Raw genomic sequence first — 49,764 nt, 5'->3', positions numbered from 1 at the left:
AATCATTAAATTCCAAATGGCCCAAGCCTCTTTTGCAATCCTTAAAAATGCCCAAATCACGGTCGGCACCGAGGGGAGATACGACCATAATAGCAACCTTCGCCGCCAACGGCGGCCTTCAAATCAAGGCACAGTCTTAGAATCTAAAAATTGGAACAAAAAAATACCCAGCCCTTTACTCAGGCCGGGTAATGTATACACCGTGAATTACTTTATTCACTCTTATTTTTCTGTATCCCTTTCACTTTAGTCGGATCAACAGAATCGGTTATTCTCGTTGTTTTTAGCGTGATTGTAGGTGGTTTTGGCGGTTTTGGTGGTGCAGGTGGCTTAATTGGTTGACTTGGTTTGCTAGTATTCGACATGGATTATCCCCTTTTCAAGAAATATACTAAAAACAATCACGGCAGTCAAGAAAATATTGAAAATTATCAAATGGATCATAAAAAAATCAGTTAGTTTTAGATATTTAACTATTTTTTTGTTTTCCTTTCTATTAAATTTAAGACATTTTTTTAAGTTCTTATATATAGAATCATATACAAGAATATCATCAGCTTCCTGTAATTTTTCCCAGAACTCCTTTATTTTATAGTGTTCCGTATCTTTTGGCCTAAATGCCCTTTTCAGAAAGAAGACGATAAAAGTCATAAAAAAAATGTAAATTATACTGGTTATAACACTCGCCGCATTTAAGAAACCTAAAACCGTTGGTTTTATAATAAAATCACTGGCAATATAAATTAAGGAAGCAACAAAACCGGCAAAACTAATACCAAGTACCGTATAGTACCCAATAGCCTTATTTTCAATCAAATATTTCCTTTCTATTTCAGTCTTGTATTCATTAAAGACATATTCCAGGAGATATTTTTTTCGTTCGGCTGGTTCTAAAATAGTGCCTGGCACCTTGGAACAGGTCACACCGGTGCCTTACACGGCAACGGCGAACTTTTCCCAAACCAGTTCGCCGATAATTTCAGTTGGTGTTTTATGTGCCGCAATTGCCCAGGTCAAGATGTAGTCCTTTGAAAGGCGGTCAGTCACCACCATACGAAAGCCTTGCTGGGTTGTGACACTGCTTTTGGAGAGATCGGTAGCTGGCAAAGGCTCGGCATGATATTCATACAGGGTTTCTCCTTCTTTGTCGGTAATGTCTTGCATATTCTTAATGTACTATACCTGGTGCGTTATGGCAAGAAAAGATCGGGGTTTTCCTGTTATTTGGCATTAGGCCATCTCTGGCGGCGCATAGAATCCCCAGATCCATCGAGGATCAACTATTCCGCATATCTTACAGAATATTCCCTAGATTCTGTACCCCATAATCGGTCAAATAGCCCCGGATTCTCAAGAATGTATAAACCTCTTACCTTATCATAGCCCCTATGATATACTCGGTAGGAACAGCCCTTACACTGATTCGATGCTTGGTAGCCCTGCATCCGGGCAGTTCGAGAGTTTTATAAAAACAAATTACACACTGAACCGGTAGCCCGTGCCCCATACCGTTTGTATATGCAGAGGATTTATCGGGTTTTTCTCTGTTTTTTCCCGCAGACGTTTAATATGAACCGTAACGGTTTTAATGTCGCCGTACATATCTTCTCCCCAAATCCGGTCATATAACTGCTCTTTGCTGAAAACTTTTTCTGTGTTTGAAACAAGAAAATACAGTAATTCATATTCCTTGTTGGTAAGCGCTACCTCCCTATCAAACGCATATACACGCCGTGTAGCAGGGTTAATTTTTAGATACCCTAAATCAATTTCCGCATCCCCGGAGGAGGCGCCGTCTTTTACGGCTATGTTTTTTAGCCGTTCATATTGGGCAATATGGGCTTTTACCCGCGCCACTAATTCTGTGGGTGAAAAGGGTTTTGAAATATAATCATCTGCGCCAATACCAAACCCGCGTATTTTATCAACATCCTCAATGCGGGCCGTAACCATGAGAATAGGCACATCAGTTTTTGAACGAATGTGGCGGCATATTTCAAAACCGTCTTTACCGGGCAGCATAAGGTCAAGCAGGATAAGATTAAAGCCGCCTTTCAACGCCCGCTCCATACCTTTTGCGCCGTCAGTTTCATGTTCAATTTCAAAGCCGTTCATTTCGAGAAAATCACGCTCAATATCGGCCATTGCCTTATCATCTTCAATAATGAGTATTTTCATGGCTCTATAGTATCCTTAAACTTGAATGATTGGAAGCTGAATGACAATAGAAAGGCCGCCGGTTTCCGGCAATTCCGCATGAATCTTGCCGCCCATGCGCCGTATCGTTTTATCGGCAATAGCAAGCCCTAATCCGCTTCCCTTTTTTTCGTTACTACGCGATGGGTCAGTACGGTAGAATACATCAAACAGTTTATCCAACGCATCAGGCGGAACACCGGGGCCGTCATCGGTTAAGTTAATTTCAACCATATTACCAAGAGAGGAACAGTTGATAACTAACACGGCTTTTTCAGAAGTTTTATATTTTACACTATTTTCTAAAATGTTAATGATAACATTTCGTAACTGCATGTAATCGGCATTGACATATATATCATCGACATTCTGCTCTTGTTTTATTACCAGCCCACGCCGCTCATATTCATCCACAAGTTCACCCAGCATTTCCGGTAGAGTATGCCCCAAATTGACTTTCTGCATATTCATAGGGTATTCACCGATGTCGAGTTTTGAAAATAAAAATAATTGATTGATAATGTGCTCCAGATCATTTGTTTTGTTCTTGATAATAGAAAAATACTTGCTTCTTTTTTCCGGGGTGGATGCCAAACCGGTTTCTATCCCTTCAAGATACGCCTTAATCGACGTGAGCGGTGTCCGCAGATCATGGGAAATACCGGCGATCAATTCCCGGCGGTTGTTTTCGTATTTTTCATGATCCACCATAATTTGTTTGACCAGTTGGCGGGTAAAAAACATATTGCTTGCAAAGAAAATCCCCATGATGAGCGCCACTTGCCCAAAGAACAGGAGATACATAAATGGCATATGTTCAATACCCGGCGGGGGGCCTCTCCCATTATCCGGGAAGGATAGCCCATACGCTTCCAGCACACGAATCACAATAGCACGTACAAAGAATTCAGCAATCAAACACAGCACCACGGGGACTGCAATCATAAGAATATTGGTAACAATCATTCGCTTTTTTATGGTCATCATGTGTTCCTTCTTTTTAAGCATAGCATATTTTGCATTTTGATACATATCATGGTAACTTAACACCCGTTAAGTATTCTATATCTTCCTTTTCACCCTTTCTTTTCCGGTTAATGATCGAATACATCACCGGAATAAAGAATAGGGTAATAAATGTTGCCGATGTTAGTCCGCCGATAACCGCCAAGCCTATGGGTTGGGTCATGGTCGCGGAAGCTCCGGGAAAAAAGGCCATAGGTACAACCCCTAAAATAGTAGTAAGGGCGGTCATGAGCACCGGACGAAGACGGGTCTCCCCGGCTTCAAGGCAGGCGTCCATAACCGGCGCGCCGCGCCGTACCAGAATGTTGGTATAGTCAACCAGAATGATACCGTTATTCACCACAATACCTGCCAGCATCACAAAACCCATAATAGTAAACATGGAAAGTGACTGACCGGTAATAATATGAATGGCGGTAACGCCGATAAGGATCAGGGGAATTGTACAAAAATTGATGATCGGGTCCTTGAAGGATTCATACTGGGCAGCCATAACGCCGAAGACAAGAAGCAGCGCAAGGGTGAGTATCAACAAAAAAGTTTTGAATATTCCCTGGCGCTCTTCCAATTCACCTCCAAATTGGTAACCGAAATCACCCTGATCAAGGAGCTCTTTAATTTTTTTTTGAGTATCCTCTATTTCGTATCCCTCCTGTACCATGCCGGTGATAGTTATAACCCGCGATTGGTCTATGCGGTTTATGCTCACCGGGCCTGTGCCTTTTTCAAGGCTGGCAAAATTGGAAACAGGAACTAGTGCGCCATTCTGTGAACGGACAAAAATCCGTTCAAGATCGGGTATTTTACCGCGGTCCTCATCCTGCAACATAAGGACCACATTATATTCATCACCGGCATACCGGAGCGTGGTGGCGGTAACGCCATTCATGGACGCGGCAATTTCGGAGGCAACAGAAGCGACCGAGAGGCCGAAGTTATAGGCCCGCTGCCGGTCTATAATGACCGAAACCTGGGGCAGCCCTGGGTTAGTGTCAATCGCAAGGCCATTCACTTCATGTATGTTATCGCTGATAATCTTAACGATTTCCTGCGCTTCTTTAAAACCGGCGCGCACGTCTTCCACCTCCAGGACAATTTCAATATCCGCCTCATCATTAAATTCGTCGGTGGAGGCAAAGGTGAAGATCGTGTTGGGAAAATCCTGCCAATGGAGGGTCAATTTCCGCATAACTTCTTTAGCCGAATCGGCATTCAGGTAATCCAGGTCCAGTTTGATGCTCAGTATACCGGTGTTCTTCCCCTGGCTGGTAAAGGACATACCGGAGCTGCTCACCGAAGCGGTAACACTTTTCGCGCCCTTTATTTCTGATCGCGCATACCCATCGAATTGCAGCATCATGGCCAGGGTGTTTTCGTAGCTTGTACCCAGGGGCATTTCAACATTCATGACCACCGAATCCGCGTTCGTATCGGGCCAAAGCGCCAGGTTCATTTTGGCAGCCGCAAGGGCGGAACCGGCAAAGGCGGCGACCACAAGAATTATTGTTACCGCTTTGTGATTCAACGCCGCCTGTAGTACTCTGCGGTATAGTTTTGCAACACCCGCAAGGGCGCCGCCGATTCCACGGTCAAGAAAGGCAAGCGCCGCATTTTTTACCGGCTTCTGTGCAGGTGAGTTCAACGGAAGATAGGTACTTGCCAGCACGGGTATCAAAAAAATCGCCACCAGGAGGCTTGATATCAGCGAAACGATGATGGTAAAAGCCAGGCCTTCCAGCATAATTCCCATGGGACCAAGCTCTTTTCTAAAAAGATATATCGGAAGAAAAACACAGATCGTGGTAAGGGTTGACGCGATAATCGATGACATTACTTCATCGCCCCCCAGCACGGCTGCAATCTTGATCTTCTCTCCCCGTTCACGGAATTTGTATATATTTTCAAGAACCACAATCGAAGAATCGACAATCATGCCAAGCCCCAGAATAAGACCGGTCAGGGTCATCATGTTGAGGGTAATGCCCGCAAGGCTCATGGCCAGCAGGGTAATCAGCACCGATAGGGGAATAGAGAGACCCACAATGATAGTGCCGTTGATGTTCCGTAAAAAAAGCAGTAGTACCACCATGGCAAGAACGATTCCCGCTATGGCGGAACTGACTAATTCGTTTAACATGGCCCGAGTCTGTACCGTATTGTCGTCCATGACTTCAAGGGTGACATCCGGGGGCAGAAAGGGTTTTATTTTTTCCAGCCGTTTCATCACCAGATCGGCAACCGCAACGGAGTTTGAGCCGCTTTGTTTCATGACCGAAACATAGACGCCCTTTTCACCGTTGATATACACACTGGAACTTTCGTCCTCAAAGCTGAAAGCAACTTCGCCAATGTCCATAAGCCTGATGTCCGCGCCGTTTACCTGGGTTACCACCGTTTCGGCAATATCGGAAAGGGAGGCGAATTCCCCCGAGGTTCTGATGGCGTAATCAGTAGCGTTCCCCCCTGCGCCGTCCACAATGGAACCTGCGCCCAGTTCCATGTTTTGCTGGGCCAGGGCGCCGGCAATTTCACTGATGGTGATACCGTAGGCTTCCAGCCGGTTTTGGGACAATGCCGCCCGTACAATAGGGTCCTGCCCGCCCTCAACCGTTGCCTGGGCAACGCCGTTGATCTGTTCAAGCTGATTCTGAAGTATGTCCTTTGCCAGGGCTCGCAGCTCGTTTTGATCATGTTTTTCCCCGTGCAGCGCAATACGAAGCACCGGAGCGGCTGCTGGATCAAAGGCCATTATCACCGGTATTTGTGTATTGCCAGGCAGGCCATTGCGGACAAGATCGATGCTTTCCCGCACACGGTTCATTTTTATATCCACATTGCTGCCAAAGTCAAATTCAAGTATGAGGATACTGAGCTGTTCCTGGGAGACGGTTTTCATTTGCTTTAAGCCGCTGACATTCACCACCGCGGACTCCAAAGTTTTTGTCACCGTTTTTTCCACCGTTTCAGGATCCGCCCCCGGATAGGCGGTGGACACGATGAGATAGGGCAGATTGAAATCGGGATACATGCTAACCGCTAATTTAGGCGTCAGATACAGTGCGACAATTGAGACAAGCGAAAACACAATAAGTGACAGCACCGGACGGCGCACTACATTTTGGGCGATTGACATGACTACTCCCCTATTTCCGTACCAGCACTGCTGCGCCGTTTGAAAGGAACTGCTGTCCCTGAATGACAACCGCATCCCCTGACACAAGTCCGCTTTTGATTTCAGTGTTATAGTCAACGGTAACCCCGGTAACAACTTCCTTTAGTTCGACCTTGCTGTTGTAAAACCCATACACATACTTTGTACCGGACTTCTCAATAATCGATTCGGAGGGAACCGTTACCACATTCGGGTAGGTCCTGGTATTGAGTTTTACATGGGCAAACATACCGGCGTTGATGCGGTTGTCCCCTATTTCAAAACGAAGTACAATCTTTTTTGTACGCGAAGCAGGATCGAGTATCGGCGAAACTTGAGTTATTTTTGCGGTAAAAACTTCGCCCTGAAATGCAGGAAGTGTTACGGTTGCCGTAAGCCCAACGCGCAGCTGGCTCACTTCGCGTTCCGGGATGAGCGCCTCAATCTGCAAATCATCCGCCTGTGCAATACTGGTGATGATACTCCCTGCCTGTACGGTAGAACCTATCGCCAGGGGCACTGCGCAAACAATGCCGGAAATCGGCGCATACACGGAACTTACCATATACCGGGAACCTGCACTTGAGGGGTCAACCTGTGCGATAAGATCGCCCTGCCTGACCCGTGTTCCTAACGCCGCTTTTACCGTAACGAGTTTTCCCGCCGTTTCGGACAAAACCGCCACCTGGCCCTCGCTCACGATATCGCCGTTTACTTCGAGATATGCCTCAAGGGTGCGTGTTTCCACCACCCCTGTCTTTACCGAATACACCGGTATTTCAGCCGATACCGCCTCACCTACGGCCTTCCCGTCCTGTGCGACCAGTGAGGGTATGAACACCAACGCCGCCGCGACAAATATGGTCATCACAACCGCGATAAATTTCTTTGCTTTCTTTGCCATATTGGACCTCCATAAAGTCTTTTGATACGATAAAACTAACGGAGAAAAGTGAACCGGGGATAAACTGGGGGTAAACTATTTATTAAATAAATGTGAACAAATTATTAATAAAAGGGGAAATTTACCCCCCCTTTTGACAAAAACTTCAAATTTCTCTATACTGGCATAGTCAGTCTGCTGCATTCCCTAACGGAAAGGCTTGATTGATGGTTTTCAGGCAGCTTTCCTCGTATCAATCTATGGTATTATCGACAAAAAAGGAGCGTGGTTTTCAGTGGGTGAAGAAAAAATCGGGCAGGGTTGGGATAATACCGGAGTCTATCGGGAAGCGCACGGCGAATTTGCCGCCGGCATAGAAAAGAAGCTGCGGACTATCATGTTGCCGCAGGAAACTTCGTTGGATGTTCCGGGTAAGGAAGTAAATAAATGACAGAAACACTCATGCCCAAAGCGGCAGCGCCGGATATGCCATTGCCGGATATGCCGCTTGTATCCTCAATCGACCTGCAGAGCAGTGTTCTTCTTGATCCTGCTGTTGTAAAATTAATTGAATACGCCAAGAAAAAGGAAACCCTTTCCTATGACGACCTTTCTGATTTTTTACCGGAAGGGTATATCACAAACCCGGATAGAATGGAACAGCTTCTCGTCCTGCTAGCCGCGCATTCGATACAACTCGTTGATGATGATACGGCGGATACAGAGCCGGAACTTCGGAAAAGAGACGGGGTTGAAAAAAAGAGGCTGACGTACAGCGGGAAAGAATCTTCAGATGACCCAATTCGGGTGTACCTGCGGGAAATCGGGAGGGAACATCTCCTTACTGCAGAGCAGGAGGTGGAGGTTTCCAAACAAATGGAAAGCGGGGAGAAAATCATCACCGGGGTTATCAAGCAGTCGGGGATGCTCATTGTGGAATTGTGGCATATCCGTCACCGGGTTTTTTCCAAGCATGATCCCCGGAAATTAGGGCTGGCCAAAAAGGAAGCCATCGAATACTTCACCGAATACCGCCGGCTGAGCCAGTACTACAAGGAAACGCTTAGCGCCATCGGGGGAGATCTGAAAAATTATATTGAAATCAAGCAGAAGATCATCGGCCAGGGAGGAGATATTTCGGAGGATCAAGAGCTTCGCAGCCTGCGGGTCCGTCTCCTTACGGTGATTGAGGACGCCGATATCCACCCGGACGAAATTGCGGCCTTTTCGGAAAAATTCGTTCAGGCTGCAAAAAAAATAAAGCGGTATACCCAGGAACAAGAGCGGATTGAAAAGCGGCTCCGCCTTAGTTCCCTCAAAGAACTGAGTGTCCTGGGCCGGGGTCTGACCATCAAGGAAGAGCGGGAACGGTTAGAATCCGACCTAAGTCTTAGCGCAGATGAGATAAAGGAACTTATCCGGCATATTCAGGTTACGGAGAAAAAAATCCGGCAGATAGAAACGGAATTTGAAGCACCAATAGAAAATATCAAGCTCCAGGCTCAGGAGATACACCGGGGCCGGGTGATGATGAAAAAAGCGAAGGACCGGCTTACCACAGCAAATCTTCGGCTGGTGGTATCCATTGCCAAGCGGTACAATAATCGGGGGCTCCATTTTTTTGATCTCATACAGGAGGGGAATATCGGCCTTATCAAGGCGGTGGAAAAGTTCGACTACCATAAGGGCTTCAAATTCTCCACCTACGCCACCTGGTGGATACGGCAGGCCATCACCCGGTCCCTTTCGGATCAAGCGCGGACCATCCGGGTGCCGGTCCACATGATCGAGCAGATCAACAAGGTGTCACGGGAATCCAAGTCCCTCTTGCAGGAGCTGGGCCGGGAACCCACGGATGAGGAAATCGCCGAGCGCCTGGGCTGGAACGCCCTGAAGGTAAAGTCGGTGAAAAACGTGTCCCGGGAACCGATCAGCCTGGAAACCCCTATTGGAGAAGAAGATGATTCCCTACTGGGGGATTTCATTGAAGACAAGGACGTGGAAAACCCGGCGAACCAGACCGCCTACGCCCAACTCCAGGAAGATGTTGCGGATGTGCTAAAAACCCTACCGCCCCGTGAACAGGAGGTTCTCAAGATGCGTTTCGGCCTGGACGATGGCTATTCCCTCACCCTGGAAGAGGTAGGGCTCTACTTCAACATCACCCGTGAACGAATCAGGCAGATTGAAGCTAAAGCCCTTCGCCGTCTGCGGCACCCAAAACGGAGCCGGAAACTAAAGGACTATTTAGACCACTGAGAAATTTAGTACGAGGTAAACTTGACGAAGGGCAATAATTTTATAAGTTGAAGTAACACCGTGCGTTGCGGAGAAGCCACAGCGTAGGATATTGCGTTTCGTATAGTGAAGTGAAACAGATGGAGTTAAATCCTCCGCGCATAGGCGCCGGTGGGGTGGGGGATCCACAGCGCGGGATATTTGGAATTCCCCGCTGTAGTAGACCCGCGCAGCGGGGCTGCGGAAGCGGACTCTACAAGCATCCCGCGATGGGGATTCCCCACCCCACCGGCGTTTTTTGAACAAAGGTTTCAGACCCCCAACAGTTTCAGTGATCAATCCCGATCATCACTGAGGTAGCCTTGACAATAGCATAAGCCTCGTCCCCAAGCTTAAGCCCCAGCTCCTTGATAGCGTCCAAAGAAATGGTAGAAGAAATCCTATTCCCCCCTCCGATATCCAGGACCACGATCCCGTTTACCGATCCTTCCTTGATGCTTACCACTTTTCCCTTAATCTGATTCCGTGCGCTGATTTTCATACCGGTCCTCCTATGGCGTATCTTCACCCAGGAGCAGAATCGCCTCCGGGGGAATAAAGAGCCATTCGGGTATTATACTATCAACATACTTACTGTACAACCACCAAAGCTCCTGTTGCATTTCCGCTTCCGGGACATCGGCATTGGTAAAGAGGACGATATGTTCGAATGGCGATTCGGAGCGTTTGGTAACATTGATGCGTACCCGGTTATGGCCTTTCGGATCGGCGTCCCCTGAAACCGGAACAAAATCGTGGGCCCGGATACCGATGTGGGTGATCCGCCGCGGCGCTTCCAACGAAGCTTCCTGGGGCAGGCGGAGTGTGAGGCCCCAGTCTTTGGCGTACACTTCCCGCTCCCCGATCCGGGTAATGGGGGAAATGTTTTTACACCCCGTAAGACGGGCGGTCAGTAGGGTTCCGGGGTTCCGGAAAAGCTGGCGGGTATTCCCCTGGGCAAGGGACCGGCCGTTGTCCATCACCAGAAGTTCATCGGTGATCTTATAAACCTCGTCCCGGCTGTGGGTAACCATGATGATATCCCTGTTGACCCCCAGCAGTTCCAGGAGCTGGAGCTGCATCTGTTCCCGGAGAAAGGTGTCCAGGGCGGAGAAGGGCTCGTCCAGGAGTATCACCTCCGGTTCCCGGATGAGCATACGGGCCAGGGCGCACCGTTGCTGCTGCCCTCCGGAAAGCTGGGCGGGATAGCGATCCTCCAGACCCTCAAGGCCGAAGCGGTTCAGCCAGACCCGGGCCTTGGCGATATTTTCACTCCGCGGGCCCGGCAGGGCGGTGATGATATTGCCCAATACGGTCATCCGGGGGAAGAGGGCGTAGTTCTGGAAAAGGTAGCCCACCCGCCGGTCCTGGGGTTTCAGGTTGATCCCCTTGGCGGAGTCAAAAAGCACCCGCCCGTTAACGGAGATGCGGCCCTCGTCGGGACGCTCAATGCCGGCTATGCACTTGAGGGTTATGCTCTTTCCGCAGCCCGAGGCGCCCAGTATGCCCAGGCAGCCATCGTGGCTTTCAAACTCCGTCTCAAGCTGAAACTGCCGGGACAGCCGTTTGCGGATGGAGACCGTAATGCTCATTACTTAACCCGCTTTTCTTGGGCGGTAAGGTAATTCATCAGGGCTACCACCGCAAAGGAAAAGATCACAATGATAAGCACGTAGTTATAGGCAATGTCCATATCCCCGGAGGAAACTGCGGAGTAGATCGCCAGGGGCAGGGTACGGGTCCTGCCGGCGATGTTCCCGGCTATCATGGCGGTGGCGCCGAATTCACCCAGGCCTCGGGCAAAGGCCAGAACACCGCCGGAGGCAACCCCGGGCATGGCGGTGGGAAGGCTTATCTTCCAGAATATCTGCCATTCCGAAAAGCCCAGTGTCCGGCCCGCGTAGACAAGGTTTTGGTCCACCTGTTCCAGGGCGCCCCGGGCGGAACGGTACATCAGGGGAAAGGAGATTGCCACCGCCGCCAGGACCGTGGCCCCCCAGGAAAAGGCAATTTTAATACTGAAAAAATCGAGGAAAAATTTCCCCACCGGCCCCCGTACTCCAAAGATGTACAACAGAAAAAATCCCGCCACCGTAGGGGGCAGGACCAGGGGCAGAGTAAGGAGACCGTCCAGGATCATTTTCCATTCCTTCCGGCGCATCCCGGCGACCAGTTTAGCCGCCAGGAGCCCCAGAAAAAAGGTCACCATAATCGCCGCCGTGGCGGTTCGTATGGATATCAGTATGGGGGAGATGCTCATGGTTTTTTTATTTGTTTTCAGAGAAACCGAAGTTCTTGAATATTGCAATGCCCTCCGCTGAGGCGAGGAAGTCCACAAGCAATTGGGCTTCCTTAGGATGAGCGGAGGCCGCCACGATTCCCACGGGATAGATGGCCTTCTGATGGCTGCCCACCGGAGCTTCCGCGATGATCTCCACGGTTTTGACGGAGATTGCATCGGTACCATACACTATCCCCACATCGGCGCTGCCCTGGGCTACCCAGTTAAGGACCTCGGTAACGTTGGTTCCCAGGCTGGGTTTGGCGGCTTGCACCGTATCCCAAATTCCCAGGTTCGTAAAGGCTTCCTTGGCATACTGGCCCGCGGGTACACTGGCGGGATCTCCTAGGGCGATGGTCTTTGCCAGGGTAATGTTCTGGAAACCCGTAACCGGGGTGCTTGTTCCTACCGGCTTAATCAGAACCACCTTATTTTCCAGCAGGGGCTTTACGGTACTGGCGGAAACCAGGCTCTTGTTTACCAGGTTGTTCATCTGGGTGGGAGCGGCGGACATGAACACATCCGCCCCAAGGCCCTCTTCAATCTGGGTCTGGAGCTTACCGGAACTATCGTAGGTGCCTTCCACGGTGATCCAGGGGTACTTCTGCTGAAATTGCGGGATAAGCTGTTGTTCAAAGGAGTTCCGCAGGGAAGCCGCCGCTGCCACCAGGATGGTAACCGGAGCTTGCGCCGGTTCGTTCTGTTGAACCGGGGCCGGAGCCGGGGTTGCGGCCTTATCCTTCCCACCGCCGGCAAAAACCGTTGCCGAAATCATACTAAAAAGTACGGCAGCCAAGATTACCTTAAAAATCCTTCTATTTCCTTTCCTCATTTCATAACTCCTTTTGATTTCGTCTCAATATATTGTTTATTTATAGAGTAAAATTCGATTATAGACAACATAATCAGATGAGAATAAACAATAATGATATAAACACAAATGAATTAAGAGTCTGCGCCCTTTTCGGTAATCTTGAGGAAATTCCAGATACTCGGATCTTCCTGTCCAAGGGACCAAAAGCCTATGGATCTAACCCCCATATCCCGGTACATGCTACTCCGGAGGCTGAGGGAATAGATATCTTCGTAATAGACCGTAACCTTTACCGTGGTTTCGTAGCTAAAGGTGGGGATGCCGTTTTCCCGGACGATTTCGGTAATGGCATTTTCGCTCCGGATCCGTTCGATGCCCGAGTGGAAGTAGGCCTTAAAGGGGTTGAAGCTGCCCCAGGTGCGGCCATAAAAGGGCAGCCCCATGACCAACTTTTCGGGCCCCACCGTTTTAAGGGCATACTCCGCCACGGAACGGCACCAGCCCAGGGAAGCAATGGAACCGGGCTCGCTGGTGGACCAGTGTTCATCGTAGGCCATCACAAATATGCGGTCCACCAGGGGTTTAATCTTCTGGTAATCAAATACGTCGTCGCTTAAGGTTTTACGCCGGGCGGGCAGGGCGATGGTGAACATCTTATTCCCCAGGCCATTCCGCAGTTCCTGTAAAAAGGAAAGAAAGTTAGCCCCGTCCCTGGCGGGGATGAGCTCAAAGTCGATTTGCAGGCCGTCGTAGGGTCCGGCAGCTTCCAGGAGATCCGCCACCAACTGCCGGCGGACTGCACTTTCCGGTTCCAGGATGAAGTGGGCCAGGGACCGGCTGTTACAGGCTGCTACCAGGTGGATACGCCCGGGAAAACGGCCGAGCTTTCGCCGGTTGGGAACGTCCGTAAGCTTGCCGTAGGTATCAATTTCGGCCCCAAAATAAACCAGATCCGACAGGGGATAATTGAGCTTGAGCGCCTGTTCCCGGCCTGCAAGCAGGTAGCCCCATATTTCGGTAAAGTTCAGGATTGGCAGATCTTCGGCGCCATCGGGAATTTCCCCATAGGTGAAGAATTCCTCCTCCGCCTCTTCTTCCCCCAGGTTGTCCCGGTTTGTTACCGCTTCCGCATTGTCCGGCGGCAGAGGCTCCGGCGCGGAAGTACAGGAGAATAGGGTAAGAAGGAGACAAAGTAAAAAAAACATATCAGCGGGAGTATATGTTAATGGTTGCTTAATTGCAACATATACCGGTTTTTTGCTACAATGCCCTATGATCATAGGGATAGACATAGGCAGTACCACCACCAAGGCGGTTTCCATCGTGGCGGGGGAAAAGATACAAAAAATTAAAACCAAGGCCATGGATGCGGTAACCTCCGCCACCGGCGCCTTTGGTAAGATGTTAATGGAAAATGATTATAAAATTGGGGACATTAAGCGGATCATGATCACCGGCGCGGGGGCTTCAAAAATAAAAAACGACCTTTTCGGGATTCCTACCCAGCGGGTGGACGAAATTCAGTCCATCGGTATAGGGGGTATGTTCCTTTCCGGGAAAGACGATATTGTGATCACCAATATTGGTACCGGTACGGCAATTATCGACGCCCGGAAGGGTTCCATAAGCCACATGGGCGGCTCCGGAGTAGGGGGGGGGACCATACTGGGCCTGGCAAAGAAGTTGATCTCCACATCGGATTTTAATGGTATCATGGAACAGGCGGAACTGGGAAACCTTAACCAGGTGGATCTGAATATGGAAGATATCATGGATATGGACCTGAGTTTCCTGAACCGGGAAGCCACGGCTTCCAACTTCGGCAAGATGCTGGATACTGCGCGAAACGAGGATATAGCCATGGGGTTGGTGAACATGGTGTTCCAGGTTATCGGTATGCTTTCGGTTTTTGCGGCCAAGAGCAAACGTACGGACCGGGTTATCGTTACCGGGAATGGCAGCCACAATCCTATCGGCAAGAAAATTCTGGACGCCATAACTACTATGTACGCGGTTCATTTTGAGTATCCCGTGGATGCCGAATATACCACCGCCATTGGAGCGGGGCTTTCCTATAATCGAGAGATGTAATACATAGTGTAATACAAAAGGGGGTTTAGGGTGAAAATAGTGATGCTCCACGACGGGGATGGCCGGAAAATTGCCGGGGATCTGCTTAAGCAGATAAAAAATCAGAAAATAAACGGAGAGGCCTTGCTTCTGGAAGGGGCCTGGGAATCCGGGGAATCCCGTTTAGGGGAGGCCCTTGCGGATGCCACCCATGTGATGGCGATTTTCCCCAATACCGCCGGCCTGGGCCCCTCGGGCCCTTCCTGGTTTAGTTTTGCTGCGGGCTTTGCCCGGGGCGCCCACCTGCCCCTGGTGTCCTATGGGGAAGGCGCCCTTTCCCTGGCTCCGCAGCTTACCAAGGATCTGGCTCAGTTTAAAACCGATGCGGAGTTCCTGGCCTACCTGGTCCGGGAAGCGGAGGAGTGGACCCGGGAGCATACCCTGAAACAGGCTCGGATAAGCCTGCTGGAAAAGGGCATACCGGTTACGGTGGATTCCCTGGGGCGCTGCATTGCGGAAAAAAACGACGAAGCGGCGGCCCTCTTCCTCCAGGCTGGGTTTTCAGCGGATACCCTGGACAAAAACGGGGTTCCCCTGCTCTGTCTTGCCGCCCGCTCCGGCGCATGGGAGATAGCAAAGCTGCTCCTCAAGAACGGCGCCACGGTAAATCTCCTGGCCCGGGACCGGGGCGGTTCCGCCCTTATCGACGCCGCCCTGGGAAAGCACAGCGATATTCTTGGGGATCTCCTCAATGCCGGCGCCGATGTGAATGTTAAGAGCAAGGACGGCCAATCCGCCATCATCATAGCGGTGGGGCTTAACGACGAGCCCACAGTGGAACTGCTCCTCAAGGCAGGTGCCAATGTTGATGAGCCGGACAGCCTTGGGGCCAGCGCCCGGAAGTATGTGGCCCTCTTTAACCGGCCCGGTATGGTTAAGCTTTTCCAAACCCATGCCCCGCCGGTTCAGGAAAAATAAGGAATATTCATGTCCGAAGCTATTAAGAAAGATGTTGCCCGGCTTTTTGAACGCATCGCTGCTGCTGAGCATTTTGTAACCCTCACCGGCGCCGGGGTCAGCACCCTGTCGGGGATCCGGGATTTCCGGGGAAAAAACGGTCTCTACAACGACCAGGATGCGGTATTCCCCCCGGAGAAGATCTTTGATATTGATTATTTTCACCGTGATCCTTCCTTTTATTACAAAGCTTCGGCGGACTTTATCTACAATGTCCATGAGCGGGAACCTTCCATAGTACACAAAACCCTGGCCCGGCTTGAGCAGAAAGGCTTTCTGAAGAGCCTTATTACCCAGAATGTCGATCTCCTCCACCAAAAGGGGGGGAGCAAACGGGTGATCGAAATCCACGGTTCTCCGTCGGTACATTATTGCCTCCACTGTTCCGACCTTTCCCGGGTGGAGACCCTGGCCGCAACTTGCAACGGAGTTACCCGCGCAGCGGGACCCGGCGCCAGCCTGCCGGAAAAAGCCGGCGACCTCATGGGCTTTGACGAGACCGCGGCCCTGGTTAAAGCCGGAGAGCTTCCCCGCTGTAAAAAGTGCGGCAAGGTCCTGAAACCGGCGATCACCTTTTTTGGGGAGGCCCTCCCGGTACGGGCGCTCCAGGCCGCCGAGTCCGAAGCGTCCCGGGCGGATCTGATGCTGGTCCTGGGAACAACCCTCACGGTCTATCCCGCCGCCGCCATTCCCCAGATTACCCAGCGCCGGGGCGGGGATTTGGTTATCGTTAATAACATGGAAACTCCCATGGACTCTTATGCGCTTATGAAATTTGAAGATCTGGGGGATGTCTTTGAGGAACTTTCAGTTTTACTATAAGTACGGAGGAATCAACGATGAAGTTTGTACGGAGTATCCCGGTAGTTTTTCTATTTATTGCCCTGTCCGCCTAATTTTGGATCCATCCCGGCCTTAAATAATTATAAATTTGTATTTGATTTTATCCTCACCGACGCCTTTGATGAATATTACCGGTCCTTTTCTTTCAGTTTGGTTTTAGGAATTCCCTTCAAGTAGTAACGCTGCCAAGGCCCTATCCACCCGTTCCAGTGCCCGTTCCGCTCCCAGTATACGCAGGGACCCGAAGAGGGGCGGGCTGACACGCGAGCCGGTAATGGCTACCCGCAGGGGCATCAAGAGGTCGCCGAGCTTTAGCTCCGCCTTTTCCGCCGCAGCTTTGATAAGCGCCTCCGCATCCTCATCATTCGATTCAGCCATGGGCTTTACCAGTTCCCGGCCCAGCTTCAAAAGTTTGATCGCCTGGGCCAGATCCGCTTTTTTGGGGATAAATTCCTCCGCTGCGGGGATCGCCGGTTCGCTGAACAGGTAACGCAGTTTTTCCGCCGCCTCGTGGAGGAATACAAGCCGTTCCTTGATCAAAGGCATGGCGGTAATAAAGACGCCCCGTTGTTCCGCATTGGGCTCCGTTCCCGCTTCGCCGAAAAGGCCCGCAGCAATACTGTAGGGCAGGGCCAGGGCGGCAAGCTCCGCATCGCTTTTCATCCGTATGTACTGGCCGTTGTACCATTCCAGTTTTTTATAGTCAAAGATCGCCGGGGCTTTGTTGAGCTTGTCCAGGCTGAACCGCTCCGCCAGTTCTTCCAGGGTATAGATTTCCCTGCCCTCCTCGTAGGAGGCCCCCAGGAGGGCCACATAGTTAAGCAGCGCCTCCGGCAGATAACCCTGGCGGCGGAACTCGTCGATGCTGGTGGCGCCGTGGCGTTTGCTCAGTTTTTTGCCGTCCTGACCCATCACCATGGGGAGGTGGCAGAACACCGGATGTTCCCATCCGAAAGCCTTATACAGAATTACGTGCATGGGGGTGGAGGAAAGCCATTCCTGGGCCCGGAGTACGTGGGTAATTTCCATAAGATGATCGTCCACAATGTTGGCCAGGTGGTAGGTAGGGAAGCCGTCGGACTTGAGGAGCACCGGGTCGGGGCTCACATCATCGTTCTTCCATTCAATATCCCCCAGGAGCTGATCCCGGAACTTGGTTATTGCGGACTCCCCCGGATTCTCGCCCAGGGGTATCTTAAGGCGGATGGTATAGGCTTCCCCGGCCTGTGCCCGGGCTGCCGCTTCCGCCGGGGGGATGTCCCGGCAGTGCCGGTCGTAGCCGGCTTCCTTGGCATGGGCCGCTTCCCGTTCAGCGCGGATTTTGTCCAGCCGTTCTGCGGAGCAGAAACAGTAATAGGCCCGGCCTTTTTCCACCAGCTCCAGGGCGTACTTTTTGTACAGCTCAAACCGTTCGGACTGTATGTATGGGCCGGCGCTTCCGCCGATATCCGGCCCCTCGTCCCAATGGATGCCCAGCCAAGAAAAGGTATCGTAGAGGTTTTTGACGAACACCTCGTCATACCGGGTACGGTCCGTATCCTCCAGGCGGAGTATGAAGCGCCCCTCCTGAGAGCGGGCAAAAAGATAATTAAACAGGGCGGTTCGTATCCCCCCTATGTGCTGAAGCCCCGTGGGGGATGGCGCGTAACGGTCTCGTATGGTCATGGTAGATCGATGATACTACAAAAACGAAATTCATGCAACTTTCGTGCCCTCTTGGGAAAAACACTCGGAACATTGAGAGGGGCGGATCGGAAAAACGCCGGTGGGGGCGGGAATCCCCACTGCGGGATGCCTGTAGAGTCTGCTTGCGGAGCCCAGTAGGTCTCCTCCAGCAGGGAATTCCAGAATATCCCGCAGCGTGGCTCCCCGCCCCCACCGGCGCCTGTTCGCACAGCCTGTGTTTGAGCGTATTTCCCAGGAGCCGGAGGCGCCAAACTAAGCTTGGCGTATTTCCCGGGAGCCGGAGACGCCTAACTAAGCTTGGCGTATTTCCCGGAAACCGGAGATACCTAACTAAGTTTAGCGCATTGTATAATTGGCATCGGCGGGCGGAGGGAGGGGCATCCCCGACCGAGCACATTTGGAATTCCCCGCCGGAGGAGACCCGCTTGCGGGGCTCCGGAGGTGGATTCTACAAGCGTGCGAGCGTCGGGGATGCCCCTCCCTCCGCCCGTCTTTGCCGATAAGACCCCGCCTCAGTCCATATTGCTTTTTTCCGAAAAGCGAAATAGGCTGTCCAGGAGGTATAACATGGGAGCCAACGATGATGACAAGAAAACCGAGGGCCAGCTGCTTTCGGAAAAACTGTGTTTTGATATAAAGAACTGCTGGGACGCCGCTTCCGAAGAAGATCTTAAGGAGATCGAGTCCTTTGCCAAAAAATACCGGGTATTCCTGGACCGGGGAAAAACCGAGCGGGAATTTGTACGGGCGGCCCTGGAACTGCTTAAGGAAAAGGGTTTTAAGGATCTGGATATCCTCTTGCAGGAAAAGGGCAGCCTAAAGCCCGGCGCAAGGGTGTACCAGAATATCAAGGGCAAGTCCCTGGTTTTTGCGGTGATCGGCAGCAAGCCCTTTACCGAGGGGCTCAATATCGTGGGGGCCCATGTGGATTCCCCCCGTATCGATCTGAAAACCAACCCCCTCTACGAGGATTCCGAATTAGCCCTGCTGGATACCCACTATTATGGAGGGATAAAGCATTATCAGTGGCTCACCATACCCCTGGCCATGCATGGCACGGTGGTTGGCAAGGACGGGGTAAAGCGGGAGATATGTATAGGGGAGGATGAGGATGACCCGGTTTTTTGCATCACCGACTTGCTGCCCCACCTTGCCCGGGAGCAGATGCAGAAGAAGGCATCGGACTTTATCGATGGGGAAGGGCTGGACATCCTTGCGGGGTCCCGGCCCTACAAGGACCCCAAGGCCAAGGACAAGGTTAAGCTCAAACTCCTCAGCCTGCTCCACGAAAAATATGGCATCCTGGAAGAGGACTTTGCGGGGGCGGAGTTTGAGTTTGTCCCCGCCCACAAGGCCCGTGACCTGGGCTTTGACCGGAGCATGATAGGCGGCTACGGTCACGATGACCGCTGCTGCGCCTTCGCCGCCCTCCACGGGACCCTGAATACTGCTGACATTCCCGAAAAGACCGTAGTTTGTCTCCTCACCGATAAGGAGGAGATTGGCTCCATGGGAAATACCGGCGCCCAGTCCCGGCTCTTCGAAAATTTCGTGGCCTACCTGGGGGCAAAAACCTTAGACAGCTATTCTGAGATAAGCCTGCGGCAGTGCCTGGGCAAATCCGCCATGCTTTCCGCGGATGTAAACTCCGCCTTTGATCCGAACTACGATTCGGTGTACGACAAAAAAACATCCTCCTACTTTGGCAAGGGCATCGTATTATCCAAGGCTACCGGCCGGGGGGGCAAGTTCGGGGGCAGCGAGGCGAACGCTGAATTTTGCCAGAAGGTTCAGGGCATACTTAACCGGAACAAGGTCCAGTGGCAGTTCGGCGCTCTGGGCAAGGTCGATAAGGGCGGCGGCGGAACCATCGCCCTGGATGTGGCTAACCTGGGGGTAGAGGTCCTGGACTGCGGTATTCCGGTGCTCTCCATGCACTCGCCCTTCGAGGTGATCAGTAAGATAGATCTCTACACCACCTATAAAGGATACGTCGCGTTTTTACGGGAAGCCTAGGTGGTTCAGGCGATGGAATATACCGCCAACCCGATTGCTCAAAAAATGAAAACCAAATGTACCAAAGGAGAATATAAGAATGAGTAACAAATCACTTATCGAAAAGACCCTAGAACAGGGCGGCGGTATTTTCCGTCTGAATCCGGTGTTTGTGCCACGGCCCAACGGTAAGGCGGGCAGACGTCTTAAACTACACCCAAATGATTATTATGCGTATGGGCTGATACGGGGTTCTATAAAGGAACGCTGGTTTGCCTCTACCATTGCCGCACAAAACGGACCCCTGGCCGGGGCGGACGAAGGCTTGAGTTATGTGGCGGTAAGTTATGACAATGATGAGAAGTTTACCCTGAAAGAAGCGGTTGAAACCCTGGGCGCCGGAATCGTAGGCGAAGAGCTGGTAAAAAAATACGGCGGCTGGCCCATGTATTCAAAATATTTTGACTATGTGGATCCCCTGTTTCACCATGTGCATCTGATGTTTGAGCATGCTAAAAATGTGGGGAAGCTGGGTAAACCGGAGTCCTACTACTTCCCGCCTCAGTTGAATAATTATACCGGAACCCTGGACGCCACCTATTTTGGCTTTGATCCCGATGTAAAACCCGAACAGGTTAAACAGAGACTGCGGGATTACCTAAAGGGCGATACCCGGATTACTGAACTTTCCCGGGCCTACCGGGTAACCCTGGGAACCGGCTGGTATACCCCGGCGGGGGTTATCCATGCCCCAGCTTCGGTGCTGACCTATGAACCCCAGTGGAATGCGGATGTAAATGCGGTATATGAAAATGTAGCTTCCGGCGAGATTTATCCCCGGGAATTCCTCGTGGCCGAATGTCCCACGGATAAAAAAGAAGATATCGACTATATCTTCAGCCTCCTGGATTGGGAAAAGAACATAGACCCCAGTTACCGGAAGCACTATTTCCGGCCCCCGGTTACGGTGGTTTCCGATAAGGCCCATACGGAAAAGTGGGTATCCTATGCCAACGAGTACTTTGGCGCCAAAGAACTTACGGTGCAGCCCGGAGAAAGCGTTACCGTCAAGGACCCCGCCGCCTACGGTCTTATCTGTGTGCAGGGGCATGGTACTTTGAACAAGTGGGAGATTGAAGCTCCGACCCTGCTGCGTTTTGGTCAGCAGAGTACCGATGAGTTTTTTGTTGCCGAGTCCACGGCAAAAGCCGGGGTAACGCTGGTCAACAAGAGCCGTGTTGAGCCTTTGGTAATCCTCAAACACTTTGGGCCTAATCATACGGAGATGCCCAAGACGGTGCCCGCCGAATTACAGTAAGGCGGGAATAGTACCAGTGCCGCTCTTGGGTATGGGACAGCGAAGGTGATACCAAGGGCGGCTGTAGTCTTTTACGGTTTTTTTCATTGTTATTGCATTTTTGTGTATTCCGGTGTATACTTATAACATGGAAATAGAAAACGTTTCTAAGCCTATGACCCAAGATGCGGTTCAGCAGGAAGCGGCGGCTAAGGTTCAGAGCATGGCCATTCGGAATGCTGAAGAACAGGGCGCCGCTGCTGCCAAGCTGCTTGAGTCCGCCGAAGTTATCACCGATTCTAATGTCGGTAACAACGTGGATCTCCTCGGCTAAGATCGGCTGATCAGTTCTAAAATCTCATGGTAAATCAACGCCCAAGGCGCTGATTATTTGTGTTATAATTCTCCGTACAACTCTCCCCAATTGCCCCTCCTACCCCCGGCGTGGTTCCGTTCCGCCTGGGCTCGGCCCAGAAGTTTAAGGCATTCCTTCCTGCTGATCTCCTCTCCCCCCAGGCTTTCCAGATGATCCGTGTGAACCTGGCAGTCGATGAAGGAGACCCCGTCCGCAAAGAGGATCTTTGCCAGCCGCAGAAATGCTGCTTTAGACGCATTGGGCTCCCGGGCGAACATGGATTCCCCGATAAAGGCATTGCCAAGCCGTACCCCGTAGCAGCCCCCGGCCAGCTCGCCATCCAGGTAGCTTTCCGCAGAATGGGCCCAGCCGAGGCGGTGGAGTTCCGTATAGGCGGCGATGATGTCCTTGGTGATCCAGGTACCCCCCTGGCCGGGGCGGCAGACCTCACCGCAGCCATGGATGACAGCGGGAAAATTGCGGTCCAGGGCAAAGCTGAATTGCCCCTGTCTAAAAACTTTTTGCATAGACTTTGAAACGTGGAGTTTTTCCGGAAATATGACAAACCGGGGGTCCGGGGACTGCCAGAGTATGGGGTCATCCTGGTTATACCAGGGGAACAGGCCCTGTTCATAGGCGGAAAGGAGCATACCCGGGGAGAGATTACCCCCCACGGCTACGATCCAGTCCGGGCTTTCCTCGGGGGACGGAAAATTAAAGCGATCATACTCGGTGAGGTAAGGAAATTGGGGGTCCGGACCGGAACGGAACCGCATGGTATAAGGATAGGGGAGGCTCTAGCCGTCTATCGAAGCCAGCGCTTCTGCGGAATCACGTACCTCAATGTGGTAGTCCCCGTCGTGCCAGTCCGCCCGGGCTGCACCGCCGGAACTGAGGCTGCCGAAGAGGACCTCGTCCACAAAGAAGGACTTGATCTTGTCTTCAATAAGGCGGCCCACGTTGCGGGCGCCGAATTCCTGGCTGTAGCCCTCTTCCGCAAGATGCTCCACGCAGGCATCGCTTATTTCCAGGTCTACCTTCTTTTCCATCAACTGGGCTTTAAAGAGATCCAGTTCCTTGCGGACTATGGACTGCATCACTTCCTTGGACAGGTGACTAAAGCGGATCACCGCGTCCAGGCGGTTGCGGAATTCCGGGGTGAAGATCCGCTCCACCGCGCTGTCCACCTCCGCCTCTCCGGCAACCCGCTCGCCAAAGCCGATGAGGCTCTTGCCGATTTCCCGGGCGCCGGCGTTACTGGTCATGATAAAGACCACGTTGCGGAAATCCGCCTTCCTGCCGTTGTTATCGGTTAGGGTAGCGTAATCCATGATCTGGAGAAGTATATTGTAGATGTCCGGATGCGCCTTTTCGATTTCGTCCAGGAGTACAACGCTGTGGGGCTGCTTCCGGATGGCGTCCGTGAGGAGGCCCCCCTCTTCGTAACCCACATAGCCCGGGGGGGATCCGATAAGACGGGACACGGTATGCTTTTCCTGGTACTCGCTCATGTCGAAGCGGTGCATGGACACCCCAAGGATATCCGCCAAAGCCCGGGCCAACTCGGTTTTGCCGACACCGGTGGGGCCCACAAAGAGGAAGTTCGCCACGGGCTTGTTATCCGCCCGGAACCCGGCCCGGGAACGCTTGACCGCCTTGACCGCCGCCAGGATCGCCTCGTCCTGGCCGAAGATCCGCGAGCGGAGCTTGTCCTCCAGGAAGCGGAGCTTGTCCTTCTCGCTTTCCCCCACGGACCGTTCGGGGATGCGGGCTATCCGGGAAACCACGGCTTCGATTAACTGGAGACCGATGTCTATAGGCGCTTCCTCCGCGGATACTTCCGCCGCACCCGTCGCCGGTGTTTCCGCTGTACCCGTTGCCGAAGCTTCCCGCGGAAGCTCCGCGCCCCTATCGGCCTTGTTTTTGAAGGCTTCGATACGGGCAAAGGCCCCGGCCTCGTCGATTACGTCGATGGCCTTATCCGGCAAGCGCCGTTCGGTGATGAACTGGGCGGAAAGCCGCACTGCGCCCTCCACCGCCGCATCGTTGTACCGCACCTTGTGGTAATCCTCGTATTTAGACTTGAGCCCCTGGAGTATGGCGATGGCATCCTCCTGGCTGGGCTCGTCAATATCAATTTTCTGGAAGCGCCGGGACAGGGCTCGGTCCTTCTCGAAAAACTTGCCGTATTCCTCGTGGGTGGTGGAGCCTATGCAGCGGAGTTTCCCCGATGATAAGGCGGGCTTAAGGAGGTTGGAGGCGTCCAGGGCGCTGCCCGAGACGGAACCGGCCCCTACCAGGGTATGGATCTCGTCAATAAAGAGGATGGCCTTTTCTTTTTTCAGGATCTCTTCCACAACCCGTTTGATCCGTTCCTCGAAATCGCCCCGGTATTTGGTTCCCGCCACCAGGGCGCCCATGTCCAGGGAAAAGATTGAAAAATCCTTTAAGGTGGGGGGGACCTCCCCGGCGACAATGCGCTGGGCCAGCCCTTCGGTGATGGCGGTCTTGCCCACCCCGGAATCCCCCACATGGACGGGGTTGTTTTTAAGCCGGCGGCAAAGCACCTGCACGGTCCGGTCCAGTTCGGTCCGCCGGCCGATTACCGGCTCCAGTTTGCCCAGCTTTGCCAGGGCGGTAAGCTCCGTGGCGTACCGTTCCAGGGCGCTCCGTTTGTTGGCCTTGGTTTTTTGGGCGGGATCCGCCATTTCCCCTTCTTCGGGAAAACCCTCGCGGCCCGGTTCCCCCTCATTCAAGGGGTTGGGGTTGGTTCGGCTAAATTTAGGGGAATAGCCCTGGGAAAAATTCTGTTCACCCTCATCTTCGAATTCCCGGGAAAGGCTTTCCAGAAGCTCCAACCGGTTCTTTATCCCGGATTTGCGCAGATAATAGGCGCAGTAATTCCGCTCTTCATCGTAAAGGGAAACCAGGATATCCGCGATATCCAGGATTTGCTTTTGGGAAGACTGGCTTTGAAGTACCGCCCGCTCCAATACACTCTGGAACCCCACGGTTTGGGTAGGTTCGGTATTGTCCTGGGTGGGTACCTGCTGTTCAAAATAATCCTCCATCCCAAGCTTGAGCTGATCCAGGTTGGCTCCGCAGGAGACAAGGATGCCCTGTACCTCGTTAAAGGCCAGGGCTGCATAAAGAACATGTTCGGGGGTCAGGTACTCATGGTTACGTACCTTGGCCTCATTATAGGCGGCATTGATGATCGCCTGCACGTGGCGGCTGATTTTCACTTTTCACCCCTCCCAATAAATATAATCAAATTTTTAGTTTTTTTCTACCACACAATGCAGAGGAAATTCGTTCTGCCGGGCCATGGCATGGACCTGTTCCGCCTTGGTTTGGGCTATATCCCAGGGGTAGATTCCCGCAACGCCCCGGCCCTTCCGGTGAATATCCATCATTATGCGGTTCGCCTCCTCCTCACCCTTATGGAAGACGAGCATCAGGATCTCCACTACGAAGTCCATGGTGGTATAGTGATCGTTCAGCATAACGACCCGGAATTCTTCGGGTTCCGCAAGTTTATGCTTCTTTTTTGCGGCTAAATCCGTTTCGTTCTCGAAAAACCAGGGCATAAGGAAAGGATACCGGAAAAACAGGTGATAGGGAATAGCTTGGGAGGAAGAGATAAAAAAAGCCCGGTTTGCGGGCTGTTTCCGCTAAATCGGGCCGATGTTAGTAAATAGAGTTTCGCGCAGCGTCGGATCTTCGATCTGTACGGTACGCTGTCAGGCTTCTTTAATCTTCATTATCCCAATTATAGTAGGTCCAATTATAGGTATCGCTGTCGTCCCAATTCCAGCCTGCTTTGAGTTGGATCACTTCACTGCCACGGGTTACCGTTACATCTTTATTGGCATAGATAAAATAATTGGCGTCGCCATTATCACCTATTTTACCCCAGTGTAATAATGATTCCCCCGAACCATCAGAGTTGTCATAAAGGGCGTTTAGGAAGAAAATCTTTGCGTCCGATGGCGCTATCGTAAGGCCGCTGCCAGCTAACCCGCTATCTGTATCATAAACAGCGTCCGCGCTCAGCGTGGCAGGCAGCGTAACATTCAGGTGTCCATTGGTCACGACAAAATCGGGAATACCCGCCGAAGCCAGCGTTCTTATGGTGCGATCAGCCATGCCATGATAATACTTAAGGGTAGTCGTTAAGTTTGATTCGTTTTTGGGATACTGATACACCGGCTCGTCTATCACAACAGCCTGGGCGCCGCCGCCGGATTCGGAGGAGTCAGGATCGAGGCCGTCACCCCACCAGTCCAAGGTCCATTTATACCCTGATGTGTTACCGATCGTACTTGTACAGGTATAGTCCCACGTATGCGTTGTTTGATTCCCTGTTCCGTAATACCGTATTGGATTCCAGCCCTTTTTCACATTGATATCATATTTATCGGTACCGGTCCACGTAATCCCATTGTCGTGCTCTTCGGAGGAAGACAAGGTACCGGTGATGCGAACATCCTTGTCAAAATACCAATACGAAATTTCACCATCGTCGGATTGACTGGCTTTCTCATAACGGAGCCTGCCGATTTCGTTACCCGCAGCGTTAAACAGTCTTAATCTCGCACTCCAAAGTATCTTGGTATCCGCGGGCTGTATCGTAAGATCTTTCAACTCCGGTTCGTCTTTTTGTGTGAACAGAAAATCCTCAAAGCCGGTAGACGGAAGCGTTAGGGTCAGTTTGCCATTGGCAATCGTTCCGGCATTCAAATAGGTGGGGTTTGAAGGGCGATCACCCAGGTACGGATCAAGTTTTACGGTTGCCTTGCCGGTTATTGCTTTGGTCGTGTCTTGTGCGTCATATACCTGGACCTTGGTTACAGAAATACTCCCGCTGCCGGGCCCGGTTTCATCTTTGCCGGATAAGTCATCCCATAAGGCTTCGCTTATGTAAAAATCTCCGGCATCTTTAATTTTTATGCTGCCATCAACCGGGTTTGTCCCATCTACATCCTGGGTAAAATATTTTTTTATTTCGTCCTTTGAGAGTCCGGTCTGGTTAGCAAGTTCCTCAAAAAGTTGATCGAATGTTAACTCTTTCACCGCCGCCGCTGTTATACCTTCTACAGGTAAATCCTCGAAAGCCTCTTCTATAGCAGTAGCGAAATCATCTCCGGAAGTCTTCTTTATTTCAGGCCCCCCGCCGCCGTCATCGCCGCCGCAGCTGACGAAGACCAGGGAGACTGCCAGCAGGACGCCGCTTAGGCCAATTAGCCAATTTCTTTTCATTTCTTCACTCCTTTGGAATAAAAATATTTTTCAGGGAAATACCCTGTAATCGCAGGAAGAACAAAAAAGGCCCGGGGTTTCCATGACTGAAAACCCCGGGCTTTTCTGAGGACCGAATAAGAATAGGTATGAAAGGGAAAAGTTATGGGATTAAAATAATCTACTAAATCTATCGGGGGGGGGGGGTAATTGCTTACACTGTAAGGAATTATGAGCATTTTTCCGCATCCCATCCCAGGAATAAAAACCAATTTAGGTTTAAATATTCTATAATAATGACTAAAATTACTATAAAACTTAATGTCGGTCAAGTAAGCAGGGCGCCGCTAACCGTTGACTGGAAAACCAGTTTAGACTATATTTAGACATAGGTAGGGGACGGCACGTTTTGGACGTTAGCTCCGGGGGGCGGTTTTCGCAGCATTGGAGCCCTGTCCCGCCTTTTTTGGCCTGTAGCACGTTACGAGAGAGAGCCAGCCTTGATGCTTGGGGCGCACGGCTTCTAAAAAATATATTTCGCCGTTGATATTTCCCTTAAAAGAGAGTACTTCGCTATCACGATGTTTTTGGTTGGATAACGCTATGATTGTTGAAGGGCTATTTATAACCGTAACGGCATATTCAAGGTCGGTGTCCGCGAGATTGTGGTGCGCTTTATTATAGGAGTGCCGAACGGCTCCGCTTTCCAGCATAATTTTTGATACCTCATCTCCGCAAACTGTTTTTATCCGTTCGGCGGCTTCCGGCTCTACTATGCCGATCCACACACTTTTGTTTTCCTTTCCATTCCGTTCTTCAGCTATGAATTGTTTAAGTTCCTGTGAAGAAAGCTGATGGTCGTACCACTTCTCCGGCAGGGTATCTGATGTTCTCACTAACCCAGCATAGCATATTTGGCCAAAGGGCATCAAACCCCGGCCGGAAAATAGTTGGAGGCATATTGTCCGGGAAGGGTACGCTCATATTCGGCAAACTGATGAGCGGGCGGCAGGACACTGGCCGGGCCCTCCTCTCACCGGCGGTCTTCACATTATGGGTATATTTCAGCTATTATAGTGGTAATGAAAATTCTGTCGTGGAACGTTAACGGAATACGGGCGGTGGAAAAGCGGGGCTTTATCGACTGGGTCCGGCAGGAATCGCCGGATCTGCTCTGCCTCCAGGAAACCAAGGCCCATCCTGACCAGCTTTCCCCGGAGCTGAAGGGCCCGGCGGATAAGGGTGGGAAGCCCTACTTTTCCTACTGGGCCAGCGCCCGGAAAAAGGGCTATTCCGGGACGGCTATTTATAGTAAAACCGAGCCCCTGGATGTGAAGCCCCTGGGAGTTCCGGAATTCGACGACGAGGGGAGGGTGCTGCAGGCGGATTTTAAGGACTTTGTTCTGATCAGCGCCTATTTCCCCAATTCCCAGGACGCCGGCGCGCGGCTGGACTATAAGCTGGGCTTCTGCGCCGCCATACTGGAATGTTGTAATAAGCTGGTCGCAGCCGGGCGCCATCTGGTGCTCTGCGGGGATTACAATATCGCCCATACCCCCATCGATCTGGCCCGGCCCAAGGAGAATGAGGGGAACGCCGGGTATCTTCCGGAGGAGCGGGCCTGGATGGATACCTTCACTTCCGCAGGCTATGCGGATACCTTCCGGGACAAACACCCCGGTGAGACCGGCCATTACAGCTGGTGGTCCTACCGTATGAGCGCCCGTGAGCGGAATGTGGGGTGGCGTATCGACTATCACTGCGTGGACCGGGCCTTTATGCCCAGGATTGCAAGCTCAATTATACGGCCCGATGTACAGGGCTCGGATCACTGTCCTGTTCAAATTGAGGTTACATGAAGATAAAATACAATTCCCCCACGGTATTAACCTACGCGTTTCTCAGCGCCGTTGTGCTGCTCCTGTCCCAGCTTTTTTTCCATTCCCTGACCCAGGCCTGGTTTACCGTGCCCGGCAAGGGAGGCTTTGACCCTTCGCGGATCCGGAACTGGATTAACCTCTTTACCCATGTTATCGGTCATGCTTCCTGGAACCACCTGCTTTCCAATTTCGCATTTATACTGCTCATCGGTCCCATGCTGGAAACCTCCTACGGTTCCCTTTCCCTGCTCCTGATGATCGCCGTCACCGCCCTGGTTACGGGGGCGCTGAACATACTCCTCTTCCGTACCGCCCTCCTGGGCGCCTCCGGTGTAGTTTTTATGATGATACTCCTGGCATCGTTCACCAACTTTACGGAAGGGGAAATTCCCCTGACCTTTATCCTGGTCCTTGCCCTGTATCTGGGCCGGGAAATTTTCAATTCCTTTAGCGCAAACAATGTTTCTGAATTTGCCCATATAGCCGGGGGTTTCTGTGGCAGCCTCTTCGGGTTTTTCAGACCGGTTAAGCGGGAATAAATTTCGTATATGAATATTGTCATGCGCGGAGAGCTTCGCTGCAAGTTGCGCCGCAGCTTTATAGGAATATCAGGGCTGGTAGTTTTACTATTTTTCGCATCCCCCGTGTACGGTTTTGATTTTTCTATCTCCCATAAAGAGGCCGGCATTGAACTTATGCCGGAATATAACCGGAGCTATTCTTCGTGTTTAACCCTTTCCGCCTCCGGTTCTCTTGAATTTAATGAACTCTATACCGTTCAGGGCGGGCTTTCCCTGTGGACCGCAAGCGCCGCCTATGAGCTGGACGCCTCAGCGGGGCTTGAGGCAAGATTGATCCGCAGGGTACCGCTGTATATGTACCTTTCCTATATGTTCAATACCCTGCCGGAGTATGAGGCCAACAGTCATACGGTGCTTCCCCTGATCGGATTTAAAGGTAAGTATGCGGGCTTTACCCTGGGACCTAATCTCCGCTTTTCTTCTTTTTTTGACGATCCGGTTATTTTTGAGTCGATCCTGGCCTTTGAGGGGTATGTCAATTTTTACAACAGTGAAAAATTCAGAATTGGCTTACGGTGCGCCAATTTCAATGATTATGCGGCCGGAAATTTCGGTGTCTATTACCTTAGCCTGAATAGCCGGGTGGGTATTACCAAATCGCTTTCCCTGACAAACGCTCTGGAGCTGCACCAAACCGGAAGCGCCGGCCTGTCCTCCCGGTTTTACGGTATTGCCTATAAAGCGGGGCTCGTATTCACATGGTAATAAAATCTCTTCGGAGCAGGATATTGCTTCTGGCTGCACTCGTTCCCCTCCTGTTCCTGCCCCTGGCCTGTAATGTGGACCTCGTTGGCCTTATCGCCTCCGGTGAATTGGATGTCCGGCTTGAGAGCAGCAATGTTTTTACGTTTCTTACCGATAGTGACAGAAATCATTCCCTGGGCGGTGAGTATTCGTTTATCGTATTGAGCGATACCCATATAGAAGACGGCAATGCCCATGGGCTTGAAGGACTGAAGGACGCTATCAAGCCGGATGATAAATTTGTGGTTATCACCGGGGATATTACCCAGAACGGGAGACGGCGGGATATTGAGAAATTTATTGAAATAGCCCGTACCCTGGGCATCCCCTGTTACCCGGTGGTCGGGAACCACGATATATATTTTAACAATTGGCCGATATGGAGGGATTTTATCGGTTCAACCAGGTACCGGATCGATCACGATACTACCAGTCTGTTTGTGCTGGATTCCGCTAACGCCTCCTTTGGTTCCGCCCAACTGGACTGGCTCCGGGACGAGCTTCGGTCTGCGAAAAGCCATGTGTTTGTTTTTACCCACACCAATTTGTTTGTGGAAACCCCGGTGGACATTCAGCAGATCGCCGACACCCGGGAGCGGGCCAGGATCCTGTCTATCCTAAGGGACCGCGCGGACGCTATGTTTATGGGCCATGTGCATCAGCGGATTATCCGGAAAGCCGGTGGGGTCGAATATATCACCATTGAAGATTTTAGGGAGAATAGTACCTACTGCCGTGTTCACGTATCGGATAGGGGAATTAGCTGGGAGTTTGAGAAACTGTAGATACCTCCGGGCAATTATGGTAGAATTACGGCATGAAAAAGGAATTTCTTTCCTACGATGTGGTACGGAACAATGCGCTGAAACTGGCCCACCGGATCTACCATGACGGGTTCATCCCCGATGTGATCTATGTATCCCTCCGGGGGGGCGCCTACCTGGGGAATGTGATAAGCGAATACTTCAAGATAGTCCGCAGAAATGACCGGCCGGTTTACTATGCCGCCGTGGTTGCCCGGTCCTATACCGGCATTGGGGAGGCGGATCAGGTGAAGGTTGAGGGCTGGACCTACGCGCCGGAACATCTGCGCATAGGGGACCGGGTGCTGCTGGTGGATGATATTTTTGATTCCGGCAGAACCATCAATCACCTGACCGGGATCATCCTGGAAAAGGGTATACCCCGGGATGATATCAAGGTTGCGGTTCACGATTACAAGTATTTTTATGACAAGCCGGACCAACACCCCATCCAGCCCGATTACTGGTGCCGCAAGCACGAGCTTTCTATTAATGATGAAGATCTGTGGATCCACTATATGAGCCACGAGTTAGTCGGCCTGAGCCATGAGGAGTTGGAACAGCATTATTATGCCCACGACCCCGAACTGCGGCCAATTCTGGCGGCGCTGAAGGGCAAAGCCGGACAGGCCAACCCTTGATCTGCGGCCTGGATGAAGCGGGCAGGGGACCCCTTGCCGGCCCGGTCTGCGCTGCCGCGGTGGTTCTTCCCGGGGATTTTAACCGGAGTATCCTGGGGGATTCTAAAAAACTCAGCGAAAAACAACGGGAAACCAGCCGGCCGCTTATTATGGAAGGCGCCCTGGCCTGGGGCATAGGCTGGGCCAGCCACGAGGAAATCGACGAAATCAACATACTCCAAGCCAGCCTCTTGGCCATGAAGCGGGCCTTTGAGGCCATGCTTGCCGCTTATCCCGGCTTGGACGCCGCCTCCCTGGAAGCCATTGTTGACGGTCTCTATGTCCCGGATATCCCTATCCCCTGCAAAGCCCTGGTCAAGGCCGACGGCCAAATCCCCGAGGTCATGGCTGCCTCCATCCTCGCCAAAACCGCCCGAGACCGGGAAATGGACCGCTACGCCAAGCTTTACCCCCAATATGGGTATGAAAAGCACAAGGGCTACCCCACAAAAGCCCACCGGGAAGCGGTACTCCGGTTCGGACCTTCTCCCATACAGCGGCTGAAATTCCGGGTTAAGGCCTAATTTTTCATATTATACACAATTTTTATTCGTAATTTTTATTGAACAATCCTGAAATTTCCTGTAGTATAAGGCTAGAGAGGGGTTTTTGCATATGATGGACATCGGTCAGATCCACCGTACAGAATACGAGATTGATGCCGACCGATCCGGAGGGGAAGTTCGGTCTGGCAGCCTCGGTGGAGGAGCTGAACCTGTTGTGGTTGCCGAAGCGCCCGGCCGCATTCATTTTCTGGGCGAGCATGGGGAGCCAAAGGCCGGATTATTCCTGTCCGCCGCTATTGACCGGTATATCAGAGTTGCAGTGAGCATGCGGAAGGATAATTCCCTTCGTTTTTTCGCGGCGGATCTGGGGGAACGGAAACGGACCACCCTGGTAAACCTCAAATACAAGCGGGAAGACCGGTGGGCCAATTATATCAAGGTGGCTATCCAGGTTTTTGCCGAATTGGGCTACCCCGTAAAGGGACTCAACTTTACTTTGATGGGAAATATTCCTCAGCAGGTGGGTTTAGCCTCCTCTTCGGCTATTGAAGTAGCGTCTGCGGTGGCCTTAAAGGGCTTTTTTCAGGCCAATATCAGCGATAAGGAACTACTTAACCGCTTACTTAGCGCAGAAGCCTTGTTTTTTGGAAAAAATGCCAGCCCAGTGGATTATCTTATCGCTTTTAACGCCAGAAAGGATAACTTTCTCCTGGTGGATGAACTTTCCATGGAGGTTCGGCGAATCAAATCCCCCCTTTCAAAGTATAAAATCGTTGTCATGGATTCCCGGGTACCCCGGCTTGGGGTGGAAGATGAGCTGAAACAGCGCCGGCAGGATATCAAACGGGGGCTGGAACTCCTTGCCCAGAAAAAGCCCGGGTCTAACTTACGGGATTATGCCGCTCCGGATTTGGTGGAATCCATGGGGGATCTGCCCGAGGAGATACGGCGGCGGTCCATGCACATCGTTCAGGAGATACAGCGGGTCTATGACGCGGAAGATGCTTTGAAACGCCAGGATTTTCCGCTTCTTTCCAAGGTACTTCTCCATTCCCATGAAAGTCTGCGGGATCTGTACGAAGTTTCCTGCCCCGAGATAGATTGGCTGGTAAAGCGGGCCCAGGAGATTGAAGGGGTTCTGGGTTCCCGTATGACCGGTCAGGGCTTTGGGGGCTGTACCTATACGATTATCAACGATAACGCAATCGGTGAATACCGGCGTCGTCTTGAGGATTACGAACGGATCTTCGGGTTTCATCCTTTGACGTATGATATCCGTCCTGCGGTAGCCGCCCGGGTTATAGAGGTTTCTTAATATGGTGGAAAACCGGGTTTCTGAGGAAAGATTAAAAGAGGGGATACGGCTTTTCGGTTTAAAACGCTGGGAGGCGGCCCTGCAGGAACTGCTCAGAATCGATACGGGGCAATGCAGTGTCGAAGAAAATACGGAACTGTCCTACTATTTAGGGCTTTGTTATATGAAACTGGAACGGTTTGACGATGCCCTGCTCTATCTGGAGCAGGTGGTAACCAATAGTGAAGAACCCCTGCGGGTCTACCAGTGCCGGTTGACCCTGGCTTATGTGTATGTAATAACCAAGCGGGCCAAGCTGGCGGAATTTGAGCTGAACCGGCTTAGTAAGAGCGGGTTTGAGTCGGTGCAGATCTACACCACCCTGGGCTATGCCGCCTGGACACAGAAGCAGTATAAACAAGCGGTGGAGTACTACGAAAAGGCCATTGAACTGGATGAAAATAACGCCACCGCCATGAACGGTCTGGGCTATATTTTAGCGGATACCAATATGGATATATCCCGGGGTCTGCGCTTATGCCGGAAAGCGGTGGATAGGGCGCCTCAAAATGCGGCTTACCTGGATTCCCTGGGCTGGGCCTATTATAAGGGCGGAAATACCCAGGAATCCCGGGTTTGGCTCCGCCGGGCCTATGATCTGTCGTCCCATAATTCGGTGATCCGGGCTCATCTGCGCCTGGTTGTTGGGGATGGCTCGTGAGACCGGCGTATTCCTTGCTTATCGCCCTGGTTTTGGGCTTAGGTGGTATTGCCTTTGCCCAGGAGAGCGGCATAGGCGGGTTCGACCGGGATGCCCTGGCTGCCCGGGAGGAATTCCGTCTGGGGGTTCAGGCCTATAACCGGAGCGCCTTTAACGAGGCCATCCTTTCCTTTGAGCGATCCCTTTCCTTCAGACCCGGGGAAGCGTTGATCCTGGATTGGCTGGGCCGGGCCTACTACCGTTCGGGCATGGAGGATACCGCCCTGCGCCAGTGGCGTTCTGCGGTGGATTCCTACGGTCCTTCCAGCCGGGAAACCCTGGTCTTATCCAGCCGCATCGAAACGGTGCGGAACCGCCGCAGCCTCTTTTCCTCCCTTGATGATGAGATACGCTATGTGGAGGCCGGAACCTATCCCGGTATATCCGGGGATGTCCGGATATACCGGCAGCCAACCACGGTACTGCCCCTGGATGACGGTTCGGTCTGGGTGGTGGCCTACGGCAGCAACGAGATTGTACGCATAGACGTGAACGGCATAGTCCGTCAGCGCCAACGGGGGCCCCTGAACGGGTTCGACCGGCCCTACGACATGGTCCGGGGTTCGGATGGCAGACTCTACCTGTCGGAATTCCGCGGCGGCCGGGTAAGCATACTCAGCAGCCAGGGAGAATGGCAGGGCTATATCGGTTCCAAAGGCCGGGGGGAGGGGATGTTTATCGGTCCCCAGAACCTTACCATTGATGATGCGGGCTACCTCTATGTGGTGGATTACGGCAACAAGCGGATCTCCAAATTCGACCCCGACGGAGCCTTCGTGCTTTCCTTCGGGGGCCGTTCCGAGGGCTTCGCCGGTCTGCTTTCCCCCACGGGCATAGTCGCCCGGGAGGGCAGGATTTATGCCGCGGACAGTCTGGCCCGGCGGATCTACATATTCGATTCGGACGGGGACTACCTGGGGATACTCATATCCGAGGGACTCCATGGCCCGGAAAGCCTTACCCTCTTGGACGATGGCCGGATCCTGGCGGCCGATGCCAACCGTCTCCTGATTATCGATCCGAATTCCGCGCTGATCCGCGAGCTGGGCCTTCTGGGGAATCCACGGGTACGTATCGCCGGGGCCCGGGCGGACGGAAATGGCAATATTCTGGCGGCGAATTTTGAAGGTGATGAGGTCTCGGTGATGACCCCCTTGGACGATATGGCCGCGGGGCTCTTTGTCCAGATAGAACGGGTAATTTCGGATAACTTTCCCCGGATCACCGTGGAAGTCCAGGTTCAAGACCGGCGGCGGCGGCCCATTGTTGGGCTGGACGCCCGGAATTTCCTGCTTACCGAGGAAGGCCGGGCTGCGGGGGAGCAAAATTTCCTCACCGCCGCCTTCCGTTCCGAAACTTCGGATATAAGTATTCTATTGGATCGTTCCCCAACCGCTCTTTCCATGCAGCCGGATCTGAACGTTGCTATCCGGGATATCCAGGCTGCGGGTTCCCGGATTGTCTCCCTCATCTCCGCGGGGGAACAGCCCCTGCGTGAACGGATCGAAGGTACCGCCCCATCCCTGAGCGCCCTTACTACCGCAGCCCGGGGAAGTTCATCCTCCTACTCCCTCCGCTGGCGTTTTGATATGGGGCTCCGGCTGGCCGCCACGGATCTTTTAAACGGCGCTAAAAAGCGGGCGGTGGTTTTTATCAGTTCCGGGAATCTGGGTGAACTGGCCTTTGAGCAGTACGGCCTCTCCGAACTGGCGGCATACCTGGCCAATAACGGCATCATCTTTTACGGCGTAATGCTGGGCGGGAATCCCGCCGCCGAAGAAATACGCTACCTTTGTGAACAGACCGGTGGGCAGGTACTGTCCCTCTACCGGAGCGAAGGCATCACCCCGGTTCTAAAGGACCTCAACACCAAAGCTGTGGGATCCTATATCCTCAGCTACCGTACCGGCCTCCCCACCGACTTTGGCCGGGCCTATCTTCCGGTGGAAGCCGAAGTCTACCTCATGGAACGCTCCGGCAGGGATGCTACGGGCTATTTCCCGCCGATAGAATAGGGCTTGGCGCCGTACCCGGAAACCCGCACCGTTCCACCACACTTTCTTTGACCGCTTTCTCGATCAGCTCCTCTAACTGTAGTGAATCGTAGAGCCGGTTCGCCTCCGCCGGATCTCCCCGCAGGATAGGGTGGGGCGGGCTGAAGAGCACGCAGCAATCCTGATAGGGCAGTATCGAGGTTTCGTAGGTGCCGATTTCTTCGGCCTTCCGGATGATAGCATCCTTGTGCATACCGATAAGGGGACGGAGCACCGGTATCCCCAGGCGGCTTTGGGTGCAGGTGATGTTTTCCACGGTTTGGCTGGCCACTTGGGAAAGGCTTTCCCCGGTGATGAGACATTTGCTGCGCCGGAGTTTAGCGATTCTTTCTGCGCCTTCCATCATGGCCATGCGGAGGAGTATCGTGGCCCAGGCGGCCGGGGCCCCCTCCTTTATTCGCATCTGGAGCTCCGTATAGCCCACGGTATAGAGCCGTATGCCCAGGGAAAAGCGGCCCACAATTTCCGCCAGACGTATCGCCTTTTGCCGGGCTTCCTCGGAGGTGTAGGGATAGGCGTGGAAGTAGACTGCGTCGATCTTCATGCCCCGGGAGGCCATCATATAGCCCGCAACCGGGGAATCGATGCCGCCTGAAAGGAGGAGCATACCCCGTCCGGCGGTTCCCACCGGGAGACCTCCGCCGCCCTTACGGCCAAAACCATAAATATAGGCTCTTTCCCGGATTTCCACCGCAATAGTACCCTGGGGATGGCGGACATCAACCTGTAGTTCCGGTAAAGCTTCGGTTACGGCGTCCCCGGCTTTGCAGGCTATGTTGTAGGAGTCCAGGGGGAAGCTCTTATCGGTACGGCGGGCATTGATTTTAAAGCTGCGTAGTCCCCCTTCAAAAAGGGTTTTCGCTTCGCTTACACAGGCGGCGCATACCGCTTCTATCGTTTTTTCGGCGATCCTGGTTTTTGCCCAGCCGCTTATACCCATGAGATGATTCAAGGCATCCTCAACCTGGGATTCCCCCTCACTGGGACACCGTACATAGTAACGGCCATGGGTAGTTTCTATCTGCGCGGGAAACTTCGTTGCAAGTGGCGCTCTGCTTCCCCGGAGCAGATCCCGAAGGTTCCGCTTGAGGATCTGTTCAAAATCAGCCCGGTTTCCCCCCTTAAGGGTGAGTTCCCCCAGCTTTAAGAGATACACGGTCTTATCCTTTGAACCTTCCATTAGAGGACCTCCAGGATTTTCCCGATAGCGGCTATGAGTTTTTCGATATCGTCCATAGAAGATGACCAGCCCTGAGAAATGCGTATTCCCTCAAGGCTTTGATCCCCCTTTATCCCCATGGCTTCCAGGACCGGCCGTCTTTGCTCCCGGGAAGAACAGGCGGAGCCCGTGGAAACCGCAAAGCCCGCGTCATCCAGAGCCCGGGCCATAACCTCCCCGGGGATGCCCCGAAAACCCGCCTGGAGTATCCAGGGAGAAAAGCGATCATCCTCGTCCCGGCGATCTTCGGGGATCAGGGTACAGCGGTCCAGGCCTCGCAGGGCGCGGATCAACGCCGCCCACCGTTCGCTTGCCGCGGCATAGCCCGCCTGAACCGTCCGGGGCTCCGCAAGACGCTCCATGCAGTCCGCAATGGCGCAGGCGGCGGCGGTATTTTCCGTACCCGGCCTGATGCCCCCCTCCTGGCCGCCCCCAACACCGAGAACTTCCAGGGACTGCGCGGTCCGACGGAGCCAGAGCAGGCCTATGCCACGGGGCCCACCAATTTTATGGGCGCTGAAGGAAGCGGAATCCAGGTCCCAGCGGGAGATATCCAGGGGAACCTTTCCCAGGGCCTGGACCAGGTCGCTGTGGATATGGACAGGCGGCCCTTTGCGGTTCCTAATTACCTTCACCAAGGCCGGTATGTCCATCACCGCACCGGTTTCGTTGTTTACCCCCATGATTGCCGCAAAGCGTGTTCCCGGCAGCCTAGCCAGGGCCGTTTCCAGGGTTTTTTCGCTGACCCTGCCGTCCTTTTCTACCCCGATACAACCCAGGCTTATTCCCAGCCGTTCCAGGATCAGGGCGTTTTCCCCCACCGAGGGATGTTCCACCGCAGAAATCAAGAGGGCTGCGTTTTTCCGAAGGAGCAGGGAATGGAGAGGTATGGCGTTGGATTCGGTACCCCCGGAAGTAAAATACAGTTCCTTAGGCTGAACACCCAGAATCTTCGCGCACCGGGACCGGGCGTTTTCCAGGGCTAAACGGGCTGTACGGCCTTCAAGGTGCTGTGAAGAGGGGTTGCCGAAGGGGGTAGTGACGAAACCAGCTTCCGAAGGAAGGGCCGTGGCAGCCCAATCGAAGTAATGCCGGTCCATATTAAGCGGCGGGGTCTTTTCGCTTCCGTATCACATGCCGGTTCACGAAATGAATGGTAATAAAGAAGGCCGAGGTAGCCACATAGGCCGCTCCCAGGAGAATCAGGGAAAGGGCGCCCTTATACCGAATAGACTCGAATACCAGGATCCCCAGGAGTATCTGCAACCCGTATAGAATGGCGTCCACCCCCCGTGCATTGAAACCCAGGTTCATGAGCTTATGATGAATATGCAGCCGGTCGGGGGTGTCGATCCGCCGCCTGTCCCGTATCCGCCGCCAGATTGCGGCAAAGGTATCAAAAATCGGGATACCGAGCAGGGCGGCAGCGTAGAGGAGGGGAAATCCGGAGGGCGCTCCCCCGGCATTTAGCAAAGGCAGCAAGGCCAGGATAAATCCTAAAAACTGGCTGCCCCCGTCACCCATAAATATTTTCGCCCTGGGGAAGGGCATATTGAAGACAAGAAACCCCACCAGAGCAGCGCTAAGGCAGAGGCATATAAGAATCATGGCGCTGTTATTGGCAATACGCGAAAAAATAAGGGCGAAAAAGAGGGATGCCAGGGCCGAAATACCACCTGCAAGGCCGTCCACCCCGTCAATCAGGTTTACCGCATTGGTAAGCCCAACAATCCAGAGAAAAGTAACGGGATAGCGCAGCCAGTTCAGGTTTCCCAGGATTCCTTGATTGATAAAAGTGATACTTTGGAAGGTATAGCCGGACATGACAACCAGAAAAGCCGCTATAATCTGGATAAGAAGCTTGAACCGAGGCGCCATGGGCCTAAAATCATCAAAAACCCCGGAAATAAAGACCAGGATCATCGCAATAAGGGGGAACAGGAAGGGAAGATGAAACACAATGCCGGGAATGAGCTCTACCGGAAGCAGGGGGATGATAAAACCTATACCGATACACATGCAGATAAAAGCTGAGGCAAAACCTATGCCCCCCAGACGGGGGATGGCGCCGGTATGGATTTTACGTTCATCGATAGGATCGTACCAGGATTTTTTATGGGACAGAACGAGAACTTGAGCAACAATGATGACTGAGATCACAAAGGATGCAATTATAACAATGCCAAAAACAAATACCATGCCGAGGTACTCCCGAGTTACCCTGATTTTTATACATGATACTTATAGAACAAAAAAAAGTCCAGCTATGTGTATTATGTTATGTGCATTATAATGATTTTTAGGCAAACCGGTTGATAAATACCTGGAAAAAGCGTATTAATTTCAGACTGGGGGCTATGATGTTGGTACTGAAATTTGGAGGCACCTCCGTAGGGTCTCCTGAGGCGATTGGGAAACTGATAACCATTCTTGGAGACCCGGAACATGCCCGCAAGGTCCGGGTGGTCGTGGTGTCCGCCCTATCGGGGATGACCGATTCTCTTATTGGGGTGGCTAGACAGGCCGCTGCCGGAGAAAGCGCCTATGTTGCAGCGGTAAAAGCGATGGAGGACCGGCACCGCAAAATAAGCCGGGCTTTCCTTGCAGGAGAAAACCGACAGGACGCCGATGCCGCCATAAAAGCAGTGTTTGTTGAATTGAACCGTACCCTGGACGGGATAGGTATACTCCGGGAACTTTCGCCCCGGATCCTCGACTATGTGATGAGCTTTGGGGAAAGGCTTTCCGCGACGCTCATCGCCCGGATCTGTACTGCCGGGGGCATTCCTTCGGAATACCTGGATACCCGCCCCCTTATCCTGACCGACGATAATTACGGCGCCGCCCAGTACCGGTCCGAAGAAACCTATAGCCGGATTCGTTCATACTTGAGGAAAAATACCGTTCTTCAAATAGCCACGGGCTTTATCGGTTCCACCGCCGAAGGATACACCACTACCCTGGGCCGGGGCGGTTCGGACCTGAGCGCCGCTATTTTCGGCGCCGCCATCGGGGCAAAGACCGTGGAAATCTGGACCGACGTGGACGGCATACTTACCGCGGATCCCAAGCTCGTAAAAAGCGCCTTTAGGATCAGTTCCCTTTCATATAACGAAGCCATGGAGCTTTCCCACTTCGGCGCCAAGGTCCTCCACCCACCCACGGTACGCCCGGCCCTGGAAAAGGGTATCCCCATTTGGATACGGAATACCTTCAACCCCGAAGGCGGCGGTACCCTGATCAGCGACAAGGCGGATCCCGGGGATTACCCTATCCGGGGGATCAGCTCCATGGGGAACATCACCCTGGTACGGGTCCAGGGGTCCGGTATGGTAGGGGTCGCCGGTTTTTCCTCCCGGCTTTTCGGCGCCCTGGCCCGCAAAAGGATCAGCGTTATCCTTATTAGCCAGGCCTCCAGCGAATACTCCATCTGTTTCGCCGTGGCGCCCCAGGACGGACAGGCCGCAGCCCAGGCGATTCGGGAAGAGTTTGTCCGGGAAATAGCCGACGCCGCCATTGAGGATCCGGTGGTGGAGAATGACCTGGCGATCATCGCCGTGGTGGGTTCCAACATGGAGCATACCCCGGGGATCTCCGGCAAGGTCTTCCACGCCCTGGGCCGGAGCGGGGTCAACGTAATTGCCATTGCCCAGGGTTCCTCGGAAATTAACATCTCTGCGGTTATCCACAGCAAGGATGTAATCAAAGCCCTCAGCGCAGTCCACGAAGCCTTCTTTCTGGCGGAGGTTCGCTCGGTGAACCTTTTCCTCCTGGGTATAGGTCTTATCGGCGGCACCCTGCTGGAACAGATTGTCGGCCACCACGAGATCCTGGCGGATGAATACAAGATACGGATCAAGGTGGTGGGGATAGCCAATTCCAAGCGGATGATCTTTAATCCCAGGGGGCTGGCTCCCAAAAAGATCAAGGCCGTTCTGACCAGCGGGGATCAATCGAATGCCTCGGCGGGTACAGAAATATTCCCCCTTGATCTGGGAGAATTTATCCGCAGGATGAAATCCTTCAACATGCCCAACACGGCCTTCTGTGACTGTACCGCCAGCGATCAGGTCTCCGCCCTGTACGCAGAAATACTGAAATCTAACATACCCATCGTCACCCCCAATAAACGGGCCAATTCCGGATCCTTCGAGTACTACAAAACCCTTAGGGGCTATTCCAAGAATCGGGGTATTCCCTATCTCTACGAAACCACGGTCTGTGCAGGCCTCCCGGTGATATCAACCCTCCGGGATCTGGCCCTGTCCGGGGACAAGGTCCGGCGTATTGAGGCGGTTCTTTCGGGCACCCTGAGTTTTATCTTTAATAATTATGACGGCAGTAAAAGTTTTTCCGCCCTGGTCAGGGAAGCCAAAGCCAAGGGTTACACCGAGCCGGATCCCCGGGACGATCTTAATGCCATGGACGCCGCCCGTAAGGCCCTGATCCTGGCCCGGGAATGCGGGATGTCCCTGGAATTCAGCGCCGTGGACATAGAACCCCTGCTCCCCCCGTCCTGCTTTAAAGCCAACGGGGTGGACGCCTTCTTTGCGGAGCTGGAAAAGGCAGACGAAGATTTTGAGAAACGCAGGAAAGCTGCGGCGGCGGATGGCGCGGTCCTGCGCTATGTGGCGGTCATTGAGGAAGGTTCCGCCCGAATCTCCCTGCGCGCCGAAAAGCCCGGAAGCCCCTTCCTGTCTCTGGTGGATTCGGACAACATCGTGGTTATCACCACCGACCGTTACTCCAAGCTGCCCATGGTGATAAAAGGCCCCGGCGCCGGCGCCCAGGTTACCGCGGGCGGGGTCTTCGCAGATATTGTGCGGATCGCCCGGACCTTGGTATAGGCTTAGCAGCGTGGATCAGGACCGCAACTAATACGTATCCTTACCGGCTTCCAGCAGCTTGCGGTTAAGTTCCGCTATCGCCCGGTCCTTTTCCCCAAGTATTCGGTCCTTTTCTTCCAGCGCCAGCCGGGCTTTCTCGGCCCCATCTTCCAAGCCCTTATCGTAGGCGTTGCTTATGCCGGACCTGTAGTCCATGGCCATCTTCTCCCGGAACAAGCTCCGTGCCCAGTGTTCCTCATCATGGCTTATCTTTTTTAATGCACGATCCGCCTTCATGATTCCTTCTTCCTTTTGGCAAAGTTCTCCTATCAGGGCTGCCATCTTTTTGACGTTCCTGTACTTAAAAAATATACCCCACTTTTGGTCCGCAGACAATACGGATACATCTCTTTTACCGCTTAAGCATTCCCGGGCTACCTTCTTCAGTTTGGGCAGCTCATAAAAAATTGACGATACCACATCGCTCAATTGGTCATGCTCTTCCTCTTCCTGCATGAAGTAGCGCCGGGGGACCTTGTCGCTCTCGGAAAAAAGGATAAAATCGAGAAAAAATATCTGATACACCCGTCGTATCTGTTTGTAACTCTTCCCCCGCTTGGCCTGGCCGGAGAGCATGCGGGCAGCTAAAAAGACTGACCTGACCTTAATGTTATCATCAGTCCGTTGAACCTGCATTTCAAGATCCGCTAGCTCGCCATTATTAAAGCGGATGTGGATGTCCAGGCGGACGGTCTTGCCGGTAAGGAACTCCGGAAGTAGCTCATTGTTCTGTATAGACAGAACGGTGACGGGGCGGCCTATGCAGGCGGAGAGTAGATGCCTCAGGGCTTCCCGGGAGTCCTCGTTGTTGGCGGTGAATAGGCTTTTAAAGCCAAAGTCGACGAGGATGTCCAGGGGGACGCCCTGTTTAGCGTTTTCCCGTGCCTTACGACGCAGCTCGCCCCACAGAAAGGGGGCTAGGTAGGATAGTTTCATGATAGTTTCTTTATAGGCTTAAGCCCAGGTTTTAGGCGCAGCTATACGGCCCGCTGTGTATAAGAGGAAGCTGTGATGAAAAATACTTTAGCTGGAGGATAAATTTCGCAAAAAATAGTGTTTTTATATGAGCAGGCGTTCCGTCAATTTATGGAGAGAAACGTAGCAGGAAACGGTAGTTATTAGGATTGGCCCCCTCAGCTCCGTACCTGGGTTGGTATCCCGTTCTCGCAGGGCACGGCGGTCTGGCACTTCCCGCAGCCATAGCGGGGCCGGTGTTTTTCCCTGGTACGGTTCAGGAATGCTGAACAGGGGGGGTGATTCTTCCCTTCCTCCAGGGAGATGGCTTTGACCGGGCAATGCCGGGCGCAGGCGCCGCAGCGGGTACAGTAGTCGTTCGTTCCGGAGTAGGGCCGGGGGGTGGGCTCGAAATACGCGCCGGTAATGAGGCTGATAAAACGGCCGGAGATGCCCTTGGGGGTGATAAGCCCCCGGGAAAGGCCGAAGGTCCCCAGGCCGCATACATGGGCCACATGGCGCTCGGACCAGTTACTGGTGTAGTAATTCTGTTCGGTCTTATCGGTAGTGAGGGGGCTTTGTGTAGAGAACCGTGGATCGAGCATCGGAGATATACAGTCGAAGCCCCGGTCCTTCAGGAACGCTATGACATGCCGGCCCAGTTCTTCTAAAAAGGCCTGGCCTTCGATTCTGGCATGGAGCCATTCGTCGGCGGGCCATCCCATGTTTTGACGGTTCGCTTTTTTTACCTGTTCCGTATGGGGGAAAAACACCGATACTACCGTTTTGGCGCTCCCCAGCCAGTCCTGCGGCAGGAGAAAATGCTCTCCAATTACACCGGGCTTTTTCAGTTCCCCAAAATAGGGATCATCCGCCGCGGCAAAACCTACCAGGGGCTCAGCAAAAAAGGGCATCCCCGCCAGATCCGGCCGCAGGGCAACATCTTTGACCACCGAATTGCTCTGGGCGTCGTTTACCAGTTCATTGATAAGCCCGGTTAATACTTCCTTTTCCATGACTATCCCCTAAGTTCCCCGCGTTACTTACAACGAAGTTCCCCGCGTAAAAACGTGATGATATCCGCTCCGGAAGGGGCGGCGATATTTCCCGGATCACCGCCTTTGCCGGGTCGGCGCAGCCCACCCCCAGTTTTTCCGCCAGGCCTATGTAGGGAATCTCTTCCACCCGGTAACCCATCTGGGTTGCGGGCCATGCGTCGCAGAGCACCGGGTCCCGGGCGGCATAGAGCTTTCGCCGCTCCCGAGGGCCAATCAGATCCGCCAGGGCTGCCGCCTCCGCCAAAGCATAGGCCATATCATCGATTTTTTCCCCGTAGCTCACCAAAATTTCATTCTTTTCCATAAATTTCGTATTATCTGCTTTCCCTTTATCCCGATTCAAGTACCCGAATATCGAAAAAAAGTAATAAATTTCATTAAAATCACAATAAATTTCCCTAAGCGTTGACAAGCTTTTCATTGAAGCATAAGCTATAGTTATGAATATAGCTACCTATACGGTTAAACCGAAACTTCCCAATTCCCTTAAACCATTGGAAGAGATTGCCCGCAATCTCTGGCTTTCCTGGAATTTTGACGCGGTCCAGCTCTTTATCCGCCTGGATTATGATGTTTGGCTCAAATCCCAGCAAAGTCCAATTCGGACCTTAGGTATGGTCAGCCAGGAACGTCTGGCGGAGGTAGCTAAGGATGATTCCTATCTCGCCGCCCTCAACGAGGTTTATGGCCGGTTTTTAAAATATAAAAAAGGCGAAACCTGGTACCGGGGTTCCAAAAAGGATGTGGTAGCCTATTTCTCTATGGAATACGGTATGGACGTGTCCCTCCCCATCTATTCAGGCGGCTTGGGTATGCTTTCCGGGGATCATATGAAGACCTCTTCCGATATGGGGCTGCCCCTGGTGGGTATCGGTCTTTTGTACCGGCAGGGTTATTTTAAGCAGTACCTCAATGCCGATGGGTTCCAGCAGGAAACGTATCCGGAAAACGACTGGTACAATATGCCGGTGGAACGGAAGAACGATAAAAACGGTGATCCTATCAAAATTTCTGTAGATATGGCCGGTCGTGTTGCCCTAGCCCAAATCTGGGAAGTCAAGGTGGGCCGTAGTTTCCTCTATCTTCTGGATACCAATATCGAAGAAAACGCACAGGATTTCCGGAATATCACCTCCAGTCTCTACGGAGGGGACAAGGAAACCCGGATTCAGCAGGAGATTCTCCTGGGAATCGGGGGCATCCGTGCGCTCCGGGCCTTGGGGATCAACCCCGCCGCAACCCACATGAACGAAGGCCATGCTGCCTTCCTTGGTCTGGAACGGGCCCGGGAAATCATGCAGGAAAAACACTTTAGCTTTGATGAAGCCCACGAAGTAGTGTGGCCTACCAATATCTTCACCACCCATACCCCGGTACCTGCGGGTAATGAACGGTTTGACGTGGGGCTTATTGAAAAATATTTCCGGTCCTGGACCCAGATTCTGGGTATTTCCTGGAAGGATTTCCTCGGCCTTGGCCGTGAGCGGGTCTACGATGATCACGAATCCTTCTGCATGACCGTCCTGGCCCTTAAGTTTGCCGCCTATGCCAACGGGGTGTCCAAGCTCCACGGTGAAGTTAGCCGGCAGATGTGGAAGGGTCTCTGGCCCAACCTACCCCTGGGTGAAGTACCCATTGATCATGTTACCAACGGGGTACACCCCCGGACCTGGGTTTCAAACAATATGGTGGACCTTCTGGACCGCTACTTTGGGCCTCATTTTAACGATGAACCTACGGAGCTTTCTATATGGGACCGCATGGACCGTATCTCCGATGAAGAGCTGTGGCGCACCCATGAGAGGCGCCGTGAACGGTTGGTGGCCTTTGCCCGGGACCGGATCCGGCAGAACCTCAAGCGGAACGGAGCGGTGGAACGCCGTATCCAGAAGGCCGAGGACGCCCTTTCTCCCTATGTCCTTACCTTGGCTTTTGCCCGTCGGTTTGCCACCTATAAGCGGGGTAACCTGCTCCTCCGTGACCCGGACCGGCTGCTCAGGCTCCTCAAGGACAACGACAGGCCCATCCAGCTGATCTTTGCCGGAAAAGCCCACCCCATGGATATGCCCGGGAAGGAGCTGATCAAGGAGCTCGTTCACTTTGCGGAACACCACGATGTGGAAAGCCGGATCATCTTCCTGGAAAACTACGACATGACCATGTCCCATTATCTTACCGCCGGTGCCGACGTGTGGCTCAATACACCCCGCCGACCCCTGGAAGCATCGGGTACCAGCGGTATGAAGGCCGCCATGAACGGAGTCCTGAATTGTTCTATCCTGGACGGATGGTGGGATGAAGCCTACAACCCCGAAGTGGGTTGGGCCATTGGCCGCGGTGAGGAATACGAGGATACGAAATTACAGGACGAAGTGGAGAGCAAGGCCCTCTACGACCTCCTGGAACGGGAAATTATCCCCATGTTCTATCAGCGTGGACGTGATGGTCTGCCCCGGGAATGGATCAAGATGATGAAGACCTGTATGAAGGAGATTGGTCATTCCATGTCCAGTCACCGCATGCTTATGGATTATTCCAATAAGTTCTATTTCCCAGCCCTGAAGAATTACCGCCGTTTGAGCAAAGATGATTATGCGGAAGGTAAGTCCCTGGCCGCTTATATCAACAAGCTCCACCAGGCTTGGGAAACTCTGAAGATCTCCAAAATTGAGTCCAACTCGAAACCGGTGATGCAGCGTGGGGATTCCCTTACGGTGACCGCTCACATTGAGCTGGGCGCCCTTCAGCCCGATGAAGTTCTGGTAGAGCTGTACCACGGTACCGTATCGAACCAGAGCAACGATATTACGAATGCTCGGCGCTCAGAGATGAGGCCCATCGGTAATGAAGGCAATAGCCACGTGTATCAGGTGCGGGTCGAATGTTCCGATACGGGCCAGCAGGGCCACACGGTACGGATTCTGCCCAAGCACGAAGCTCTGGTGCATCCCTACCGCAGCGGTTTGATCAAGTGGGCGTAACAGCTTAGGCTGAACCTGCCAATGTTTTTTGAACTTTACCCCCGGTTTTGGCCGGGGGTTTTTATTTCCCGGAAAGCCTTCTCGTCCAGCGGGTAGAACTGTATCACCACTAATGCGCCGATAAATATGATCGCCGGTATGGGGCCGATGAGGAACCGTATTGCCATGATTGCTCCGGAGCCCTGAACCGCCTCGGCGATGTAGCCCCCCAGGGAGAGGATGATCCCGGAAAGAAACACCGATAGGGCGGTGCCGAGCTTGGAAACAAAGGTCCACATCCCGTAATAGGCCCCCTCGTTCCGTTCTCCGTCTCTTGTGGCGGCGAAGTCTATAGTGTCCGGGACCATGGCGTAGGGGGCAACGTAACTGAATCCAACCCCTATGCCGGCGTATACCATCATGCCTAGGAAAAAATGAGGCCCCAGGATGTGGCCCAGGAAAAAGATGATAATACAGGCGCTGGAGATGATCCCAAAACAGATTTGGTAGGTCCGCTTTTTCCCGATCCGCTTAGAGACCAGTACGGATATGGGGATAAACACCATTGCTACCAGGAGGAGGAGCAGCATAGCTATGGTGGTAAGGTCCGCCGAATTGTACACGTACCGGGTATAATAGACCAGGATACTTTGAACGAAGGTCAGGGCCATAATATGGAAAGCATAGGTGAGGAGGAGCAGTACGAAGGGCTTGTTCGAAAAAACTGCCCGGTAGGTTGAAAGCAGGCTGCCGGTGGGGAGATCTGCCTTGGTGTGCACCTTTTCTTTGGTCCCGCAAAAGGTGAGCAGGGTGGTGATCAGCATCACGGTTCCCAGGATGAGCCCCATCATGGAAAAGCCCCGCGCCTTGGTGGGGAAAATATCCACCAGGGGCTGGACTGCGGCGGCGCCCAGGATGGTGCCGAAGATGGCGCAGCCGAAACGGTAGCCGTTCAGGCTGGTCCGCTCGTGGTAATCGTCGCTTAATTCCGGCGTTAGGGAAGAGTAGGGGATATTGATCACCGTGGCGGCGGTGTTGAGGAGCATCAGCGCCAGGGTAGCCCAGATGGTTAGGGCAAGGCTGCCTGAAAACCCGGGCTTGGTGAAGAAGAACCACATGGCAAGCAGCATGGGGATGGCGCCGAAGAGCAGGTATGGCCGGCGGCGTCCCCAGCGGGAAAGGGTGCGGTCGCTGATAAAGCCCATCACGGGGTCCGTAACCGCATCCCAGGCCTTGCCCATCATCACCGCAGTCCCCGCCAGGGCTGCGGCGAGTCCTACCGTATCGGTCAGGAAATTCAGGGTCCAGAAGCCCATGAGGGTAAAAAACATATTACCCCCCAAATCGAATATGCCAAAGCCCAGTTTTTGTTTAACCGATAATCCGCCGCCGACCATACTTTTATCCATAGCTCCAAAATTACTATATGACGCCTTGCAGTGCTAGGGGGTTTCCATTATGCTAAGTTATCCCCGGGAAAGTATATCCTGGAATCTTATTCAAGCATGGAATGAAAAATGTTAAAGAAAGTTGTATTTTCTCTGCTCGTTGCTACCAATGTATTATTTGCCTGTAATGCCAAAGGAGTATCCGATAGGAATTCCGATGCAAATGCAAATTCGGCGGATGCCGATACCAGTTATGCCTTTGGGGTTGCCCTTGGATCGGACTTCAAACAGGCCGGGCTAAGCTTTGATTATGACGCCCTGATCAAGGGCTTTCGGGATACTCTGGAGGGTAAGGAAACCAGGATTACCCTGGAAGAGGCGATTCCCCTGATCCAGACCGCCATGAGGGATGCCATGACCAAGGTGGCGGAAGAAAACAAGCAAAAAGGGCTTGATTTTTTAACTGAAAACGGCAAAAAACCGGGGATTACGACCACCTCCAGCGGTCTCCAGTACGAGATTATCAGTTCCGGAACCGGTCCCAAACCTCAGTCTTTCAACACGGTTTCGGTAAACTATGAGGGTACCCTCATGGACGGAACGGTCTTTGACAGCTCCTACGACCGGGGCGAGCCCACGGAATTCCCCCTGGATCAGGTTATTCCCGGCTGGACCGAGGGTATCCAACTGATGGAAGTGGGTAGTACCTACCGCCTATTCATCCCTTCGGACTTGGCCTACGGCGAACAGGGGGTACAGAATTTTATTCCCCCCCATTCAACTTTGATATTCAAGGTGGAACTGCTGGGAATCTTGGAATAATATCCCTTTTTTCGGACTTATCGGCATAATCGGGTGTGGGGAG

45 protein-coding genes are annotated in these 49,764 nt (G+C 52.8%); 21 read left to right on the top strand and 24 right to left on the bottom strand.

The features are described from left to right. Positions 1 to 250: hypothetical protein (locus TPRIMZ1_RS20900; protein ID WP_232616843.1), on the top strand; the 250-nt coding region annotated here is incomplete at its 5' end. A 101-nt stretch (positions 251 to 351) separates the two neighbouring features. Here TPRIMZ1_RS20900 and TPRIMZ1_RS0114560 read toward each other — a convergent pair. The 6 genes from TPRIMZ1_RS0114560 to TPRIMZ1_RS19185 all read right to left on the bottom strand — a co-directional run bounded on the left by TPRIMZ1_RS0114560 (position 352) and on the right by TPRIMZ1_RS19185 (position 7,277). Continuing rightward, on the bottom strand, positions 352 to 924 hold the full coding sequence (locus tag TPRIMZ1_RS0114560) for a hypothetical protein (protein ID WP_010261643.1): 573 nt from the start codon (positions 922 to 924) through the stop codon (positions 352 to 354). Positions 925 to 933: 9 nt separating this feature from the next. Then, on the bottom strand, positions 934 to 1,164 hold the full coding sequence (locus TPRIMZ1_RS0114555) for a hypothetical protein (RefSeq protein WP_010261641.1): 231 nt from the start codon (positions 1,162 to 1,164) through the stop codon (positions 934 to 936). Positions 1,165 to 1,476: 312 nt separating this feature from the next. Continuing rightward, on the bottom strand, positions 1,477 to 2,178 hold the full coding sequence (locus TPRIMZ1_RS0114550; protein WP_010261638.1) for a response regulator transcription factor: 702 nt from the start codon (positions 2,176 to 2,178) through the stop codon (positions 1,477 to 1,479). A 15-nt stretch (positions 2,179 to 2,193) separates the two neighbouring features. Beyond that, positions 2,194 to 3,183, bottom strand: coding sequence for a sensor histidine kinase (locus TPRIMZ1_RS19190; RefSeq protein ID WP_198429945.1), 990 nt, complete (start codon positions 3,181 to 3,183; stop codon positions 2,194 to 2,196). A gap of 46 nt (positions 3,184 to 3,229) precedes the next feature. Beyond that, complete coding sequence (locus TPRIMZ1_RS0114540) at positions 3,230 to 6,355, bottom strand: efflux RND transporter permease subunit (RefSeq protein WP_010261633.1); 3,126 nt, start codon at positions 6,353 to 6,355, stop codon at positions 3,230 to 3,232. Positions 6,356 to 6,365: 10 nt separating this feature from the next. After that, the gene (locus TPRIMZ1_RS19185; RefSeq protein ID WP_010261629.1) at positions 6,366 to 7,277 is read right to left on the bottom strand and encodes an efflux RND transporter periplasmic adaptor subunit; all 912 of its coding nucleotides are present in this window, start codon (positions 7,275 to 7,277) and stop codon (positions 6,366 to 6,368) included. Positions 7,278 to 7,476: 199 nt separating this feature from the next. On the opposite strand from TPRIMZ1_RS19185, the gene TPRIMZ1_RS0114530 reads away from it, so the two are divergent. Then, the gene (locus tag TPRIMZ1_RS0114530) at positions 7,477 to 7,707 is read left to right on the top strand and encodes a protein recA (RefSeq protein WP_010261626.1); all 231 of its coding nucleotides are present in this window, start codon (positions 7,477 to 7,479) and stop codon (positions 7,705 to 7,707) included. Further along, complete coding sequence (gene rpoD / locus TPRIMZ1_RS0114525) at positions 7,704 to 9,515, top strand: RNA polymerase sigma factor RpoD (protein ID WP_010261623.1); 1,812 nt, start codon at positions 7,704 to 7,706, stop codon at positions 9,513 to 9,515. Before TPRIMZ1_RS0114530 ends, rpoD begins: the two co-directional genes overlap by 4 nt. 307 nt (positions 9,516 to 9,822) lie before the next feature. Here the strand turns inward: rpoD and TPRIMZ1_RS0114520 are convergent, their stop codons facing one another. The 5 genes from TPRIMZ1_RS0114520 to TPRIMZ1_RS0114500 form a co-directional block, all read right to left on the bottom strand. Continuing rightward, on the bottom strand, positions 9,823 to 10,035 hold the full coding sequence (locus TPRIMZ1_RS0114520) for a TOBE domain-containing protein (protein WP_010261620.1): 213 nt from the start codon (positions 10,033 to 10,035) through the stop codon (positions 9,823 to 9,825). A 10-nt stretch (positions 10,036 to 10,045) separates the two neighbouring features. Beyond that, positions 10,046 to 11,125, bottom strand: coding sequence for a sulfate/molybdate ABC transporter ATP-binding protein (locus TPRIMZ1_RS0114515; RefSeq protein ID WP_010261618.1), 1,080 nt, complete (start codon positions 11,123 to 11,125; stop codon positions 10,046 to 10,048). Beyond that, positions 11,125 to 11,841 (bottom strand): molybdate ABC transporter permease subunit, encoded by a 717-nt coding sequence (gene modB / locus TPRIMZ1_RS0114510; protein WP_010261614.1) that lies wholly within the window; start codon positions 11,839 to 11,841, stop codon positions 11,125 to 11,127. Before modB ends, TPRIMZ1_RS0114515 begins: the two co-directional genes overlap by 1 nt. Then, a complete protein-coding gene (gene modA / locus TPRIMZ1_RS0114505; protein ID WP_010261610.1) occupies positions 11,801 to 12,646 on the bottom strand; it encodes a molybdate ABC transporter substrate-binding protein in 846 nt (281 codons plus the stop codon). Before modA ends, modB begins: the two co-directional genes overlap by 41 nt. Before the next feature lie 113 nt (positions 12,647 to 12,759). Further along, positions 12,760 to 13,833, bottom strand: coding sequence for a glycosyl hydrolase family 18 protein (locus TPRIMZ1_RS0114500; protein ID WP_026043733.1), 1,074 nt, complete (start codon positions 13,831 to 13,833; stop codon positions 12,760 to 12,762). A gap of 67 nt (positions 13,834 to 13,900) precedes the next feature. Here TPRIMZ1_RS0114500 and TPRIMZ1_RS0114495 point away from each other — a divergent pair, with 67 nt between their 5' ends. Genes TPRIMZ1_RS0114495 through TPRIMZ1_RS0114485 form a run of 3 tightly spaced genes read left to right on the top strand, consistent with a single transcriptional unit; the run spans position 13,901 to position 16,537 of the window. After that, on the top strand, positions 13,901 to 14,719 hold the full coding sequence (locus TPRIMZ1_RS0114495) for a pantothenate kinase (RefSeq protein ID WP_026043732.1): 819 nt from the start codon (positions 13,901 to 13,903) through the stop codon (positions 14,717 to 14,719). 30 nt (positions 14,720 to 14,749) lie between these two features. After that, positions 14,750 to 15,676 (top strand): ankyrin repeat domain-containing protein, encoded by a 927-nt coding sequence (locus tag TPRIMZ1_RS0114490; protein WP_100217100.1) that lies wholly within the window; start codon positions 14,750 to 14,752, stop codon positions 15,674 to 15,676. Between the two features lie 9 nt (positions 15,677 to 15,685). After that, positions 15,686 to 16,537: a Sir2 family NAD-dependent protein deacetylase gene (locus tag TPRIMZ1_RS0114485; RefSeq protein WP_010261599.1), complete on the top strand. Its 852-nt coding sequence runs from the start codon at positions 15,686 to 15,688 to the stop codon at positions 16,535 to 16,537. A gap of 177 nt (positions 16,538 to 16,714) precedes the next feature. Here TPRIMZ1_RS0114485 and gltX read toward each other — a convergent pair whose 3' ends face one another. Then, positions 16,715 to 18,223, bottom strand: coding sequence for a glutamate--tRNA ligase (gene gltX / locus TPRIMZ1_RS0114475; RefSeq protein WP_010261594.1), 1,509 nt, complete (start codon positions 18,221 to 18,223; stop codon positions 16,715 to 16,717). Positions 18,224 to 18,811: 588 nt separating this feature from the next. Between gltX and TPRIMZ1_RS0114470 the strand changes: the two genes are divergently transcribed. The 3 genes from TPRIMZ1_RS0114470 to TPRIMZ1_RS0114455 all read left to right on the top strand — a co-directional run bounded on the left by TPRIMZ1_RS0114470 (position 18,812) and on the right by TPRIMZ1_RS0114455 (position 21,870). Then, the gene (locus TPRIMZ1_RS0114470; protein WP_010261591.1) at positions 18,812 to 20,260 is read left to right on the top strand and encodes an aminopeptidase; all 1,449 of its coding nucleotides are present in this window, start codon (positions 18,812 to 18,814) and stop codon (positions 20,258 to 20,260) included. Between the two features lie 79 nt (positions 20,261 to 20,339). Next, on the top strand, positions 20,340 to 21,557 hold the full coding sequence (locus TPRIMZ1_RS0114460) for a hypothetical protein (RefSeq protein ID WP_010261587.1): 1,218 nt from the start codon (positions 20,340 to 20,342) through the stop codon (positions 21,555 to 21,557). 127 nt (positions 21,558 to 21,684) lie between these two features. Next, entirely contained in the window at positions 21,685 to 21,870 is a 186-nt protein-coding gene (locus tag TPRIMZ1_RS0114455; protein WP_010261583.1) for a putative motility protein, read from the top strand. A 62-nt stretch (positions 21,871 to 21,932) separates the two neighbouring features. On the opposite strand, the gene aat is transcribed toward TPRIMZ1_RS0114455, so the two are convergent. From aat to TPRIMZ1_RS0114425, 5 genes are all read right to left on the bottom strand, one after another. Further along, on the bottom strand, positions 21,933 to 22,667 hold the full coding sequence (gene aat, locus TPRIMZ1_RS0114450; RefSeq protein ID WP_010261582.1) for a leucyl/phenylalanyl-tRNA--protein transferase: 735 nt from the start codon (positions 22,665 to 22,667) through the stop codon (positions 21,933 to 21,935). Between the two features lie 21 nt (positions 22,668 to 22,688). Continuing rightward, positions 22,689 to 25,136 carry an ATP-dependent Clp protease ATP-binding subunit ClpA gene (clpA, locus tag TPRIMZ1_RS0114445; RefSeq protein ID WP_010261580.1) on the bottom strand — a complete coding sequence of 816 codons (2,448 nt, stop codon included), beginning with the start codon at positions 25,134 to 25,136 and terminating at the stop codon, positions 22,689 to 22,691. Positions 25,137 to 25,169: 33 nt separating this feature from the next. After that, entirely contained in the window at positions 25,170 to 25,481 is a 312-nt protein-coding gene (locus tag TPRIMZ1_RS0114440; RefSeq protein WP_010261578.1) for an ATP-dependent Clp protease adaptor ClpS, read from the bottom strand. Between the two features lie 163 nt (positions 25,482 to 25,644). Next, positions 25,645 to 27,153 (bottom strand): hypothetical protein, encoded by a 1,509-nt coding sequence (locus tag TPRIMZ1_RS0114435; RefSeq protein WP_010261573.1) that lies wholly within the window; start codon positions 27,151 to 27,153, stop codon positions 25,645 to 25,647. 395 nt (positions 27,154 to 27,548) lie between these two features. After that, the gene (locus TPRIMZ1_RS0114425) at positions 27,549 to 28,028 is read right to left on the bottom strand and encodes a hypothetical protein (RefSeq protein ID WP_157784270.1); all 480 of its coding nucleotides are present in this window, start codon (positions 28,026 to 28,028) and stop codon (positions 27,549 to 27,551) included. Positions 28,029 to 28,214: 186 nt separating this feature from the next. On the opposite strand from TPRIMZ1_RS0114425, the gene TPRIMZ1_RS0114420 reads away from it, so the two are divergent. The 9 genes from TPRIMZ1_RS0114420 (at position 28,215) to TPRIMZ1_RS0114380 (ending at position 36,395) form a co-directional block, all read left to right on the top strand. Beyond that, positions 28,215 to 28,991 carry an exodeoxyribonuclease III gene (locus TPRIMZ1_RS0114420; protein ID WP_010261565.1) on the top strand — a complete coding sequence of 259 codons (777 nt, stop codon included), beginning with the start codon at positions 28,215 to 28,217 and terminating at the stop codon, positions 28,989 to 28,991. Next, on the top strand, positions 28,988 to 29,551 hold the full coding sequence (locus tag TPRIMZ1_RS0114415) for a rhomboid family intramembrane serine protease (RefSeq protein ID WP_010261563.1): 564 nt from the start codon (positions 28,988 to 28,990) through the stop codon (positions 29,549 to 29,551). Before TPRIMZ1_RS0114420 ends, TPRIMZ1_RS0114415 begins: the two co-directional genes overlap by 4 nt. Positions 29,552 to 29,560: 9 nt before the next feature. Beyond that, positions 29,561 to 30,298, top strand: a complete 738-nt coding sequence (locus TPRIMZ1_RS0114410) for a hypothetical protein (protein ID WP_010261559.1) — start codon at positions 29,561 to 29,563, stop codon at positions 30,296 to 30,298. After that, the gene (locus TPRIMZ1_RS0114405; protein WP_081503677.1) at positions 30,292 to 31,122 is read left to right on the top strand and encodes a metallophosphoesterase family protein; all 831 of its coding nucleotides are present in this window, start codon (positions 30,292 to 30,294) and stop codon (positions 31,120 to 31,122) included. The genes TPRIMZ1_RS0114410 and TPRIMZ1_RS0114405 overlap by 7 nt, the downstream gene beginning before the upstream one ends. 32 nt (positions 31,123 to 31,154) lie before the next feature. Further along, positions 31,155 to 31,781 (top strand): phosphoribosyltransferase, encoded by a 627-nt coding sequence (locus tag TPRIMZ1_RS0114400; protein WP_010261552.1) that lies wholly within the window; start codon positions 31,155 to 31,157, stop codon positions 31,779 to 31,781. Continuing rightward, a complete protein-coding gene (locus TPRIMZ1_RS0114395; protein WP_010261551.1) occupies positions 31,778 to 32,344 on the top strand; it encodes a ribonuclease HII in 567 nt (188 codons plus the stop codon). The genes TPRIMZ1_RS0114400 and TPRIMZ1_RS0114395 overlap by 4 nt, the downstream gene beginning before the upstream one ends. 91 nt (positions 32,345 to 32,435) lie before the next feature. After that, positions 32,436 to 33,641, top strand: a complete 1,206-nt coding sequence (locus TPRIMZ1_RS0114390; protein WP_010261549.1) for a galactokinase — start codon at positions 32,436 to 32,438, stop codon at positions 33,639 to 33,641. 1 nt (position 33,642) lies between these two features. Continuing rightward, positions 33,643 to 34,341, top strand: a complete 699-nt coding sequence (locus TPRIMZ1_RS0114385; protein ID WP_010261547.1) for a tetratricopeptide repeat protein — start codon at positions 33,643 to 33,645, stop codon at positions 34,339 to 34,341. Next, on the top strand, positions 34,338 to 36,395 hold the full coding sequence (locus TPRIMZ1_RS0114380) for an NHL repeat-containing protein (RefSeq protein WP_010261545.1): 2,058 nt from the start codon (positions 34,338 to 34,340) through the stop codon (positions 36,393 to 36,395). The genes TPRIMZ1_RS0114385 and TPRIMZ1_RS0114380 overlap by 4 nt, the downstream gene beginning before the upstream one ends. On the opposite strand, the gene thiI is transcribed toward TPRIMZ1_RS0114380, so the two are convergent. The 3 genes from thiI to TPRIMZ1_RS0114365 are packed head-to-tail and all read right to left on the bottom strand — an operon-like array spanning position 36,367 to position 39,852. Then, a complete protein-coding gene (thiI, locus tag TPRIMZ1_RS0114375; RefSeq protein ID WP_010261543.1) occupies positions 36,367 to 37,614 on the bottom strand; it encodes a tRNA uracil 4-sulfurtransferase ThiI in 1,248 nt (415 codons plus the stop codon). The genes TPRIMZ1_RS0114380 and thiI overlap by 29 nt on opposite strands. After that, complete coding sequence (locus TPRIMZ1_RS0114370) at positions 37,614 to 38,753, bottom strand: cysteine desulfurase family protein (protein WP_010261540.1); 1,140 nt, start codon at positions 38,751 to 38,753, stop codon at positions 37,614 to 37,616. The genes thiI and TPRIMZ1_RS0114370 overlap by 1 nt, the downstream gene beginning before the upstream one ends. Position 38,754: 1 nt before the next feature. Then, positions 38,755 to 39,852 carry an MraY family glycosyltransferase gene (locus TPRIMZ1_RS0114365; protein ID WP_010261535.1) on the bottom strand — a complete coding sequence of 366 codons (1,098 nt, stop codon included), beginning with the start codon at positions 39,850 to 39,852 and terminating at the stop codon, positions 38,755 to 38,757. Between the two features lie 158 nt (positions 39,853 to 40,010). On the opposite strand from TPRIMZ1_RS0114365, the gene thrA reads away from it, so the two are divergent. Next, on the top strand, positions 40,011 to 42,500 hold the full coding sequence (gene thrA, locus TPRIMZ1_RS0114360) for a bifunctional aspartate kinase/homoserine dehydrogenase I (RefSeq protein WP_232616842.1): 2,490 nt from the start codon (positions 40,011 to 40,013) through the stop codon (positions 42,498 to 42,500). A gap of 27 nt (positions 42,501 to 42,527) precedes the next feature. On the opposite strand, the gene TPRIMZ1_RS0114355 is transcribed toward thrA, so the two are convergent. The 3 genes from TPRIMZ1_RS0114355 to TPRIMZ1_RS20740 all read right to left on the bottom strand — a co-directional run bounded on the left by TPRIMZ1_RS0114355 (position 42,528) and on the right by TPRIMZ1_RS20740 (position 44,855). Beyond that, positions 42,528 to 43,475, bottom strand: coding sequence for an Rpn family recombination-promoting nuclease/putative transposase (locus TPRIMZ1_RS0114355; protein WP_010261531.1), 948 nt, complete (start codon positions 43,473 to 43,475; stop codon positions 42,528 to 42,530). Between the two features lie 197 nt (positions 43,476 to 43,672). Then, entirely contained in the window at positions 43,673 to 44,509 is an 837-nt protein-coding gene (locus tag TPRIMZ1_RS0114350; protein WP_010261528.1) for a 4Fe-4S binding protein, read from the bottom strand. Then, positions 44,475 to 44,855 (bottom strand): hypothetical protein, encoded by a 381-nt coding sequence (locus tag TPRIMZ1_RS20740; protein WP_198429944.1) that lies wholly within the window; start codon positions 44,853 to 44,855, stop codon positions 44,475 to 44,477. Before TPRIMZ1_RS20740 ends, TPRIMZ1_RS0114350 begins: the two co-directional genes overlap by 35 nt. Before the next feature lie 136 nt (positions 44,856 to 44,991). On the opposite strand from TPRIMZ1_RS20740, the gene glgP reads away from it, so the two are divergent. Further along, positions 44,992 to 47,532 carry an alpha-glucan family phosphorylase gene (glgP, locus tag TPRIMZ1_RS0114340; RefSeq protein WP_010261523.1) on the top strand — a complete coding sequence of 847 codons (2,541 nt, stop codon included), beginning with the start codon at positions 44,992 to 44,994 and terminating at the stop codon, positions 47,530 to 47,532. Positions 47,533 to 47,567: 35 nt separating this feature from the next. On the opposite strand, the gene TPRIMZ1_RS0114335 is transcribed toward glgP, so the two are convergent. Further along, on the bottom strand, positions 47,568 to 48,920 hold the full coding sequence (locus tag TPRIMZ1_RS0114335) for an MFS transporter (RefSeq protein WP_010261521.1): 1,353 nt from the start codon (positions 48,918 to 48,920) through the stop codon (positions 47,568 to 47,570). A 108-nt stretch (positions 48,921 to 49,028) separates the two neighbouring features. Here TPRIMZ1_RS0114335 and TPRIMZ1_RS0114330 point away from each other — a divergent pair, with 108 nt between their 5' ends. Next, positions 49,029 to 49,721: an FKBP-type peptidyl-prolyl cis-trans isomerase gene (locus tag TPRIMZ1_RS0114330; protein WP_010261519.1), complete on the top strand. Its 693-nt coding sequence runs from the start codon at positions 49,029 to 49,031 to the stop codon at positions 49,719 to 49,721. The last annotated feature ends 43 nt before the right edge of the window (positions 49,722 to 49,764 follow it).

Origin of the sequence: Treponema primitia ZAS-1, assembly GCF_000297095.1 — a bacterium.
GTDB classification, from domain to species: domain Bacteria; phylum Spirochaetota; class Spirochaetia; order Treponematales; family Breznakiellaceae; genus Termitinema; species Termitinema primitia_A.
This window is presented reverse-complemented; position numbering and strand designations above follow the sequence as displayed.

What these genes read in the sequence shown, in the direction of transcription:
- rpoD (WP_010261623.1), top strand. Translation starts at nt 7,704, where the DNA reads ATGACAGAAACACTCATGCCCAAAGCGGCAGCGCCGGATATGCCATTG.
- TPRIMZ1_RS0114500 (WP_026043733.1), bottom strand. Translation starts at nt 13,833, where the DNA reads ATGTTTTTTTTACTTTGTCTCCTTCTTACCCTATTCTCCTGTACTTCC.
- TPRIMZ1_RS0114515 (WP_010261618.1), bottom strand. Translation starts at nt 11,125, where the DNA reads ATGAGCATTACGGTCTCCATCCGCAAACGGCTGTCCCGGCAGTTTCAG.
- TPRIMZ1_RS0114415 (WP_010261563.1), top strand. Translation starts at nt 28,988, where the DNA reads ATGAAGATAAAATACAATTCCCCCACGGTATTAACCTACGCGTTTCTC.
- TPRIMZ1_RS0114405 (WP_081503677.1), top strand. Translation starts at nt 30,292, where the DNA reads ATGGTAATAAAATCTCTTCGGAGCAGGATATTGCTTCTGGCTGCACTC.
- TPRIMZ1_RS0114435 (WP_010261573.1), bottom strand. Translation starts at nt 27,153, where the DNA reads ATGAAAAGAAATTGGCTAATTGGCCTAAGCGGCGTCCTGCTGGCAGTC.
- TPRIMZ1_RS0114460 (WP_010261587.1), top strand. Translation starts at nt 20,340, where the DNA reads ATGAGTAACAAATCACTTATCGAAAAGACCCTAGAACAGGGCGGCGGT.
- TPRIMZ1_RS0114365 (WP_010261535.1), bottom strand. Translation starts at nt 39,852, where the DNA reads ATGGTATTTGTTTTTGGCATTGTTATAATTGCATCCTTTGTGATCTCA.
- thrA (WP_232616842.1), top strand. Translation starts at nt 40,011, where the DNA reads ATGATGTTGGTACTGAAATTTGGAGGCACCTCCGTAGGGTCTCCTGAG.
- TPRIMZ1_RS0114410 (WP_010261559.1), top strand. Translation starts at nt 29,561, where the DNA reads ATGAATATTGTCATGCGCGGAGAGCTTCGCTGCAAGTTGCGCCGCAGC.
- TPRIMZ1_RS0114420 (WP_010261565.1), top strand. Translation starts at nt 28,215, where the DNA reads ATGAAAATTCTGTCGTGGAACGTTAACGGAATACGGGCGGTGGAAAAG.
- TPRIMZ1_RS0114385 (WP_010261547.1), top strand. Translation starts at nt 33,643, where the DNA reads ATGGTGGAAAACCGGGTTTCTGAGGAAAGATTAAAAGAGGGGATACGG.
- TPRIMZ1_RS0114495 (WP_026043732.1), top strand. Translation starts at nt 13,901, where the DNA reads ATGATCATAGGGATAGACATAGGCAGTACCACCACCAAGGCGGTTTCC.
- TPRIMZ1_RS0114440 (WP_010261578.1), bottom strand. Translation starts at nt 25,481, where the DNA reads ATGCCCTGGTTTTTCGAGAACGAAACGGATTTAGCCGCAAAAAAGAAG.
- TPRIMZ1_RS0114370 (WP_010261540.1), bottom strand. Translation starts at nt 38,753, where the DNA reads ATGGACCGGCATTACTTCGATTGGGCTGCCACGGCCCTTCCTTCGGAA.
- modA (WP_010261610.1), bottom strand. Translation starts at nt 12,646, where the DNA reads ATGAGGAAAGGAAATAGAAGGATTTTTAAGGTAATCTTGGCTGCCGTA.
- aat (WP_010261582.1), bottom strand. Translation starts at nt 22,667, where the DNA reads ATGCGGTTCCGTTCCGGTCCGGACCCCCAATTTCCTTACCTCACCGAG.
- TPRIMZ1_RS0114485 (WP_010261599.1), top strand. Translation starts at nt 15,686, where the DNA reads ATGTCCGAAGCTATTAAGAAAGATGTTGCCCGGCTTTTTGAACGCATC.
- TPRIMZ1_RS0114520 (WP_010261620.1), bottom strand. Translation starts at nt 10,035, where the DNA reads ATGAAAATCAGCGCACGGAATCAGATTAAGGGAAAAGTGGTAAGCATC.
- TPRIMZ1_RS0114455 (WP_010261583.1), top strand. Translation starts at nt 21,685, where the DNA reads ATGGAAATAGAAAACGTTTCTAAGCCTATGACCCAAGATGCGGTTCAG.
- TPRIMZ1_RS0114335 (WP_010261521.1), bottom strand. Translation starts at nt 48,920, where the DNA reads ATGGATAAAAGTATGGTCGGCGGCGGATTATCGGTTAAACAAAAACTG.
- TPRIMZ1_RS0114350 (WP_010261528.1), bottom strand. Translation starts at nt 44,509, where the DNA reads ATGGAAAAGGAAGTATTAACCGGGCTTATCAATGAACTGGTAAACGAC.
- TPRIMZ1_RS0114470 (WP_010261591.1), top strand. Translation starts at nt 18,812, where the DNA reads ATGGGAGCCAACGATGATGACAAGAAAACCGAGGGCCAGCTGCTTTCG.
- thiI (WP_010261543.1), bottom strand. Translation starts at nt 37,614, where the DNA reads ATGGAAGGTTCAAAGGATAAGACCGTGTATCTCTTAAAGCTGGGGGAA.
- TPRIMZ1_RS0114540 (WP_010261633.1), bottom strand. Translation starts at nt 6,355, where the DNA reads ATGTCAATCGCCCAAAATGTAGTGCGCCGTCCGGTGCTGTCACTTATT.
- TPRIMZ1_RS19185 (WP_010261629.1), bottom strand. Translation starts at nt 7,277, where the DNA reads ATGGCAAAGAAAGCAAAGAAATTTATCGCGGTTGTGATGACCATATTT.
- TPRIMZ1_RS0114330 (WP_010261519.1), top strand. Translation starts at nt 49,029, where the DNA reads ATGTTAAAGAAAGTTGTATTTTCTCTGCTCGTTGCTACCAATGTATTA.
- TPRIMZ1_RS0114355 (WP_010261531.1), bottom strand. Translation starts at nt 43,475, where the DNA reads ATGAAACTATCCTACCTAGCCCCCTTTCTGTGGGGCGAGCTGCGTCGT.
- TPRIMZ1_RS0114400 (WP_010261552.1), top strand. Translation starts at nt 31,155, where the DNA reads ATGAAAAAGGAATTTCTTTCCTACGATGTGGTACGGAACAATGCGCTG.
- TPRIMZ1_RS19190 (WP_198429945.1), bottom strand. Translation starts at nt 3,183, where the DNA reads ATGATGACCATAAAAAAGCGAATGATTGTTACCAATATTCTTATGATT.
- glgP (WP_010261523.1), top strand. Translation starts at nt 44,992, where the DNA reads ATGAATATAGCTACCTATACGGTTAAACCGAAACTTCCCAATTCCCTT.
- TPRIMZ1_RS0114390 (WP_010261549.1), top strand. Translation starts at nt 32,436, where the DNA reads ATGATGGACATCGGTCAGATCCACCGTACAGAATACGAGATTGATGCC.
- TPRIMZ1_RS0114550 (WP_010261638.1), bottom strand. Translation starts at nt 2,178, where the DNA reads ATGAAAATACTCATTATTGAAGATGATAAGGCAATGGCCGATATTGAG.
- gltX (WP_010261594.1), bottom strand. Translation starts at nt 18,223, where the DNA reads ATGACCATACGAGACCGTTACGCGCCATCCCCCACGGGGCTTCAGCAC.
- TPRIMZ1_RS0114555 (WP_010261641.1), bottom strand. Translation starts at nt 1,164, where the DNA reads ATGCAAGACATTACCGACAAAGAAGGAGAAACCCTGTATGAATATCAT.
- TPRIMZ1_RS20740 (WP_198429944.1), bottom strand. Translation starts at nt 44,855, where the DNA reads ATGGAAAAGAATGAAATTTTGGTGAGCTACGGGGAAAAAATCGATGAT.